Raw genomic sequence first — 56,297 nt, forward strand, 5'->3', positions numbered from 1 at the left:
GGGACCTGGCTGAGGTGTTGGTGCCCGGTGGCCGGGTCGTCGCACTCAACGGCGCCGATGCGGACGCGGTTCAATGGGCCACGCAGAACGGTCTGCGGGCCGACTTCATTGCTGGTGGAACCTGATCGGGCCGGGCGGTGGGTTCCCCTTGGGGTCTTGACGTGGGGAACGCCGTGAAGTCCATGATCGGCATGGACGCAGAGGGGCAGATGATCTTCGCCGCGCCCGGGGGCGCCGGGCGGTCGTGTTCGTGTCCCCTTGGTGTCCGCCGGTGCCGGCGGTTGGATCGATGGGGCGTCGAGGGCGGGGCGGCGCGTCGCGGCTTTCGCGGTTGAGTAGTGATTGCTCATGGTCTCTGTGTCGTCTGGAGGTGTTCTGGAAGGGACAGAAATCCCATTCCGGCTCCTCAGGCAGTGATTTCGATGAACACGACCACGATCTCGCGTCGGCAGCAGTCCCCCGAGCTGCAAGCGGCCCGCACCGGTGAGCACGTGTTCGGTCTGCTTCTGGAGCACGGGCCTCTGGCTCCCGCTTCGGCCCGTCATGAGGCCCGCCCTGTTCTGGCCGCGTGGGGACTGGACGACGACCAGATCTACGAGACGCTCCTGGTGATTTCCGAGCTCGTCACCAACGCTGTCTGCCATGCGATGCCGCCCGTCGTGCTGCACCTGCGCGTCTCTGGCAAAGGCGCGGGAGCCGTGGAAGTCCATGTCAGCGACGGCGGCCTCCAGGCCGCCCCGGACAACTGGGCAGCTGCCCGGCCCGCCGGCGAACACGGCCGTGGCGACATGATCGTCTCTGCTCTCACAAGCCAGGCCGGATCCGGACGCGATAGCGAAGGTCTCATCGACCACTGGGCGAGCTTCGACGCGGCCTGACGACACGCGCCCGCCGACGATCTCGAGGGCGTGCCCAGCGGACAGCGGTGCGTGCCACACCGATCAGAACGGAGCAGCCGACATGAGCGAAGCACAGGAGGAATCCCGCCCGGGGGACCCGGGAGCGGCTCCTGCCCGCGAGCTGCTGGAGCGCATCCGGCGGGAGCAGCGTCACACACTGAGGCTGCTCACCGTCTGCGCGGTGGGTCTGGTGCCCTGGACAGTTCTGCTGGCGCTGACCCTGCCGTACCACTACCAGGTCCACCAGTGGCGCCTGGCCTGGGTGGGGTTGGACGTCCTTCTCGTGATCGCCATGACCGCCACGGCGATCTTGGGCTGGCTGCGGAACAACGCTGTCATCGTGCCGGCCGTCGGCCTGGCCGTGCTGCTGAGCTGTGACGCCTGGTTCGATGTGTCGCTCACCTTCGGCACGTCGGGCGTGTGGCTGTCGGTGGCGCTCGCGGTGTTCGCCGAGCTGCGAGCACGGCAAAGGGCATGGCGACGAACGACACGCTCAACATCGAGTTCGCCGCCAACGCATGCGCCGGGCCCGGGTACCCCGGGTGCACCTGGGGGCGGGGTGGTGCGCGAGCACCCTGTCCGACGCGAGCCTTCTGCCACAACCCGGGGCTGGGCGACAGGAGAGACGCAATGGCCACGAACACGGTCACAGATGAACCCCCAGAAATCACCGTGCCCGGCAGGGACGCCCTGAAGACGGCCGGCCTCGGTATCGGGTCGGCGCCGCCCTCGGCGTCGCAGCCGGCGGAGTCCGGGCCGCCACCAACCGTGCCTTCAGCGCCAGTTTGGGTGATCCTTACGACCTGTGGCACGACTGGAGCTCGATGCCCGGCACCGAGCGGCTGGTCGCCGCGACCCTCCTGCTGCGCCGGACCGGCAAGCCGGGCACGGTCCGCCGTCGAGACGCAGACCGAACGGCCCTGCGGACGGCCCGATGGGCGGCACGGACCGCGACGCGGCGAAGGCCACGGCCCGACACCCGCCGAGCACATCTGCCACGTCCACTTCGTGCGGCGCCAGACCACGATCCGTCCTCGGCGCCGCACCGGGAAGGAAGGAACCCGACATGACTTCTCCACCCACCCGGACGGCCCAGCCACCCAACCCCTCCCGAACCCCGGAGTCCCTGGAAGCCCTCACCCATGCCCTGGCACTGCTCGGCATACGCGGCACCGGACTCATCATCACCGCCCTCGCCAAGGGGCCGGCCGACCTGCCCCTGATGCGTGAGCGCGTCCCCGGCCTCAGCGACGGACTCCTCACCCGACGCCTGCGGGAGATGATCGCCTTCGGCCTGGTGGAGCGGACCGCCTACCCGGGCACCGCCCGTCACACCGTCTACGCACTGGCCTCCCACGGCAAGGCCCTCTTGATTCCCCTGGTGGCCCTGACCGTGTGGGCACAGGACCATCTCCCCACGCACACCTGGGCTGCGGGTCCCCGCACATCGCCGGAATCCGGCGCACTGCATCGCACGGAGGACAGAACATGAGCGCACACGAGAACGTGGACCTGGGGCACACGGTGGCCGGCTGGACCGGCACAGCCCTCGCCCTGGCCGGTTTCTGCGTCACCGGTGTCGGAGTGATCGCTGTCTCCGCGCCGCTCATACTCTCCGGGATCGCAGTGATCGCCCTGGCCGCGGTCAGCACCTGGGTCCTCCACTTGCAGGGATGGGGAAAGCCGAGCGGCCCGCGCCCCGCCGACCAGTGGGACTGGCGGGTGAAGGACCTCCGCGCCCTGCACGCACATCCGCACTGCCTCGGGTGTCGCATGGCGGGCAGGCGGGCAGGCGTGCCGAGGCGACGGCCCCGCTACCGGAGTCGACGTAGTGGCCGCCTCGCCGCCGCCCGGCCCCGGCACAACGTCACCATCCAGGGCACGCACAATCACGGAGGATGCCCACCGCTTCGGTAGCCGGCCGCATCGCCACACAGAACAGAGAAGGAGGGGCCGGCAGTGGCCGCTGAAGACCGAGCCTGCGGCTTGGGTTCCGACGACGACGCCGTGGCGGCGGACGCAGACCGGACCGCCGCCAACGGGGCCCTGCGGGACGACCTTGCCGCGTTCCACGGCACCGACCTCGACGACCGGTCCTACGACGTGGAGGCCTTCCTCGCCGGCGGGCAGAGCCTGCGCGGTATCGAGCGAGAACTCGCCGGCGACGTGACCGGCAAGGAACTCCTGCACCTGCAATGCCACTTCGGAATGGACACCCTGAGCTGGGCCCGCCTGGGCGCCCGCGTCACCGGCGTCGATTCTTCCCCCGACGCGGTCGCACGAGCCCGGCGGCTGGCGGAACGGGCCGGTCTGGAAGCGGAGTTCGTGGAAGCGGACGCCCAGCGTCTTCCCGATGCCCTGGCCGCAAGGTTCGACCTGGTGGTCGCCACCTACGGGGTGCTGTCGTGGGTCGGCGACCTGGACGCCTGGATGAGCGGCGCCGCGTCGGCGCTGCGGCCGGGAGGCAGGCTGGTGCTCGTCGACCCTCACCCCGTCTTCCAGGCGGTGCTCACCTTCGATCCCTTCGTCGCCGACCGGCCCCACGGTGGCGGTGCGCCCCACCACGATGCGATGACGGGCGTCTACGCCCACGCCGACGTCCCCGCTGAGCCGAAGACGTCCACTCGGTACCCGTATTCGCTGGGGCAGATCGTCAGGGCGGCCACGTCGGCGGGACTGGTCGTGGAGCGCCTGGGCGAGCACACGGAGACCGAGACCGGCGGGCGCCACCTCCTGCCGCAGGGCCCGGACGGCCTGTACCGGTTCCCCTTCAGCGGCACCTATCTGCCCATCCTGTATTCGCTCAGGGCGGTCCGTCCGTCGGCTCTCGGCGGCGCATGAGAGCCGACGGTTGAGTTTCACCACGTCGCGGTAGTCCTCCGGTCGCGCGATCGCGATCACCTCTCAGGGGTGCGCTGCCGAGGTCACGACCCCGGGCCACGCAAGTGATCAACGATAGGGTCGGGCTGTTGATCATGTGGCTTTCGGGCGTGGTTGGTCGTTGCCCTGGTCGTGGGGAAACGGCAGTCGTGTCCTTGGATCGTGTCGGATGAACTGTCGTCGCTGATCGAGCCGTTGCTGCCCTGGTCGGCGCCGAAGCCGGGGGAAGGCAGACTGCAGGCGCCGGACCGGCCGGCGCTGTGCGGAATCCTGTTCGTGCTGTATACCGGCATCCGCACTGGTCGCGGGTGATCGACTTCTCCCGCGTCCGGGTGCCCGCTCCCGCTGCTGCTGGCCGGCGGAAACCGCAGCGGCGTCAAGCGGTTGCTCCCGCTGCTGGACACATTCCGGGGACAACCGGCGATGCGACCTGGCCTTGCAGGTCCGCTGGTTCTCCTACCGGGCGACGCTCACATCCTTTGCGCTGGCCGGTGGCCTGTTGCGTGACGGGGCACCGTCGTCGAGGTACCTGAGAGTGACCTCGGCTGCGGCGAGGTCCTGCACCCCGAGGCCGATGAGTTTGCAGACAGTGATCTCGGCGTTGTCCGACCGGCCGGGTGCGGTCCGTGCCAGGACCTCTCCGAGCTCTGCATGCTCCGCGGTATCCATTCCTGCTCGCGCCAGGTCCCCGTGGATGCCGGCCAGTTCACGGCTGTCGACGACGATCCGATCGGCTTTCGGCAGGCAGTCGGGAGACAGTTCGGCCTTGGAAGGATCGTCGGCACCGACTGCGGTGATGTGCATGCCTGGCGTGAGCCACGCGCTTTCGACCAGCGGTTCTGTGCTGGCGGTTGCGGTGACCAGGACGTCGGCCCCCTGACAGGCCCCTCGGGCATCGGCCGCGGCCCTCACGTGCAGTTCAGGGTGGCGGGCCATGACAGCGGCTGTCAGGCGCAGCACGTGGTCGGGGTTGCGTCCCCACACGCGTACCTCCCGCAGGGGAAGTTCATGGGCGGCCGCCAGGATTTGCAAATAGGCTTGGACACCGGTGCCCAGGACGGCGAGCACGGCAGAATCCGGTCGGGCCAGGGTACGTGCGGCAAGGGCACCCGCAGCAGCGGTACGGATGTCGGAGATGTGGTGCTCGTCCTCCAGCAGCATCCGCAGATCACCGGTCTGGGCGTCGAAGACGGCGATAATTCCGGATGCCGGCGTACCACCGCGCCGGGATCGCTCGAGGAACCATGTCGCCACCTTCACGGTGAACACGGGGCGCCCGGGCAGCCAGGCCGACTTCACGTGGACGTCGCCGTCCCGCCCGGCCGGTGCGAAGACCACCACCGGAGAGTCGCCCATGCCCCGGCTGTAGTCGGCGAGCGCCTGGGCCACCGGTTCCAGGACGTCTTCGTATCCGACTGCGGCCCGGATGGCGTCAGGGCCGACGTGGGGCAGCGCGGAGGGGCTCATGCGGGCAGCTCCCTCAGACGCCCTTCAGCAACGAACGCCACTTCGCCGCCCACCATGACGGAGCGGATGTCCTGCCCTTCGCCGTGTGCGCTGATCGTCATCTGGCTGGCGCGGCCGGTGAAGCGCCCCTGGCGCAGGGTGACGCTCTCCCCGTCGCCGATCCGGCTGTGTCGGCGCAGGTAGGCGGCGGCACAACCGGCGCCGGAACCGGTGGCCACGTCCTCGAGGACGCCGTCGTTGTTCCAGTGACGTCCTTCCAGCGTGGTGGCGTCGAGCAGGTAGGCGAACTGTGCACCATACGCAGCGAGGGGAGCTTCGAGGTCCTGGGCGATCCGGGCGCGTTCCAGCGCGTCGCCACGCACAGGAACCATGAGGTACCGAAGTCCTGTGGAGAGCACTTCCGCAGGAAGGTCCGGATCCAGGTCGTCGGCGTCCAAGGAGAACCAGGCGGCCAGCTCGGCGATGTCGGGGCGGCCGAGGAATGCGGCGGGGCCCTGGTCGAGAACGGCGCTGTAGCGGCCCGCTGCTCGGCGTCGGGTGGTGACGTCGACCGTTCGGGCCTTGAGCTTCAGGCACCAGGTCTCGGTGTCATCGCCACCGTGCAGCGCGTGCATGACACATGCTGCCCCGATGAGAGGGTGGCCGGCGAAGTCGAGTTCCCCGGCAAGGTCGAAGACGCGCGCATGCCGGCTCCGGTCACTGGCGGGGTCCCGGGCCAGGAAGACCGACTCGAAGTGGCGCATCTCCTGGGTGATGCGCACCATCTGCTTCGCGCTGAGCTGTGCGGAGTCCGGGAACACCGCCAGGCTGTTGCCGCTGTACGGCCGGCTGCTGAAGACGTCAACGTGTAGGTAGCGCATGTTTCGGACAGTACGGTCTGTCGCAGGTTCAAGGAACCGGCAACTTTCATAGGGCGGATATAACCTGTGCTTATGGGGCCGGATCTTGAGACATCGCTCCTGCGGGCCTTTGTCAGCTGCGTCCGTTCGGGGAGCATTAGCAGGGCTGCGAACGTGCTGGGGCACAGCCAGCCGGCGCTCAGCGGACAGCTGAGGAAACTCGAACGCGCCGTCGGTCAACCGCTGCTGCACCGGTCTGCCACAGGTGTGTCGCTGACCAGGGCCGGGGAGGCTCTGCTGCCGTACGCGGAACGCATCCTTACCCTGTCGGCGCAGGCTATGACGGCCACCGGGGAGACCGTGGCCGGGCACTGCGGCGTAGGTCTGATCGAGGACCTCGCCGCCGCTCCGCTCGCACAGGCCTTGGCCGACTTCGGCCGGATGCATCCGCAGGCGACGCTGGAACTGGTCAGCGCGCCCGGCCCGGCAATGAGAAGGGCCTTCACGACCAACCGCATCCACCTGGCGCTGTGTGACCCGGCGTATCTGCCCGAACCTCCGCGCTGGACCGTGCGGCTGCCCCTCGTCTGGGCCGCCGGGCCTGAGGCGGATCTCAGCCTGGACCCGCTGCCGCTCGTGCTGTTCTCCCAGCCGTGCCGCTGGCGCATGCCGGTACTCGACGCTCTGAAAGACAGCGGACGTGACTGGCGTATCGCCTTCGAGAGCACCGGCCTGGCCGGCGTGCAGAGCGCGGTTCGCGCCGGGCTGGGCGCCGCGGCCCTCCTTCCCGCCCAGGTCGAGTCCGGCATGGCGGCGCACGGTTTGCCCGAACTGCCCGACGTGGAACTCGGAATGGTCCGGCGCCCGGGTACTGAGGGCGATCTCCTTGTCGACGCGGTCGAGGAACTCCTGAAAAGCCTGATCTGACGCAACGCACGAGGGCCAGGCACGACAGGAAGCGGTGTCTGGACGGCTGCCCTCGGACGCCGTCACGACTGCGGCCTGCCTCCACCACGAGGACGAGCCGCCTCCGGGCAGGCAGACGTCGCCTTGGTCAGCGGCGACACCGTGGCCGCCGCGACGTGCCTGCAGTTCGGCGAGCGGTTGCCCGGCCGGACGGTGGGCTCCGCGCCGGCGTACGCACCGGCCTGCACAGCGGTGCTCTGCGGCGATCAGGAGCCGGCCAACCGCCGATGGGACGTCTGCGAGGCGGGTGACGCCCGCGGCACCGCCGTCTCCGCCTGCGCGCTGTGCTCTGTGTGCCCGCGGGTTTCGGCGTCCCGGATCTCGAGGACGCGCAATCCGTCGTGGTGATGCAGCGGGCGCTGGACGAGGAGACCACAGCGGGCGCTTCGCCGGGCATCCGGCCGTATGGGCTGCGCCGGGGGCTGCGCCGCCCGAGAGGGCCGCTTCGACGAGGCTGCGACCCTGCTGCTCGAACTGCGGTCGTCGCCGCGCCACCGCAAGGCGCCGCCGTCGCTGATGCGGCAGGGCGCTCCGGCACGCTGACGATCACCCCTCGTCGAAGCCGGCCGGGGGCAGGACTGCGGCGCGGGTCATGAGCGAGGTCCGTCCGCTCGCCGACGCCGTCGGGCGCGACGGGCGGGAGACGAGCACGCCGGGGCTGCCTCCGCTGCGCATCGCCCAGGTCCGGCGCGGCTACCACAACGCCGGCACGGAGGCGTCCGCCGTCCTGCTGCGTCGCGCCGTCCCTCCCGAAGAGAACGAAGAACCGGGTGCGGCCGGAGCGCCGCAGGCAGCGGGTTTCCGGTCTCCCGCGTCACGCCAACAGGTGTAGGCCAACGAGTGTTGACTTTCCGGTCAGGGGTGGGCATCCTGTCAACAAGTGGTTGCCAACACTTGTTGGCAGTCTGTTCCGCCCCCGGCCCGGAGACCGGGGTGCCCCGGCCCGGAAGGACGATCGCCATGAAGTCGCTGCTCCCCTCGGAGCCCGGTACGGCGTACGAGGCGCAGCACGCCGGCCGGGCGGAAGCCGCCATGGACGAGGCGCGCCGGACGGCAGCCGCTCCGGGCGCGCTCACCTCCTTCTCCCGGTTCGTCCTGTGCGGCGGCGGTGTCGGACTCGCTTCCGGGCCGGCCGTGGCACTGCTGGCCACGCTGATGCCCTGGGCGTCGGCGAACGCACTGGTCACCGCGGGTTCCACCATCCTGTGCACAGAACTCCACGCGCGCTTCACCTTCAAGGCCGGGCGGCGGGCCGGATGGCGCCGGCACTGGCAGTCCGCCGGGTCGGCCTTGGCCGCCTATACAGTGACGTGCGCGGCGATGTTCGTCCTGCACCTCATGCAGCCGTCGGCCGGGACGCTGAGCGAGCAGGCCGTCTATCTCAGTGCTTCAGGACTCGCCGGAATCGGGCGGTTCCTCGTTCTGCGCATGGTCGTCTTCGCCGGCAGTTCGACCACGGTGCAGGAGGGCAGCCCGGCGGGGGTCCAGGAAGCGAGCGAGGCCGCGTCCTGGTCCATCGCGACTGCGCCGTGGCCGAAGACCCCGCAGCCGGTGAGCGAGCGAGTCATCCTGGGTGGGGCGAGGGCGGCGGCAACGATGCCGACCGGAAGAACCAGCGTCAGCGGGACGGGCGTTCGTCCGGGCGAGTCGTTGTGCGAGGGGTTCACCCGAGTGTCTTGACCGCTTGCGTGATGGTGGCCGCGGCGTACCGGATCCGGCCCCGGGTCTTCGTCATTCGCGCGCGGTGTCCCCGGCGTGAGCTGCAGTCCTGGACCCGGAGGGTGCGACACGCCTTCGCGCTGAGGCCGGGGGAGTCGATGATGCAGGGGCCGGCCGGTGATACAGGCTCTGCGTGCCCTGTGTCCGGGGCGCGGAAGACGCCTCGCGCAAGGAGATGACAGAGGCCTTGGCGTGCCGAAGACCGCAAGCCCGTGCCGGCGCCGACCGCACCGGCGAGGTCGGCTGCGGCCGCACCCGGCCGACCGCCCTTCGGTACCGGTCCGCCACCCGCGGCGACAGCGAGGTCGTGCGGCACGTGAACCGGTGACAGCCGCACGCCCGAGGCCATCACGCATGTTCGGTGGACGTCTCAGGCCCTTGTCTCCTGGAAGGCCAGTACGTCGTGGCCGGTGTCCCAGAGCAGGGTCAGCAGGGCGCGCACCGATGCCTGGTCGATGTTCTCGACGATCAGCACGGTGCCGTCCTCGCCAGGCGTGGACACGTGGTCGAACCTGGTTCGGATCACGTCCAGCAGGGTGCGGGCGATCGGTGCGCGCAGGATCAGCTCGTAGCGGGTGGGGGCCATGCCGTACAGGAAACCCCTCGCTCGTGGGCGCGCGCACCACCCGCGAGGCAAAGACACCCGGGGTGGGATCAGATCAGGCCGAGTTCGCGTGCCGCTTTGACGGCGTCCTGCCGGGAGGCCACGCCGAGTTTGCGGTAGAGGCTCTTGTTGTATGCCTTGACCGTGTTGATCGACAGGAACAGCGCTGCGCCGATCTCCCGCTGGGTCGCAGATCCTTGCAGGGCCCGCAGGATCGACAGCTCACGGTCGGTCAGTTCCTCCGCCAGGGCGCCGGAGCGCACGGCGGTGCGGGTGCCGGCCTGGCCCAGCCGTGTTTCGGCCTGCTCGAGGCGCCGAGCCGCGAAGGCACTCACCGGCTCCTCCTCCACGACCTCGCGGGCCCGCGCCAGCGCGGTGCGGGCGGCGGAGCGGTTGCCGCAGGCGAGTTCGGCGTCGGCGAGGTACAACAGGCCGAGGAACAGCGTCGTCGGCCGCGGGTGGAGTTCGGCGAGGGCGACGGCGCGGCGCAGCAGGACCGCGGCCCCCTCCGTGTCGGCGCGCAGGTAGCCGCGCCGGCCGGCGGCGATACGCAGGGCGGCGAGCCCGGGCGTGCTGGCCTCCCGCCCGTCGCGCTCGACGGCGTCGGCTGTCGGACCGGCCTCGCGCAGCACCCGGTCGCACTCTTCGCCGCGGCCGGCCTCGACAAGGCTGACCGTCAGCATGCCCGCTACGGCCATCACGGTCCACAGGGGCCACGAGTCGCGGTGGCGCTGCTGCCACACGTCGAGCAGCAGGGCCGCGGCCTCGTCGAAACGGCCGTCGCGGGCCAGCACTCCACCGAGTGTCGCGGGTACGTGCGGGTGCGCGGTGACATCGCCGGCGGTTTCGAGTTCGAGAGCCTGCAGGGCCAGGGCGACGGATCGCGCGGCCTCGGCGTCCGACATGCCGAAGCCCGCACGCACGGTGAGCACGGCACTGCGGAAGCTGTGCCAACCGGTCATGACGGTCTCTGCGGTGCCCCGGACTTCACAGGCGTCCAGCCAGTGGTTCACCCGGGCCTGATCGCCGCAGAGCGCCGCCGCGAAGGCCAGCGAGTAAGCCAGCAGCGGGCCGACCGCCCGGCCGGGCAGCCGCTCGCCGAACCGCAGGTAGCTCGCGGCGTCCCCGTGTGCGAAGAACCAGGTCTCCGCGTTGCGCAGCATCAGCTCCGCGGCGTCGTCGTCGCGGCCGGCGCGCAGCAGGTGGTGTACCGCGTCGTCGAGCTGCCCCTCTTCGGTGAACCAGGCCGCGGCGTGGCCGAGGACCTCCCGCGGGTCTGTGGTGGCCTCGTGGGCCAGGACGTCCCGGAGCAGGTGATGGCACCGGTACCACTGCTGTTCGTCGTCCAGGGCGGCCACGAACAGGTCTGCCCTGACGAGATCGGACAGTACCTGGGCCGATCCGGTCACCTGCAGTGCGGCGTCGCACAGCGGGCCGGAGAGCCGTTCGAGCGGCGCGGCCCGCAGGAGGAGGTCGCGCTGCCTGGGGTCCAGGCCGGGCAGTACCTCGGCGGCGAAGTAGTCCAGCAGGTGCCGGTTGTCGGCGTGGGCCTTCGCCGGGTCCGCGCGCAGTGCGAGGGCGGCCAGCTGCAGGCCCGCCGCCCACCCTTCGGTCCGTTCCCATACGGCGGTGGCCGCCCTGTGGTCGAGGTCGTGCCCCGACACCGCCGACACCAGGGCCGTCGCCTCGTCGGGCGAGAACCGCAGCTGTGCCGCGCGCAGTTCGGTCAGGTCGCCGCGGGCCCGGAGCCGCGCGAGCGGCAGCGGCGGGTCCGTGCGCGCGGCGATCACGATCCGTAGTGAGGCGGGCAGGTAGGCGACCAGGTATTCGACCGCCTCGTGGATCCGCGGGTCGGTGAGCAGGTGGTAGTCGTCGAGGACCAGCACGTGCGGTGTCTCGGATGCGGCGAGCTCGTTCAGCAGCATCGGCAGCGCGAGGTCGACGGGAGCGGCGGCGGCCGCGTCCAACGCCTGCAGCGGGCCCGCGCTGATCGCGTCGCCGGCGTTGTGCAGCGCGGTGAGCACGTAGCTCCAGAACCGGACGGGTTCGTCGTCGCTCTCGTCGAGCGAGACCCACGCGATGCGGCGTTTCTCGTCGGGGCCCGACGCCCAGCCGCTGAGCAGGCTCGTCTTGCCCCAGCCGGCGGGCGCCACCACCACGGTCAGCCGGGTCTCGGCGAGGCGCAGCTGCTGCTGCAGGCGTTCGCGGGGGATCGCGTCGGCCCGGGCCGGCGGGACGACCTGTTTCACGGTGAGCAGTGGCCGTGTAGGCCTGTCCGATGTCACGACACTCCCGACCTGCGGTCCGGCACCGCAACCCGGCGCCGATTCTGCCAGTTGGGGCACCCCGGGTACATCTTGGGGCGGGGTGGTGCGCGAGCACCCCGTGTGATGCGAGTCTCCTGCCCCCACCCGGGGCCGGGCGGCAGGAGAGACGCAAGGGCTGTGAACACCGTCCCGGACGCCCCCTCCAGAGACAGTCGTGACCTGCGGGGACGCGGCCTGATGCCGGCCGCCTGGGCAGCGGCTCGACAGCCGCCCTCATGGCCGCCGTGAGCGTGAAACAGACGGTCGGTGAAGGTCCGGAAATCCCGCACTGCAGCGCCACGCGTTCTACAGCAAAGAGGGCAGAGCAATGCCGTGGAGTGAGATGGAGTGGTTGCGCGCCGCCGCCTGCGGGGGCGAGGGCCCCGAGCTGTTCTTCCCCGTGAGCACGGCCGGGCCGGCGCTGCGGGAGGCCGCCGCTGCCAAACGCGTCTGCGCCCGCTGCCCGGTGAGCTCCGAGTGCCTGTCCTACGCCCTCGGCACCGCACAGACGTCGGGTGTGTGGGGCGGAACCGGCGAGGAGGAACGCACGGAGCTGCTCCGAACCGCCGGGTATGAGGCGACGAGGAGGAGTCCCGGCCGAACCGGACCGGTACGCACCGGGTCCCTCCCGCCCTCCGGGGTGGGCTGGGCAGCAGACGATGAAGCCCCCTGGCGGATCGAGTGCTGTCGGGGTCCTGCGGCGGGATGAGGCGGCCACCGGACTCGGCCTCGGTGTGCTCTGCCGGCCGTTGCGCGAGCGGTCCGCCCGCGGCCCGGGCACTCGGCGCCACTCACCAGCTATCCCTCGATCCCGTGCCGCTGCGCACCGGGGCCCCGGCCCTTCGCGCCAACGACCGTGGGCCAACGCGTGTTGACTTCCGCTGGGAATTCGAGCATCCTGTCAACGAGCGTAGGCCAACACCTGTTGACCTGCTTCCCGGATCAGAAACGGAAGGCTCCGCCATGAACGCCCCCGCACTTCCCGCTCGCACCGAAGTCGCCGTTGTCGGTGCCGGACCGGCCGGTCTCGCACTCGCCGTCACGCTCGCTTCCGCAGGCATCGACTTCGTTGTCCTGGACAAGCTGGCGGCGGGCGCCAACACGTCGCGCGCCGCCGTGGTGCATGCCCGCACGCTGGAGGTTCTGGACGAGCTGGGAGCCTCCGAGGAGCTGATCGCGCGAGGCGTCAAGGTCACCCGGTTCGCCGTCCGCGACGGCGCGCGCCGGTTGCTGACGGTGCCGTTCGACAAGCTGCCCACGCCCCATCCGTACACGCTGATGGTTCCGCAGTACGAGACGGAGAGCGTGCTGCTGGACCGGCTGCGGGCGCTCGGCGGCGACGTGCACCGCCCCTACGAGGTCGCCTCCGTCGTTCAGGACGAGGAGGGCGTGACGCTCACCATGACCACCGGCGAGACGCTGCGCGCCGCCCATGCCGTCGGCGCCGACGGCATGCACAGCACCGTGCGTGAGGCGGCGGGCATCGGTTTCACCGGCAACGCCTACGCCGAGTCCTTCGTGCTCGCCGACGTGGTGATGGACTGGGTCCCGGGGCCGGAAGAGGTCTCGCTGACCTTCGGCACCTTGGGGCTCGCCGTCGTCGCCCCGCTTCCCGGCGGCCACTACCGGGTCGTCGCCACCGTGGACGACACGCCCGCCGCACCGGGCCTCGACTTCGTCCAGGAGCTGCTCGACGAGCGCGCCCCCGGCCAGGCCCAGGTCACCGCTCTGGCATGGTCGTCACGGTTTAGGGTGCACCACCGGGTAGCCGACCACTACCGCGCCGGCCGTCTGCTGCTGGCCGGCGACGCCGCCCATGTGCACAGCCCCGCAGGCGGTCAGGGGATGAACACCGGCATCCAGGACGGCTACACCCTGGGCCGGGCGTTCGCCACCGGCCGGCTCGACGGCTACGAGGCGCAACGCCGCCCCGTGGCCCAGCGCGTGGTCGCCTTCACCCACCGCATGACCCGTATGGCCACCACGCGCAGCTCCGCGGCCCGCGCCGTCCGCAACCTCGCACTGCCTCTGCTGGGGCACACCCCGATGCCCAGGAAGCTCGCCAGCGAGCTTGCCGAGCTCAACTACCGCTAGACAGCGCCCTTCTCGCCGCCGTGTGAATGGGCCTGCCCGGCACGCCGGCACAGGAAGAAGGAACGGGCGCCGCACCGAGCGGCCGTCGCGCGTGCCCGCAAGCCCGTGGCGGCATCGGCGGACACCGGGAAGCGAGTGGTGCCCCACTGCCGTTCGGGGCGGCGAAGTCCTTCTCACCCGGATGCCGCCGGCCGGTATGCCGGGACGCTTGCCGCTGCAGGTTCGCCGCGGGACGTCTCAGACCGGCACCGCCTCAAAAGCCAGCACCTCGTGGCCGGCATCCCAGAGCAGGTTCAGCAGAGCGCGGACCGATGCCTGATCCATGGCTTCGGCGACCAGCACGGTGCCGTCCGTGCCGGGCGTGGACACGTGGTCGAACCGCGTCAGGATCACGTCCAGCAGGGAGCGGGCGATCGGTCCGCGCAGCGTCAGCTCGAAACGGGTATGGGTCATGCCGTCCACAAAACCTGCAGTCCGGGTGCCTGCGCACCACCCGCTCGGGAAGAGCACCCCGGGTGGCCTCAGATCAGACCAAGATCGCGCGCAGCTGCGACGGCGTCGTGCCGGGAAGCGACGCCGAGTTTGCGGTAGAGGCTCTTGTTGGTCGCCGACCCCTGCAGGGCCCGCAGGATCGACAGCTCCCTGTCGGTGAGCTTCTCCACAAGAGCACCCGAGCGTACGGCGGTGCGGGCGCCGACCCGGCCCAGCCGCGCTTCGCTCTCCTCCAGCCGCCGCCTCGCGTAGGCGCTCACCGGCTCCTCCTCCACCACCTCACGGGCCCGCGACAGCGCCGCACGGGCCGCCGACCGCTCACCGCAGGCGAGTTCGGCGTCGGCCAGGTACAGCAGGCCGAGGAAGCGCACCGTTGGCCGCGGGTGCAGTTCTGCGAGGGGGACGACCCGCCGCAGCAGGACGGCGGCCGCCTCCATGCGGGCGTTCTGGTAGCTGCGCCTGGCCTGGGCGATGCGCAACGAGGCCACCCCTGGCATGCTCGCCTCCCGTCCCATGCGCTCGACGGCGTCGGCGAGCGGGCCGGCCTCGCCCATGACCCGATCGCACTCCTCGCCGCGGCCGGCTTCGACGAGACTGATCATCAGAGTGCCGGCGGCCTGGAGAACGAGCGTCGGCGGCCACGCCTTGCGGTCGCGCGGCGACGACCACAGGTCGAGCAGCAGGGTTGCCGCCTCGTCGAAGCGGCCGTCACGGCCCAGCATGGCCCCGAGCGCCGCCCGCACTGTCGGATCCCCAGCGCCGCCCCCCTCGGTTTCCTCGTGCAGCGCCTGCTGCACCATGACGACGGATCGCGCGGCCTCGGAATCTGGCATGCCGTAGCCCGCACGCACGCAGCGCACGGCACTGCGGAAGTTGTGCCAACCGGGGACCACGGCAGAGCTACCACTCGCCTCACAGACGTCCAGCCAGCGGTTCACGCCCGCCTGATCGCCACAGAGCGCTGCCGAGTAGGCCAGCGAGAACGCCAGGGCCGGGCCCACCACCCGGCCGGACAACTCCTCCCCGAACTCCAGGAACGTCGCCGCCTCCCCGCGGGGAAAGAACCACGTCTCCGCGTTGCGCAGCATCAGCTCGGCGGCATCATCATCGCGGCCGGCCCGCAGCAGGTGGCGTACTGCGTCGTCGATCCGGTCCTGTGTCGCGAACCAGTCCGCGGCATGGCCGAGAACCTCCTGCGGGTCCGTCGTCGTCTCGCCTGCCAGAACATCCCGCAGCAGACGATGGCACCGGTACCACCGCTGTTCGTCGTCCAGCGCGGCCACGAAAAGGTCCGCCCTGACCAGATCGGACAGTACCTGGGCCGATCCGGTCACCTGCAGTGCGGCGTCGCACAGCGGGCCGGAGAGCCGTTCGAGTGGCGCAGCCCGCACGAGCAGGTCACGCTGCCTGGGCTCCAGACCGGGCAGTACCTCGGCGGCGAAGTAGTCCAGCAGATGCCGGTCGTCGGCGGGCGCCTTCGCCGGGTCCGCGCGCAGCGCGAGAGCAGCCAACTGCGGCCCCGCAGCCCACCCTTCCGTCCGCTCCCATACGCCTGCCGCCGCCGCGCCGTCGAGGTCGTGCCCCGACACCGCCGACAACAAGGCAGCCGCCTCGCCGGGCGAGAACCGCAGCTGCGCCGCCCGCAGCTCCGTCAGGTCGCCACGGGCCCGAAGCTGCGCGAGCGGCAGCGGCGGATCCGTACGTGCGGCGATCACCACCCGCAGTGAGGCGGGCAGGTATGTCATGAGGTACTCGAGCGCCTCGTGGATCCGCGGGTCGGTGAGCAGGTGGTAGTCGTCGAGCACCAGTACATGTGCCACCTCGGATGCGGCGAGCTCGTTCAGCAGCATCGGCAGTGCAAGGTCGATCGGGGGGACGCCTGCCGCGTCCAACGCCTGCAGCGGGCCTGTGCTGATCGCGTCGCCGGCGTTGTGCAGCGCGGTGAGGACATAGCTCCAGAACCGGACGGGTTCGTCGTCGCTCTCGTCGAGCGAGACCCACGCGATGCGGCGCTTCTCCTCGGGATCCGCCGCCCAGCCGCTGAGCAGGCTCGTCTTGCCCCAGTCTGCGGGCGCCACCACCACGGTCAGCCGGGTCCCGGCCAGAGGCAGCTGCCGCTGCAGGCGTTCGCGCGGGACCGCGCCGGCCCGGGCCGGCGGAATCACCTGTTTCACCGTGAGCAGTGGCCGCATAGGTTTCTTCGACGTCACGACGCTCCCGACCTGCGGCGCCCAGCACCGCAACCCGACGCCGACTCTGCCAGCTGCACCACCCCGGGTACATCTCGCGGCGGGGTGGTGCGCGAGCACCCTGTCCCACGCGAATCTCCTGCCACGACCGAGGCCGCGCGACAGGAGAGACGCAATGGCCACGAACACTGCCACACAGGATTACCCGGAAATAGCCCTGACCCGCAGGGACGGGCTGAAGCTGGCCGCCCTCGGCATCGGCTCGGTAACAACCCTGGGCGTCGGCTTCGGCGGAGTCCGGGCCGTCACCAACGGCGCCTTCAGCGCCGGATCCGGCGATCCCTACGACCTCTGGCACGACTGGACCTCGATGACCGGCATCGAGCGGGTGGTCGCCGCCGGCGTGCTGGCGTGCAACCCGCACAACACGCAGCCCTGGCGAATGAGTGTCGACGGCGACACCATCGACGTCCACTCCGACCCCAGCAGGCGGATGCCGCTCAACGACGCCAGCGGCCGCGAGCACTTCGCCGGCCTCGGCTGCGCCGTCGAGAACATGGTGATCGCCGCCGGATCGGCCGGCTCGGCGTCGCAGGTCACCCTCTTCCCGCACGGCCCGGCCTCGGACCATGTCGCGCGCATCGCACTCAGGAAGGACCGCACCGGACAGGACGGTGACCTGGCCGCCGCGATCCCGCACCGGCACACCAACCGCGGTCCCTACACGTCGGAGCCCGTCGATCTGGACGGTTTCACCGAGCAGAGTTCCCGCATCCATGGGGCGAGCGTGCTCTGGATCACCGACGAGCAGACACGGGCACAGCTGGGACGGCTCTACGTCGAGGCCACCGAGGCGATCACCGCGGACACCGCCCAGTCCTCCGAGGCCTTCACCTGGTTCCGCAGCTCGCGTGCCGGCATCGACAAGCACCGCGACGGGCTCACCCTCGACACTCAGGGCCTTGACGGGCTGACGCTGTTCGCCGCGAAGCTCCTGCCGGCGCAGTCCCGCAAGGACGGCGACGCCTACTGGGTCAAGGCCACCCGCGAGGTGCACACCGCGACCGCCGCCGCCTACGGCGTCATCGTCGTCGGCGACGTCACCGACCGGAGCGCCCAGGTCAACGGGGGACGGCTGCTGGCTCGGATGCACCTCACCGCGACCACGCTCGGCCTGGGCCTGCATCACATGAACCAGATCACCGAACGCATCGACCGCGACCACGCGAGCGGCGGCCCCGACGTCTTCTCCGCACGTTGGGCCGCCCTGCTCGGCCGTCCCGCCTCGGGCGGCCTGCTGTCCTTCCGCATCGGTCACCCCGAGCGCACCCCGGGCCTGAGCCCGCGCCGTCGCCTCGACGACGTCGTGACCAGCTGACCCCTTGCCGCGCGGCGAGTCCCACATGCGCCGCCCGTCCATCCGTTTCGTTCAAAGGAGGTTCCCCATGTCCGACTCCAACATCACGGAGCAGGCCGGCGGACCGGTCCGCGCCCTGCGCCCCGGTGCCGTTCTCGCCGTGACCTGTCTTGCCCTGGCGACCGTCGTATCGGCGATGGCTTCGCTGAATGTGGCGTTGCCCGACGTCGCCCGCGAGACGCACGCCAACCAGACCCAGCTGTCGTGGATCATCGATTCCTACAGCCTGATCTTCGCTTCGTTCCTGCTGTTCGCCGCGACCCTCGGCGACCGCTTCGGCCGCCGCAGGGCACTGCTCGGCGGCGTCGCCGTGTTCGGCGGAGTATCGCTCGCCGCGACCTTCACGACCGAGCCGGGCGTTCTGATCGCCCTTCGTACGGTGCTGGGCGTGGCAGCCGCGTTCGTCATGCCCGCCACGCTGTCCACGATCACCAGCACGTTCCCCCGAGCCCAGCAGGCGCGTGCCATCAGCATCTGGGCGGGGGTCGCGGGCGCCAGCGCCGCGCTGGGACTGCTCGCCTCCGGAATACTGCTCGAGGCGTGGTCATGGCGATCGGTGTTCTGGCTGAACGCGGTGATGGCCGCGGTGGCGTTCATCGGCACCTACCTCTTCGTGCCGGAGTCCGCGCAGCCGGGCAGGCAGCGCATCGATGTGACCGGAGCAGCTCTCACGGTGGCCGGGCTGGGAGTGCTGGTCTACTCGGTCATCGAGGCGCCCGAGCACGGCTGGGGCAGCACCCGCACCCTGGCGGGCATCGGTGTCGGGCTCGCCGTGATGGTCGTCTTCGTCGCCTGGGAGCTGCGGCACCCGCACCCCCTGCTCGATCCACGGCTGTTCCGCAACAAGCTGTTCGCGGCCGGCTCGATCTCGACCACCCTGCAGTTCTTCGCGTTCTTCGGGTTCATCTTCGTCACCATGCAGTACCTCCAGCTGGTGCGCGGTGACAGCGCCCTGATGGCCGCGGTGAGCGTGCTGCCGATGTCCGCGGCGATGATCCCCAGTGCCCGCCTCAGCCCGCTCCTGGTCGCCCGGCGGGGCATCCGAGCCCCCTGGACCGTCGGCCTCGTCCTGGTCACCACCGGGCTGGTCGTGCTGGCCCAGCTCGACGCCGGCAGCTCCTACTGGCTGGTCGTCGGCGGGCTCCTGCCGCTCGGCGCGGGCATGGGCCTGGCCACCACGCCGGCCACCGCCGCCATCACCGACGCCCTGCCGCCCCACCTGCAGAACGTGGGATCCGCCGTGAACGACCTCTCACGCGAACTCGGCGGCGCCCTGGGCATCGCCGTCCTCGGCAGCCTCATGAGTGCCCAGTACCGTGACTCCCTCGACACCGGCGGCCTCCCCGCCCCGGTCGCGGAAGCAGCCCGCTCCTCCCTCGCCGCCGCCGACCACATCGGCCACGCCACAGGCAACCCGGCACTGATCGACGAGGCCCGGGACGCCTTCGCCTCCGGTATGCAGCTCTCTCTCATCGGCGGCGCCGCAACCACCCTCCTGGCCGCCGCCGTCGTCACCCTCCTGCTGCGCCGTCCCGGCAAGCCCGGCACGGACCAGGCAGAGACGCCGAACAGCGGCACCCACCGCGACACGGCGAAGTCGACTGCGTAGCCACAGCCACCTGCCCGACAGCCACCACGACGTACGGCGCGAGGGCCGCACCCCGCTGCCCTCGCGCCGTACCAGGAAGGAACCGGCCATGACACTGCCGCACTCTCAGCCGCCGCACCAGCCCCACCCCGTGCAACTGCCCGAACCCCTGGTGGCCCTCACCCGGGCCTCCTCCCTGCTCGGCAGACGCGGTACCGGGCTGATCATCACCGCCCTCGCCAGAGGGCCGGCCGATGTCACCCAGGTGTGCGAGCGCCTCCCCGGCCTCAGCGAAGGCGTGCTCACCCGGCGCCTGCGGGAACTGACCACCCTCGGCCTCGTGACCCGAACCGCCGCGCCGGACACGTCATCTCGTTGCCGCTACGCGCTCTCCGCCCACGGCAAGGCCCTCCTCATCCCGCTGGCCGCCCTGACCGTCTGGGCGGAGGACCACCTCTCCGCCGGCGTCCCTGAGGCCAAGGCCGGTCGCAGAAGGCCGCTGAGGCGTCCGGCTCAGGTTCCCGGCCTCGGCCGGCGCCATACCAACGCCGCTGATCGAGGGCACGTCCGTGAAGGACAGGAAGGCGAGCAGGCGGCGAGGCCGGCGCCGCGAGGGCTTCGCGACAGCAGGCGCGCCCGAGCCTCGCTGCGAGCGTCACGCCTGGGGAACCGGTAGAGCGCCTCGACGAACTTCGCCCCTCACTCCCGATCCCGCCTCACTCGAAGGAGCCAGATGCCCACGCTCGATCGTCACGACGACGTTTTCGTTCTCGACCTCGGAGACGGCGAGAACCGCTTCCACCCCGACTGGCTCGCCTCCGTCGCCACCGCACTGGACGAGGTCGAGAAAGAGACAGGCCCGCGCGCTCTGGTGACCACCGCGACGGGAAAGTTCTACTCCAACGGCCTGGACCTGGACTGGCTGCTGGCCCACCTGGACGAGCACCCCGGCTATGTCGTGTGCGTCCAGGAGCTCTTCGCGCGCATGCTGTCCCTGCCGGTGATCACCGTTGCCGCTCTGCAGGGACATGCCTTCGCGGCCGGAGCGATGTTCTCCCTCGCGCACGACTTCCGCATCATGCGCGCAGACCGCGGGTACTGGTGCATGCCCGAGGCGGACATCGACATCCCCTTCAGCCCTGGCATGTCCGCACTCATCCAGGCACGGCTGGGCCCGCACACCGCGCACCGGGCCATGCTCACCGCGCACCGCTACGGTGGAGCCGACGCGGTGGCCGCCGGCATCGTCGACCAGGCGGTCGCCGAGAACGACGTGCGTACGGCAGCCGTCGCACTGGCCCGGTCACAGGCGGGCAGGGCGGGGGGCACCCTCGGCACCATCAAGGCCCGCATGTACGCCCCGGCCCTGACGGCGTTGCGCGACACCACCCTTGCCCTCAACTGAAGCGCAGTACACGCCGTGGCGGCGGCCGGTGCGGGCCGTTCGGTGAAGGAACGCGGGTGGGGCACACCGGCAGCGCGTCCCCCGGCTGCCGCAGTGCGGTCAGCCGCGACGGGACCGCGACGTGCAGAAGCCGCAATGCGCCGTCCCGCCCTCACGGCCTTGGCCGAGCACGACGCTGCCTGTGCCGGCACGAGGCGGGGCACAGGCAGCGCGGGGGAGGAGAGCGAAAGCCGGTCATCCCTCCGTGGCGGTGCCGTCGGAACCGTCGGCGCTGTCACGGGTGTCGGGGGAGCGCGGCAGGAGGAAAGCGACCGATGCCGCACCCAGGAGGGCTGCTCCTGCTCCGGTGACGAGAGCGAGGTGCAGACCGGAGGCGAAGGCGTCGCGGGCCTGGTTGACCAGGGCGGTGTCGCCTGTCCTGGCGCCGACGATGTTGGCTGCGGCGAGGGATGAGCGGGCTGCCTCGGCCACGTGGGCCGGGAGCCCCTCGGTGTCGAGGGTATTGCGGTAGCCGGCGTTCAGCGCACTGCCGAGGACGGCGATTCCCAGGGCGCCGCCCAGTTCACGGGACAGGTCGTTCACCGCCGAGCCCACGTTCTGCAGGCGGGAGGGCAACGCGTCGGTGATGGCCGCGGTGGCGGGTGTCATGGCCAGGCCCATGCCGGCGCCCAGAGGGATGAGCCCCGTCACGACGAGCCAGTAGGAGCTCGTCCTGTCGAGCTCGGCGAGCACGCTCAGACCGACGGCGACGGCGATCAGCCCTGCGATCCAGGGACGGCGGGCGCCGACACGTGCTGCCAGTTTCGGGGACAGCCGGGCGCTCGGGATCATGGCGGCGGGCATGGGCAGCACACTCAGGGCGGCGATCAGCGCACTGTCACCTCGCACGAGCTGCAGGTACTGCATGACGACGAAGATGAACCCGAAGAACGCGAAGAACTGCAAGGTGATCGACAAGGTCCCGGCGGCGAACGCCTTGTTGTGGAAGAGCCGGGGATCCAGCAGAGGGTGGGGGTGGCGCAGCTCCCAGACGACGAAACCGGCGAGCACGATGAGCCCTACGGTGATGCCGGTCAGGGTGCGGGTGCTTCCCCAGCCGTGCTCGGGCGCCTGGATGACCGAGTAGACCAGGATTCCCAGGCCGACGACGGTAAGCGTGGCGCCGACGGTGTCGACGCGCTGCTTCTTCGCCTCGGCCGACTCCGGCACGAAGACGTAAGTGCCGATGAACGCCGCGACCGCCAGAACGACGTTCACCCAGAAGACAGATCGCCAGGACCATGCTTCGAGCACGGCACCGGAAGCCACCAGGCCGAGGATGGCGCTCGCTCCCGCGACGGCCGCCCAGATGCTGACAGCACGCGTCCTTTGTTCGCGGGGAAAGGTGCTGGTGATGGTCGAGAGCGTGGCGGGCATGACAAAGGCGGCCGCCACCCCCAGCAGAGCTCGCAGGGCTATGAGAACCCCGGGTTCCGAGGAGAACGCAGCCGCGACCGATCCGGCCCCGAACAGAGCGAGGCCGCCCAGCAGGGCCCGGCGCCGGCCGAACCGGTCGCCCAGAGTCGCCGCCAGCAGCAGAAGGGCGGCAAAGACCAGGCTGTAGGCGTCGATGATCCACGACAGCTGCGTCTGACTTGCGTGGGTCTCACGGGCAATGTCTGGCAGGGCCACATTCAGCGATGCCATGGCCGAGACGACGGTTGCCAGAGCCAGGCATGCGACGGCCAGTACTGCGCCGTGACGCACCACTTTGTGACCTTGTTCTGTGAGGCCTCGGTTCATGAGAGGCGTCCTTTCCCGCTGGACAGGTGCGCTGGTGCGATGGACGGAGCCACGGCGGATGCAGCCGCCATGAAGGCACGGCGTAGCAGCAGCGCAGAGTTCATGACGCGCGAGCGCGCAGTGAGGGGGCGGTGTCGACCGCTGCCGCCCGGCAATGCAACGGGCTGCACTACGGAAGACACTGAATGCCAACGGTTGTTGGCCAACCCTCGTTGACATTAACGCATCCGGGGAGATGGAAAGTCAACGAGCGATGGCCTACATTTGTTGGCATGACATCAGACGACACGGAAGCTCCCCCCGGCCCCCGGCGCTCCGACCGCACCCGGACAGCGATCCTCGACGCCGCCCGCCAGCGCTTTGCCGCTCAGGGCTTCGAACGCACGACAATCCGGGCCGTCGCGGCCGACGCGGGCATCGACCCCTCCATGGTCATGCGCTACTACGGCAGCAAAGCCCAGCTCTTCGACGCCGCCCTCGACATCGACCTGTGCCTTCCCGACCTGTCCGCCACCCCGGCAGAGGAACGGGCCGAAGCCCTCGTGCGGCACTTCCTGCACCGCTGGGAGCACGAGGGCGCCGACGACGCGCTCCTGCTGCTTCTGCGCTCCGCCGTCACCAACGACCAAGCGGCACGCCGCATGCGGGAGATCTTCGCAGCCCAGGTCTCCCCGGCCCTCGGCCCCGCCACCAAAGACAACGTCGGACTGGTCTCCGCCCAGCTGCTCGGCCTCGCACTCACCCGCTATCTGCTGCGCATTCCAGCCGTAGTACGCATGACGCCTGAAGAGATCGTCGCCGCCTACACGCCCGCCATCCGGAGCGTTCTCGAACCGCAGGCGTCCGTCCCCAGTGCGTGACCGGCCGCCCGCTCGTTGCTGACACGCTTGCCCGTCTCCCGTACTTCGGCGGTGATCTGGGCGCCATCGGGTGCCGTCCGCGGCCTGTTGCACCTTGCGTATCCGGGTGGCGGGTCCGGCATCGGCTGCACGATGGGGCCGCATTTTCTGTGCAGACAGCTCGAAAATCGAGCAGGGGCAGCGAGGATGGTGCACGGCCGCTTCACGCCGGAGCGGTGCGACCGCGAACAGGACGCGTTCCTCCTGCAGCCTCGCGGATCCTTCCTGCGTGCCTAGCCCCGTGATGCGTCTACAAAGCGCGGGGCTGCTCGGCGGCCCGCTCCGGCTCCGGAGCGTCTTCGAGACGGTCCCAGATCAGGGGCGAACTCCCTGATGCGTCGCTGACGGACGCGATCGGCACAGCGTGGCCGCGGCCACGTCGGACCCGGTGCAACCACGCTGCAGGACCACGCGATTTCCGTTTCAGATCGGCCCCGCGCCTCGTACGTCCCAGATCAGGGCCAGCGCCTCCTGCCGGACGTATGGCCTGCCCCTGGCCGCCCGGATGGGCAGGGATTACTCATCTCCGCTTCCCCGGCTCACGGTTGACTGACCCTGCTTGCCCGAGCAACCGCAGCGGTGCCAAGGCGGCCAGTTCGCGGTGGGGGAGGGCGGCCGACCTGGAACGCCCCCCGGGGCCCGGACTCCGGCCGCTCCCGGTGATGCCGACGGGTCGCTGAGACGGCAGGGCGGCCGGTTCCCGTTGCACGGGGCCAGCCGCAGGCCGGCCCGCCAGGCAGTCAGCCGTCGCACGAGATGCCATGACCAGGGAGGCGGCCTGTGGTCCTATTCCCGCGCAAGCCGGAACTCGGCCATGAGCAGGCCGGGCGCCCGCTCAACGGTGCCGACACGGGTGAAGCCGAGACGCTCATAGAGAGCGATGGCCGGACGATTGTCCGCGCCCGTACTGACCAGCGCCTGCCCGGTGGGGGCCAGCTCGGTCAGCAGGTGATCGAGCAGCCTCAGTGCCAGACCGCGGCGAAACCATTCCGGATCGACGCATACCCGATCGATGTCGATGCCGTCTTCCCCCGCCAGGCGACGCCAGGCAACGAAGGCGGCAAGGTGACCGTCATGCGTCGTCATCCCGAGCCAACGCAACGGCTGGGCCTGCATCTCCTCCAGGCTCTCCAGGAGAGCGGGTATTGCGTCGAAACCGATCAGCGCGGACTCGACCGCATACGACCGGTGGCCGGTCAGGTGCACCGCCGTCGCCGTCGCCACATCCGTCATGTCCAGCTCGCTGACGAACACAGCCGGACCGCATTCACTGCCCCCGCGCCGCTCGAGATGAGACGCAACTCTGCTGTATGAACGCATGACATGCCTTGCCGTAGAGATCTGAAGGTCAGCGACAAGCGTGCGTCGCGGCCGGCATGCAGCACCTGAGCAAAAGGCACTCATGGGCCCACGACTCGCCCTGCGCAGCCGGGCCGTAGCCCATCACCCCGGGTCGGTGACGAGACGTAGCAACGCCGCCGAAATGCGGGACGGCTGTCGGCTTTTGCTGACAGGCCCCTGAACGTCAGAGGGACGACGCGATCAACTGCCGCTCGCCGGCGTGCGTGGCGCGACAGCCCGCAGCGAGTACATGATCGGCAGGTAGGTGTCGCTGAAGGGGAACCGGTAGAGACCGTCGGCGCCGCGAGGCAGGATGTGGCGGCCGTCGGATTCCGTCTCCGTATGCTCTGCCAGCCGTTCCACAACCAGGCCCGCCGAAGCGGCGGCAGTCACGATCTCACCGATCGAGTAGGGGAACTGCACCGTCTGCCGCGGAGCCGTCACGACGCTCGGATCTGCATAAGTGCCGGTCAGCGCATCGTGCTGAGCCTCGCCGCCGCCGTAGGGCCAGTCGGCTACGAAGGGTTCGAAGCTGAGGACGGTCTGGAAGGCCGGATGAATGTCCACCAGGACCAGCCGGCCTCCCGGCCTGAGCGCCCGCGCGGCCCCCCGCATCCACGCGTTGACATCCGAGATCCAGGACAACACGCCGTACGTGGCGACGACGACGTCGAACCCGGCTGTAAGGCTGTCGGGCAGGCGCTGGGTGTCTGCCACGACGAAGTCCGCGACCAGTCCCGCCTTTTCGGCGAGGGCCTGGGCGCGGGCGATCGCTACAGGGGAGAAGTCGACTCCGGTGACCCTCGCGCCCAGGCGGGCCCAGTTCAAGGTGTCCATGCCGAAGTGGCAGTGCAGGTGGAGCAGATCCGTGTCCGCTACGTCACCGGCCAGTTCACGCTCGATGCTGCGCAGCGTCTGCTGACCGCCGAGAAACGCCTCCACGTCGTAGGACAGATCGGTGGCTGTCGTGCCATGGGTTTCGGCCAGGGAATCCCACAGCGCCCGGTTGGCGGCAAGCGCGGCAGCGTGCTCGTCCCTGTGCACACCGGCTTCCGTAACGCCGAAGTCGTCCTCTGTAGCCATCGCGAACCTCCTGTTCCTGGCCGCACTCGCGTGCGGCACCACTCGTCGGGATTTTCCGGGACGCAGGTGCACCCCTACATGAGTAGGAGGTACTCGGTTGGAGCCCAGAAGCAGCTCGCCCAGACGTGCCAAGCCCTCGGGTACGACAGCCGGCCCCGACACGTGCGTCGCCCCCGAAGACCGTCCTTGTGACCGGCCGTGTTCCGGGTTTGAGTACTGCTTACTCAGTCGCCCCAGGACTGCGCGACGTCTCCTGGAAGAGTCACCCAGCAGCTCTCCGAGGCCGTGATCACCATGACTTGCACCGCACTTCCCACTGCCGCCAGGACGACAGAAGACGCCGTCGCCGCGACCGGAGATTCCACGCCGGCTCGGACCGCCGGCGCGTGGAGGCTGCCGCTGCAGTGCGGTCCCGCCGGTGAGCGGGCTCTCGTACCGCTCGAACAGGGACGGGCCCGGCCAGCGCGGTCCTCCGAGCAGACGCGCGACGCCTCCGCCATGCATCTCGCCCTGGTGAGCGCAGCCGGCTCCGCACTTCTGGCGGACGTTGTCGCCACGTCTTTGCTCCGCCGTGCGGCCGCGGCCCGCACGGACGCGAGCGGCCACATCGCAACCGGCGGGAACCGTGTCGCGATCAGCAGGCCGACGCGGTAGCCGGCCACCCCGGTCATCGTCCGGCCGCCCGTCCATCCGGAAGGTCACACCACCCCGGATATCCGCGCACCGAGCCAGGAGGACAGCGATGCACGAACCCCTCAAAGCAATAGCCCTCACCGCAGCCGTAGCCGGCGTGCTGCTCGCCGCTCCCATCGTCTCGATCGTCGCGGCGAGGGCGGCAGTCCCGGTCCACATGGACGACGGTGCCGCACTGCCCGATGCAGAGCACGACATCGTTGATCGGCACGACGGCACCAGCTGCCGCTATGACAACGCGGACGAATTCCCTCCCCGCGCGGCCGGCCACCCGGACGGCACCACGCAAACGGTCACTTGGGCAACGGCCGGGGGAGACACGGTCGTCATCCGCCCGGGCAACGCGACCGCTCTGCCCGACGGCTGCTGGTGGAGTCCGGACGAGGCCGCTCTGCATACGGACGGCGATCGCCCCCTGATGTCCGTCGAGGTCACCCGGACCGAGTGATCCCCCCGGCGCATGACGGCCGCGCAGAAACTCCGACCGGAGCTGAGTGCCGAGGGTTTGCGTCCACCCCCTGCGAGCGGCTCGCCAGATGACCGTCAATACCCGACAAGGATGACCGACCCATGACTCTCGTCACGCTCAACGACCTGCACACCGCCCGTCAACGCCTGGAGCCAGTGCTCTCACGTACCTCGCTGCTCAGGGCTCCATGGGCCTCCTGCGGGCATCGGTCTCTCTTTCTGAAACCAGAAAACCTGCAGATCACCGGCTCGTTCAAAATACGTGGCGCATACAATCGACTGTCGCGGATGTCCGAGGCGCAAAAGGCCCGCGGCGTCATTGCACGATCGAGCGGGAACCACGGCAAAGCACTTGCCTACGCGGCCCGGCAGGACGGCGTGAAAGCAACGATCGTCATGCCCTCCACGGCCGCCAAGGTGAAAATCGACGGGGTCCTGGAGTACGGGGCCGATGTGCGCTTCGCTCCCCCCGAGGAGTGCCCGGCCCTCACTGAGCAGTTGGCCGCGGAACACGGCTATGTGATCGTGCCGCCCTTCGACGACCTGGACATCATCGCGGGCCAGGGAACGGTCGGCCTCGACATATCCGATGAAGCAGTTCCTGCGGGACTCGACATCGGCACGGTGCTGGTTCCTGTCAGCGGAGGCGGACTGATCTCAGGTGTCGCCGCTGCACTGAAGCTCACACGTCCCGGAATCCGGGTGGTGGGCGTCGAGCCGGAGCTGGCGGCGGACGCCGGAGAAAGCCTGCGCGCCGGACAGCGCGTGACCTGGCCGACCGAGCGTGTCAGCCGGACCATGGCCGATGGATTGCGCATGACGACCGTGGGGGAGCACACTTTCGAACACATGCGCGTTTTCGTCGACGACATCATCACCGTCACCGAAGAGGAGATCTCCTCGAGCGTGGCCCTTCTGGCACGGCGCGCGGGCATGATCGTCGAGCCGTCCGGGGCAGTCACCACGGCGGCGTACCTATACCACGAGCGCGACCTCCCCGCTGCCGGGGGGCACGCGGCGGTGATCAGCGGAGGGAACGTCGATCCCGACCTGTTCGAACTGCTACGCAAAGAAGCCCCGTTGCCCTTCCAGACCTGCCGCGGGTGAAGCAAGGACGAAGCAGAGCACATGTTCCACGCGATGAGGCGGACGGGCCGTTAGAACTGCGCCCCTCCCACGCGCGTGGGAAAAATAAGAAGGGCCGCCATCGTAGCGACGGCAGCCATCGCCGCCGTGGCTGTGCCCTCGCTGGCACATGCCGCCCCCGGGGACGGCCCGTCGGATGGACACCGGATGTCCACCGCGGCGAGCCGGAACATGGACCCGGGAGGCGGCGGAGGGTGACTGAGCGCTGACGAGGGGCAGGAGTTGGGAAGCGCCGGGGCGAGCGCGGCGCGGTCGAGGACATGACCGGCCGACGTCGTTCATCGTCCGTGAGGTTGGTTAGGCGCAGAATGACGCCGACCGGGTCAAGCGGGTAGTACACCTGCTCGCCGCGGACACCGACTTCCGGTCCGACAACTACCTGGTGTGCACCCGGTCGGCATGCCGATCCTGTGGTCTCTTGCCGAACCCCCAACCCGACGAGCGCGAGTTCTGTGCTGCTGCCGCAGAAGATCCCTCGGCAGCGGCACACCAGGCAAAACTCCGCTGCCGGTGGAAAAGCGATGTCGAGGCCTACGACGGCGAATCCCCTGCCTCTCGATCACCATGCCGCTCATGCAGTCCGGTAACATTGTCCGACCGGTCGCCCCTTGTGAGGGAGCACTTGAATGCAGGGCTGGGCAGACAGATGGCCGCTCATCGGGCGGCAGTCATTCATGGATTCCTTCGCCCGGGACCTGTCCGACGGACACACCCGCGGCTGGATGATCTGCGGGCCGGCGGGAGTGGGGAAGACCCGCCTGGCTGACGAGTTCCTGGAAATGGCAACCGCCCAGAGCGGACACCGCACAGCCCGGGCCGTAGCCGGCAAGGCTGCCGCGCAGGTACCCCTCAGCGCGATCGCCCACCTGCTGCCCCCCGATGCCGATCTCACAGACCCGGTCAGCGGCTTCAGAGCCGTCGCCCGGACCATGGCCGCAGAGCCGGGCAAGCCCACCGTGGTCTTCGTCGACGACATGCACCACCTGGACAGCTCATCAGCCGTCCTGCTCAACCAGCTCCTGGACTCCCAGGCCATCGTCCTGGTCGGCACCGCCCGCACCGGTGAACCAGTCAATGACGCTGTCGAGACCCTGCTTCGACGCGGGGACCGCGTCCGCCGCATCGACTTGTCCCACATGGACCGCACCCAGGTCGAGACACTCGTCCAGCGCGTCCTCGGCGGCCTCGTCAGTCGCCGCACCCTGCACGCGCTGTACACCGCAAGCGGTGGAAACGTCCTTTTCCTGAAGGAACTCGTCCTGGGAGCCGTCGAAGCAGGCACCCTCAGCCTCAACGGCGAAGTCTGGGAGACCCCCGATCACTGGCTCGCCGTCACCCCTCACCTCAACGACCTGATCACCGCCAAGATTGCGGCGGCACCGCCCGCGGCGCTCCCGCTCCTGCAAGCCCTTGCCCTCTGCGGCTCCCTGTCCGTGACCGACGCCGCATCTCTCATCGACCGCGCTCACCTGGCCGAAGTCGAGAGCTCAGGCATCATCCGGGTCACCGCAAACGGACGAAGAATCACCGTCGCGCTGTCCCACCCCCTGTACAGCGAGGTGATAGCCGCTGGTATCTCACCCCTTCAGCGCTACGACCTCGGTCTGTGTCTGGCCGAGCGTCTCGAGACCCACGGACTCAGACGCCGCGACGACGCCCTGCAGGTGGCCTCCTGGCGACTGGCGGCCATCGGCACCGCCGACCCCGCCCTCCTGGCCCAGGCCGCCACCATCGCGATGAACGCCAACGACAGCGAACAGGTCATCCAGCTGCTCACCGCGATCAAACCGGACCAGCACACCCTGGAGACCCGGATCCTGCTGGGCAGAGTGCTGACGTACACCGGTCGCCTGGAACGCGCCGAAGCGATCCTCGCCGACGCAGACGCCCACGCCCGCGACGATCAGGAGAAAATCACCGCAGTAACCGCCCGGAGCATGAACCTGTTCTGGTCGAGCCCGCGACTCGACCAAGCACTCTCCGTGTGCGCCGAGGCCCGCACAGTGCTACGAAGCCGAATGGCGAAGCAACAACTGCATTTCATGGAAGGAGCCATGCAGGCTGTCTCCGGGCTGCCCGAGGCTGGGCTCCAACTGCTCGACAGCCTCCCCGGAGCCCCGCATCAGGAGAGCCCCGACATCTGGCTGCTGGCGGCGACCAGTAAATCCCTGGGCCTGGCCGCAGTCGGCCGCGTGGCACAGGCCAGGGCACTGGCCGAGCACGCGCACACCATGCACCAGGCAATCGGCGGAGGAACCCTTCTACCCCATCCCGCGATCCAACTGGCGCCGCTCGCACTGGCGCTCTCGGAGGCCGGTCTGATCAGTGAGGCCCGCGAGACCTGCCTGAGCGCTTTCGACACGCTTCATGATTCGCCCTCCCCCCTCGGCCGCCAGTGGCTCGCCTACTTCATCGCGCGAACGGAGTGGCTGGCCGGGCGCCCCTCCAGTGCCCGCCGCTGGTATGCGGAAGCCGCCGCCATCGCGCGTACGCACCAGCACACCAGGACCACCAGGCTCTACGTATCGGGATTGATCGCCTGCGCGGCACTGGCCGGCGACATCGACACGGCCGAGTCCCTGCTCCCGCAACTCGAACAACACGCACCGAGCGGGTTCATGGCCGGCGAGGAGACTCTCGGCACTGCCTGGCTGCACGCCGCCCAGGGCAAGCTCAGCCGCGCCCGCGACGTCCTGAGCACCGCGGCCGACGACGCTCGTCGCACCGGCCACCTCCTGTCCGAGGTCCTTCTGCTCACCGATATCGCACGCCTCGGTGACGCCCCGAGCGTCCAGCACCGCCTCACCGAACTCGCGACCCAGTGCGACGGAGCCCTCACCCACACCCGCGCACGGTTTGCCACCGCCCTCGCCGACAACGACCCAGGCCGCCTCATGGAGTGCTCACACGCTTTCCAGCAGATGGGCTCGCCCATCCTCGCCGCTGAAGCATCAGCCGCATCAGCCGGCGCTTGGACCCACCAGGGTGACCCCCGCAAAGCCACCGCCGGCGCCACTCGGGCCGCAGCCCTCGCGGCCCAGTGCGAAGACGCCCGGACCCCGCTCCTGTCCACGCTCGGCGCCCCCTCCGTCCGCCTGACCAAACGCGAACAAGAGATCGCCCTGATGGCCGCCGCCGGGAATTCCAGCAAAACGATTTCCGAACACCTCACACTTTCCGTCCGAACTATCGACAACCACCTCCAGCACATTTATCTCAAACTCGGCGTACGCACCCGGGCCGACCTCGCCAAAGCCCTTGAATACGAAGCGGACCGCCAGTAGAACTCGCCTGGAGTTGACCCGACTATTCCGCCCGGAACGACGGCCTCATGGCCGGACCCGCGACTGCTTTGGAACTGAGACTGCCGAGAATCTGCACCGCAAGTCCGTCCAGCAGTGGGGCGACACCTGATGTCGCGACCGGCACCCAGCAGCTCCCCGATCAGCGATGAGTCAACACTTGGCGCCGTGTTCATGCATGCCGTTCATGCGCACCTTCTGTACGGGACAAAGGCGAGACCTCTCCGGGCGGCTGACAGAGCGGCTTGGCCGAGTCCGCCGCGTCGGCAGTGGGCGATGGCGAGATTGACCAATGTGGCGGCCGGGTCGGCGCAGGAGGCGTGCTTCGAGGGTGAGGGCTCGGGTGTAGCCGTCAATGGCGGCGGTGTGATTGCCTCGCGGGTGCTCGAAGGGCGGCGAGGTTGTGGTAAACCCTCACCGAATGCGGTCACACCCCGAGCGGGGGAGACCCCGAACTCAAATCTTCCATAGTTTCGAAAGCAAGGAAGCACCCCAAAGGACGTTGTCTTGATCGCCTAGCTGACAAGGCACTGTGAGTTCGGTCACGTCCGTGGGAGTGGTGTATTGACGGCCACTCGGTGATCTCGTTTTGAGGCTATGCGGTGAGTTCGGTGGGCAGGCAGGGCGGTCTCGTTGTTTTCTGACTCGATCGGGTGGAGGCGGGCTTTGGCGAGGAGTTCGATGCCCATGTAGCGGCGGGCTTCGGTCCATTCGTCGTTCTGTTCGGCCAGGACCGCGCCGACCAGGCGGATGAGTGCGGTGCGGTCGGGGAAGATGCCGACCACGTCGGTGCGGCGGCGGATCTCCTTGTTCAGGCGTTCTTGCGGGTTGTTGGACCAGATCTGCCGCCAGATCTCGCGCGGGAACGCGGTGAACGCCAGCAGTTCGTGCTGGGCGTTGTCCAAGTGGGCTGCGGCCTTGGGGAACTTGGCTTCCAGTGCGTCCAGGACGTGCCGCATCTGGGCCTGGACAGCGTTGCTGTCGGGCTGTTCGAAGACGGTCCGCAGCAGCGTGGCCACCCACGGTTGGGCTGATTTCGGAACCTGGCTCAGCAGATTTCGGGCGTAGTGAGTTCGACAGCGTTGCCACGATGAACCGGGCAGGACCGCACCGATCGCGTTCACCAGGCCGGTGTGCGCGTCGGAGACGACCAGCTGAACCCCGGACAGGCCGCGGGCGGTCAGCGAGCGCAGGAAGGCTAGCCAGCCGGCGCCGTCCTCGCAGGTGGCGACGTCGATACCGAGGATCTCGCGGTGCCCGTCGGCGTTCACGCCGACCGCGACCAGCGCGTGGACGTTGATGATCCGGCCGCCCTCGCGGACCTTCTGGGTCAGTGCGTCGACCCAGACGAACGCGTAAGGCCCTTGGTCCAGGGGTCGGTTGCGAAACGCGGTGACCTGCTCGTCCAGGTGTTTCGCCATCGCGCTGACCTGGGACTTCGACAGATGGGTGACATCGAGGGACTCGGCGAGTTTCTCGACCCGGCGGGTGGAGACGCCCAGCAGATAGGCGGTGGCGACCACCGAGATCAGGGCCTGCTCGGCCCGGCGGCGGCGTTCGAGGAGCCAGTGCGGGAAGTAACTGTCCTGGCGCAGCTTGGGGATGGCCAGTTCGACGGTGCCCGCGCGGGTGTCCCACTCTCGTGGGCGGTAGCCGTTGCGGTGGTTGACGCGTTCGTCGCTGACCTGGCCGTATTCGGCGTTGCAGAGGGCGTCGGCTTCGGCGGACATGAGTGCGTCGGCGAACGTCTTGACCATCGCGTGCAACAGGTCGGGACTCGCCGCGGCGAGGTTGTCCTCGGCGAGGGCGTGCAGGGGCAGACTGTCTGGTGCGGTCATCGTGCTGATCTCCTTCGAGGCTTCGACACTTCGAAGATCAGCCGGTGGCCGTTCAACTATGCGGGCACCATCCCGATGCCGGAGCAAACCCCCGGATCAGGTCGAACCCGTACACCATCTCCATGGACGCAACCGTGAGTTCCCGGCTTCTGCGCGAAGTTCGAAGGTTTGTGACCAGGAGACTCGGCGTTAGAGCTGGACGCTCTCGCAAGTCAGCAATGTGCTGTCTGAGCAGCAGTAACTACGCACCGAATGCTTCTGGCCCGAGGTGTGGAGTGTCATGACCTGCGATTTCGGGACAGAGCTGGAATGTCGTGGGTACCTCGGGAATCCCCATGGTCCTCTTGCCATTTGTGCAGGTCGAAGCGTTGCGTGGCGTTGAAGATCAGGTGGGTGGGGCCCTACCGGAAGCTCCTGCGGATCGTGGTGATGGTCTTGCCTGTTTTCCAGGGGTCGCCGGGGACAGGATTGCGGTCTGGCTGAACTCGCGACAGATGTACGGGTGTTCGCTGCGCACGGTTTGGCGTTCGCCCAGGCTTCCCTGCAGTAGGTGGTGTTGTAGATCGCGTAGAACTGCTCAATCCATTCTTGGGAGACGAGAAGGGTGTCGGCGGTGCAGGTCGGGCGGGTGTAGGACAGGTACTGCACTTGGAGTTGCCCGGCGGCGTCGTACCTGCATGGGGTGTCGGGGTCTCGTCGCAGATCGCTGTTTCTGAGGAGGAGGTCGCCGGGCAGGCACACGGAGACGGCAGCGTCCAGGGAGCAGTCGGCGCCGCTGGCGTGCCCGAGGGCGGCGGCCGACTGGATTGGGTCGATCTCCTCGTGGTCGCTGCCTTCAGCGTGCTCATCGTCCTGTTCGGGCTCAGCGTCGTCGCTGGAGGATTGAGCCTGGGGGTGCCGAGCGTTGACGTGCGCAGGTGTCGGAGCCCGAGTCGGTCCAAGGCCCGGGAGCGGTAGGGAAGTCGGCGAGCTGCAGGCTGTGGCGTTGGGGGCCGTCGGGCATCCAACGGGTCAGCAACTCGGCGACGGCCTTGAGCCCGCCGGGCCATCCGGCGAGCCCTGTGGCGAACGCCTTCGTGGGGCTGACGGGTTGGGGCGCATCCGGCAGGGCGAGGGGGCCTGGAATGTGTTCACGGTGTACGGCGAGCAGCGCGGCCCACGATCTAATGCGATCCGGGGCGCCCGCAGCCGGTGGATCGGGAAGCCGGCCGCCGTCAGGAGGTGGAGGATCGCGGTGATGGGGGAGCAGGCTTCAAGCGGATGCCAGCGGAATCCAACTCCCTTTCGAGAGCCAGCTCGTGTCGGTACGTTCCGTGGTGCCGTGTTGGGTGTTTGGACCCTGGGAGATGGCCGACGCCCGTGCAACAGGGCGCAGCGACGAAGCCGTGCTGCGGGAGGCCGGTGCGGAGATCGTGCTGTCGGACCTAAGCTTGTTCTTTAACTACCGTCGGTAGCTGCTTCGACTAGCTTCACGAGGGGCGCCAGGATCTGTGGCAGTTCGTTCTCGGAGGTGAGCACCGGTTGGTCCTGCCAGGTGTGCTCGGTTCCGGAGTCGATGAAGAGCAGTGAAGTGGCACCCGATTCCCAGAGGAACACCATCCCTGTGCGCTCGTCTGATTCCAATGTGAGGCTCACTGCCGTGGCCTTCGGCCGCCCTCGGGATGGGGTTCTTGGGACGGGCCGCTTCACCGCAGAGCTGATCCCACGAGAGCGAAGCTCGTGTTCATGTGCGGCATGCCAGTCCTTGAGCCACTGAGCGATCTCTGACATTGCGCCCCCATGTGGGCCTCGAACGGCCGTCGAACTTGATCGTAAGCCCGACAATCACCGGACGCAGGAACGGCCTTCGTCTGATCATGTGCTCCGACCAAGGTGCACGTGACCAAGACGAAGGCCGTGAGGGTGAGTCTGCTGCCTGGCGCTGTCCGGAGGGAAGCGTTCGCGCAAGCGTCAGCCTTCCGAGGTGAGTTCTATGAGTGTCTGACCGCACGGCGCGACGAGTTGTTCGAGCTGGTGGACGCGGTGCTGTGTGCGGACGGTGCGGTGAAGTCCCCGGTCGACCTGACGCTGCTGCCCGAACATCGACGTGGGCACGGAGCGATGTACGGCGGCCTGAACCACGGCCGGATCGATGTTGGTCGGTTGCGGACGGTGCTGGCCGGACTGTCGCTGCCTCGGTTCGACGGCGGGCGACTGGTCCTCGCGGTAGATGTGTCGCCGTGGCTTCGCTCGGACGCGCCGTGCTCAGCGGACCGGCTGTTCTGCCACGTCTACGGCCGGGCGAAGACGGCATCGCAGTTCATCCCGGGCTGGCCGTACTCCTTTGTCGCCGTGCTGGAGCCGGGTGCCACCTCCTGGACCGCGATCCTGGACGCGGTCCGGCTGGGACCTGCAGACGACGCGACCGCAGTCACCGCCGCCCAGCTCCGAGGAGTCGTTGAACGGCTCGTCGCGGCCGGCCAGTGGCAGAGCGGGGACCCGCATATCGTGATCGTCAGCGACGCCGGCTATGACGTCACCCGCCTGGCCTGGGTCCTGCGCGACCTGCCCGTCGAGCTGGTTGGCCGCGTCCGCTCCGACCGGGTCATGCGCCTGCCCAAGCCGCCTCGCGTCCACGACTCGAAGGGCGGACGGCCGCCCAAGCACGGCCCGGAATTCCGCTTCGCCAAGCCGGAGACCTGGCCCGAGCCCGCGATCACCACGGCCACCGCAACCACCAACTACGGCAAGGCCGAGACTCAGGCATGGGACCGGGTCCACCCAAGGCTACCCACCGCTCCTCATGGCTCGACCGCGACGGTGAACTTCCCCTGGTCGAGGGCATGTTGATCCGGTTGAAGGTCGAGCATCTGTCGAAGGACCGTGATGCCCCGCCGGTGTGGTTGTGGTCCTCCAAGACCGGCGCCACTCCGGACGACGTGGACCGATTCTGGCAGGCATTTCTCCGCCGCTTCGACCTGGAGCACACCTTCCGCTTCGCGAAGCAGACCCTGGGCTGGACCACTCCGAAGCTCCGTACTCCCCAGGCGGCGGACCGCTGGACCTGGATCCTGATCGTCGCTCACACCCAGCTCCGGCTCGCCCGGCCTCTCGCGGAGGACCTCCGCCGACCCTGGGAGAAACCCACCACCTCCGACCGGCTCACCCCGGCCCGGGTTCGCCGGGGGTTCAGGAACATCCGCGCTCACCTCGCCTGCCCGACCCGTGTTCCCAAACCCAGAGGCACCGGCCCTGGACGGCCCCCCGGCGCCAAGAACAAACACCGGGCACCCCGCTACGACGTCGGCAAAACCGTCAAACGCCCCGAGACTCTCAAGGCCATCGGCAAGCCTGGCAGGTCCTGGTAGATAAAGAACAAGCTAAGTAGGTGTTTTTGATCCGTCGGCTGGTCATCCCGTGAGCGCGGCGAAGTCACCCACGGGATGTGTTCACCTGGTGAACCGGGAGGCTGGATGCCGTTGCGTGGTCATGGTGCCGGGGTCAGACGCCAGAGGGACGTGGTCTCGGCCCTTCGCGCTGTGTGGAGTGGGTCGGCAGCGTCCTTGGAGCGTGGGTGACGGGGCTTGGTATCGACCTTGTCCGCAACGCGAAGTTGTGCTGCCTGGATAGCGTCGAGCAGCTGCTGACGTGTCCGGAGGCCCAGGTGCTCTGCCAGGTCGGACAAGATGAGCCAGCCCTCCCCGCCTGGTCGGAGGTTGGCGGGCAGTCCGGCGAGGAAGCTGTGGAGCATGGTGCTGTCCGGGTCGTAGACGCCTTGTTCGATGGGGCCGGTCGGACGGGCGGGGAGCCAGGGCGGGTTGCAGACGATGAGGTCGGCGCGGCCTTCGGGGAACAGGCCGGGGCCCGACACCTGGATACGGTCGGTCAACGTTAGCCGGTGGACGTTCTCCTTGGCGCAGGCCAGGGCACGTGGGCTGATGTCGGTGGCCACGACGTGCTTGATTCCGCGGTGGGCCAGGACCGCAGCGAGGACGCCCGTTCCCGTGCCGAGGTCGAATGCCGTACTGCTGGCGGGACTGTGCCGGGTCGCCGGCGGCAGTGGCGTGTGGGCGACCAGGTCAACGTACTCACCTCTGACGGGTGCGAACACGCCGTAGTGGGGGTGGATGCGAGTCCCGAGCGCTGGCACGTCGATCCCTTTCAGGCGCCACTGGTGAGCGCCGATCACTCCCAACAGTTCCCGCAGAGAGACCGCCATGGGCCCCTTTGAGGGGCCATAAGCTTCCAGACACGCCTGGCGGACGTCGGGCGCCCGGCGCAACGTCAAGGTGTAGTCGTCGTCCAACAGCACCAGGAGCTTTCCGAGGACACGGGCGCGGTGACTGCTACTGCGTCGGTGCAGGTGGAAGTTCTCGCTCGGGGACGTGCTGGACCTGGGCGGCTTGCGGTCGATGCGGCGGCCCATCGCCTGCAGGAGTTGCCGGGCGTTGTGGAAGTCGCCTCGCCAGAGCAGGGCCGTTCCTTCGCACGCCTGTCGGTAGGCGTCGTTGGCCTTCAGCCGGTCGTCGGCGACGACGGTTCGCTGGGGAAGAGTGGCGGCGTTCTCGGAATGCCAGCGGGCGGACTGGTTTGTGTGGTTTTCGGTCCAGTGGATGGTGGACACCACGTACTCCTCGTGGTCGAACGTGCAGGGGCACGAAGAGCACTTCGACGAGGAGCGGGCTGAACACACGCCTGTTTATGGGACAGGCGTGTGCGTTGAGGCAGGTGGCCGTTACCGCTCTCGCATCGAAGCGCGAGAGCGGACGTCCCAGACAACCATGCCGAGCATCAGGGTCAGCCCTTTCGGAGGAGTGGCAGAAGGCTCGCACAGGTGCTGTTCGGCTGCCAAAAGCACCAGGCAGGCCAGGTCAACGGTCTGGCTTCTTCGTCCACTTGCTGGTTCGCGGGTTCTTGCGGGTGAGGCGCCAGGTCATCGTGGTGATGAGTGCCCAGTTCAGGTGGGCTTCGGAGTGCTGCGGGAGACGTTCGTAGTTGCGGGCGTTGCGGCGGGCGTTCATGCACCAGCCGATCGTGCGCTCGACTTTCCAGCGGCGGGGCAGGACGACGAAGCCCTTGGTGCCCTTGGGCCGGGAGACGATGCGCAGGGTGAGTCAGAGGCGTTCGCGGGCCCAGTCCACGAGTTCGTCGGCGTAGCCGCGGTCGGCCCAGACCTGGGTGATCTGTGGCTGGGTGAGGTGCAGGCGCCAGAAGACGTCGCGGGCGGCGTCGCGGTCCTGGATGTCGGCGGGCGTCACCGTGATCATCACGGGCAGGCCGAGCGTGTCGACGGTGATATGTCGCTTGCGGCCGTTGATTTTCTTGGCGGCGTCGTAGCCGCGGCTGTCCTTGCCGACGGTGGAGGCGCCCTTGACCGACTGGGAGTCGACGATCAGTGTCACCGGGTGGGGGCAGCGGCCCTTGCCGGTACGGATCCTCCGGCGGAGCTGGTCACGGATGTAGGTGACGACTCCGGCCCGGTTCCACCTCCAGGAAAACCCGTAAACCGTCTCCCACGGGGGGGAAAAATCCGCAGGCAGAGCCCGCCACTTCGGGCCGTTGTCGACGATGTAGCGGATGCCGTCGACGATCTCCCGCCGGGGCCACTTTTCCGGGTGTCCGCCGGTCTTGGTCTGGCAGGCCGGGACAGGCAGCAGGGGTTCCAGCAGAGCCCATTCGGCGACGGAGGTGTCAGAGGGGTAGCGGCGGCGACGGGAGGCAGCGGGCATGGCGGGCTCGGCAGAGGTGATCGGCGGCGAGGGCTATTTGGAGAGTTGGGCGAGGGTGGCGCGGACACCGGTGAGCTGGGCGGTGGCGAACTGGGCCCATTCGTCGTCGGGTTAGCGGGCCAGGTGCGGATCGAGCGTGCCCGTGATCACCCGGGTGAGTCGGCCGAGGATCTGGCGGAACTGGCGCTTGTCGTACTCGATCCAGTCGGCAGGGTCGTCGGAGAACATGTAGCCGTCCGGGCGGGTCCAGGTGATCGGGGTCAGGTTCTCCGCGGCGACGACGTCGCGGACGTGCCGGATGCCGCGGCCGACCTGCGAGCGGGTCAGGCGAGTGGCGGCCATGAGCTGGTAGGTGTGCAGGCCGGCGGGGCGTGCTTCCATCAGGGCGACGCGGACCAGGTCGCCGTAGTGCTCGGCCAGCTGCCGGGCCTCCCGGCGCCGGGACACGGCTACTCCTCGCCTTTGAGGAGCTGCACGAGCTGCTCGTCCAGGGTGAACTCGCCGTTGTCGAGGGCTCCTTCGAGCCAGTCCGCCGCCGCACGAACCCGGCCGATCTGCCGCCGGACGGTCTCGCGCTCGTCCTCGGTGAACTCTTGTCCACGCAGCTGCGGGACCAGCCTGCCCAGCGTGGCAACGAAGCCGTGACAGGAGCCGACCAGGTCGAGGTATTCGATGGTGTGCTCGATCGCGCGGACGGCCGGGGTGCGCTCCCGGATCCGCTCGCGCGTTTCGTTGGAGTTGTCGAACTGCGCGCGCGGTTGACGAGCATCCGGGTGGTGTCGTCGCGCATCGCCGTCCGGGCGACAGCCGGACGGCGCAACAGGCTGGTGGTGACCTCCTTTGAGACCGTGTCGTCCCTGGACAGTTCCGTGAAAACCCGCACCCGCTCGGCCGGGGTGACGTGCTCGGTCACCGCCGGCCGCTTCAGCAGGTCGGTGGCGACCTGGGCGGCGACCTCGTCATCCCGGGTCAGGTCGGCCACGGCCTGGACCTTCTTATCCACCGTCACCGGGCGGTCGACCCGCTGGCCGACGACCCGCTTCGCGCCATCAGGCGTCCACTGCCGAGCTCCCGTACGCGGGTTGAACGGCGCGTCCTCGATCGCCGCCCATCGCTCGTCCTCGTCGACCACCGAGGCCAGGATGCGGTGGACTGTGAACGACACCCCCTCCTTGCGACGTTCCTGCGGCCACCGGTTGGCGGTGTAACGCCAGTCCTCCACAGTGCGCCGCTCGACACCGATGTCGTCCGCGAACATCTGCAACGACTCCGTCACCGTGAACAAGTCATCCGTGCCGTTCGGCATCGACCCGCCCACCGACCTCATCGGCTCGATCTCCAGCGCCATGTCGCCCAGGGCGAACTGCGCGCGGGTGACCTGCGCGATCAGGTCCTTCGCCTGGGTGACGAGCTGTTCGTAACGCTGCCGGGTGACGTTCCCGATCCGGTCGGTCACGTCGGTCATGACGACCACCGCCCTCACCCGGGCCCGGCTCGGCCACCGCAACGTGACCGGTCAATGGGGCGCCGGCCCCGGTCACCGTCCACCGTGACGCGGGCGCGACACACCGGGACAGAGCGTGAACCGGGGGCGCTCGAAGCGCTCGGTGGTCCGCGTCAACTACCCTGACAAACAAGGGGTGTTCGAGGTGCCCGCGAGGCGTTCGGCTATGGCGTTTCCGTAACGCCGTTCCGTGACGCCCGCCGCTGACGACAAGCCCGTACCCGGCAACGGTCCGAGCAATACACCGCCGCCCTCGACCGCTCCACCCCCACCGTCCAGGACCGGCCGCACACCGGGCACTCAGCCTGCTCACTCCGCTGCATCGCTATAACCCGTTCACGGGTCTGCTGTCGTCTCCGCCACCGCCGTGACCTGTACCGACCCGAACAGAACACCGCCTCTGCCGCCATCGTCTGCGACAGCGGATCACCACACTCCCGGCAGTACCGCCGAGCCGTCCCGCCAGCCCCCACACGCCAGATCATCCAGCCGAACACACCTCACGGCCACGGATCAAAAACACCTACTGAAGCCCCATCAACCCGGATGCACCGCCGGAACGACGCCGCCCTGCCCGCGTACCCCGTCATCGTGGCGCCGACGGGGTACGCCCGTCACCCGCGAGCGGAGTGCGACTTCAGCGGATGCGGTGCTTCCGCCAGAAGGGGCCGAGGTCCCTGTGCGTCATCGACTGTGCGGCCTTCTTGAAGTCGACGGTGGTGGAGACGCCGTACCAGTGGTCGTGGGCGTACTTCTTGATGAGGCGCGCCATGGTGCCGGCCCCGAGGACATGCTCCAGGTCGGCCAGGACGCAGGGGCCGATCCCGTACACGACCTGGAAGTACTCGCCACGGTGTGTAGACCAGTAGGCCATCGAGTTGGTGAGCGCGGCGGTGGCGCTCGGCCAGGAGTCGTCCGGCGAGCACTCGAACCCGTCCCAGCGGTAGTAGCGCGCGTTGGCGTACTGAGCGAAACTCTCGTCCAGCCAGGGTGAGTTGTACTCGTCGTTGCCCACGACGCCGTACCACCACTGGTGGGCGATCTCATGGACGGTGGCGCCGCCCTCCTCCTCGGTGCCGAGGATGACCAGGCCGGGGTACTCCATGCCACCGGCGAACCCGGGGGTCATCACGAGGTCTATCTCGCCGTACGGATAGCGGCCGAACTCCCTGCCGAACCGGTCGATGGCGGCGACGCCGTCCTTGCGGTTCAGGCGGACACCGGCGGCGGGCGTGTTCGGCGACCAGTACGACTTCACGCGCACGCCGTCGGGCGAGGTCTGGGTCGCGGTGCGGAACGGGCCCGCCGCCCATGCGAAGTCCCGCACCCGCTTGGCGAGGCTGTGGGTGACCGTACGCCCGGTACCGCCGGAGCGGGTCCATGTGCTGCCGGTCACCGGGACCTTGAGGGCGGACGGGTGGTCGAGGCGCACCCGGAAGTCGCTCGCCAGCGTGTAGAAGCTCTCGCCGTACGACACATACGGATCGAGGTGCCACCCCCTCGCGTCGTGCACGGCGAGGACCGGCAGCGCGTTGCCCAGGAAGCGGAACGCGCCTTCGCGGCCGAAGCGGTTGTTGCGTGCGGGCACGGTGAGGGCCACGTCGAAGGAGACGGCCGTCCGCTCACCGCGTGCGAGCGGCCTCGGCAGAGTGATGCGCAGCGCCGTGCACTTCACGCCGGGGCGGCCCGGAGTGCCGCCGCGCACGTGGGAGACGCGGACGGGGGACGGTCTTCCGGATGTCCCGCAGCCGTCCTCGCCATTGCCCCACAGGCGTATGTACACCTCACGCAGGGGCCGGCTGGAGGCGTTGCGGAAGGACACCGTCTGCCGGCCCGCCCAGTGGGAGCCGTCGGCGTCGGCGCGCAGCTTCACGTCGTAGCTGGGGCGGTCGGGCGTCGCGGGTTCGGCCGCTCTCACCGCGGCGCCGGGCGCCGGGCCGGACGGCGTGCCGGCCTCGGCCACGGTGGAGCCTGCAGTCGCGAGCAGCGCGAGCAGGGCGACCAGCAGACGGCGACCGGCTCTTGAGGGGCCCGTGGGCGACGAAGGCATGGCAGACGACATGACAGATGACATGCCAGCGGATCTTGTCACAGGGTTCCCCACGGCCGACACAGGCCCGCGCGAAGAGGGGAGGTCGGCTCCGCTTGGGCGGCGAAAATGCCAGGCTACGCAGGGGATGTTCGCTGTACGTTGGCGCACAGTAAGTAGCTGTTGTCGTTCCGATCTTGAGCGGTGTCCGTCGAACGGGAGTCTCGATCGGGTGGTCGTGGGGTGTTCGGCGCATACGAGTAGGGCCCCCTGAACAGCTCGTTGGTGTCGAATCACCGAGCAACATCAGGAGGCCCTGGTGCCGCAGTCTTCCGTGCCGGTGTCCGGGCAGTCCACCTTGGTCACCCGGGAGTGTGACTGTCTGGCTCACCGGTTCGGAAACGCCGCCGACAACGGGATGCGGCAGTCGCGTTATCCGACGGACATGACGGACGCGGAGTGGGCGGCGGTCCGTCCGCTGCTGCCGGTGCCGGGCTGGTTGCGCGGCCGGGGCGGGCAGCCTGAGGCGTACTGCCACCGGGCGATACTCGATGCGATCGGCTACCTCGTCGACAATGGCATCAAGTGGCGGGCGATGCCCGCCGACTTCCCTCCGTGGGACCGGCTCTACGCGTTCTTCCGCCGCTGGCGCGACCACCTGCTGGTCAAGGAGTTCCACGACCGGCTGCGCGCCAAGGTCCGCGAGAGGCTGGGGCGGGATGCGGAGCCGTCGGCCGGGGTGATCGACTCGCAGTCCGTCAAGGCGGACGCCGTCGTCGGATCGGACAGCCGCGGCTTCGACGGCGGCAAGCTGGTCAACGGGCGCAAGCGGCACGTCGTGGTCGACACCCTCGGCCTGCTGCTGGGCGTGATGGTCACCGCCGCGGACACCGGCGACCGCACCGCCGCCCAGGTCCTGCTGCGGCAAGTCACCGACACACACCACCAGTTGGAGCTGGTCTGGGCCGACGCAGGCTACACCGGCCCCCTCGTCGCCCACTGCCTCACCGGCTCGCGCTGGTCCTGGCGATCGTCAAACGCAGTGACGACATGCGCGGCTTCGTGGTGCTGCCCAAGCGGTGGATCGTCGAGCGGTTCTTCGCCCACCTGATGCCCACCCGCCGCCTGGCACGCGACTTCGAACGCCGCACCACCAGCGCCGAAGCGATGATCTACTGGTCGATGACCCTGCTCATGACGCGCCGCCTCGCCCGGCCACACCCGCAGCCGGCGTGAACCGGCCCGGCGCAGGCTCGGCCAGCCAGCCCCGCGCGACCAGACGCTTCGCCTTCGACCGCAGCGCCTCCACCCGTGCCGGCACCACGTCCAGGCCGAACGCCGCGGCCATCTCCTGGCAGGTCAGCGGCCCTTGACGGAGCCGGACCCGGTCCGCGAGCACGTCCAGGATGCGCTGGTAATCCACCGACAGCACCGACCAGGCCAGCCCCTCAAGCCACATCGGGACCTGTGACTTCGTCTTCGCTGCCTCCGGCAGCTGCGGCGTCTTTCCGGACTGCTCCTCGGCGGCCGGCGCGGTCCCCTCGGCCCGGGCGGGGTCCTGCCCGCTCTCGTCCACGGGGGCCAGCACCTCGCCGACCCGCGAGCAGGCGATGGCCCACTCTTTCCATTCCCGCTCGGCCACGGCCAACTCAGCCTGGACGCGGTCGGCTTCCTCCCGCAGCTCGACGACACGACGGCGAGCACCCAGCTCACGCTGTTCCAACAGCCCAACCACCGACGGCATCCACGACCTCCCGGGCAACGACAGCACGACAGGCCACAACTCCCACGGGATCGCGGGCCCTATGCCCGACCAGCGGAAACGCAGTCCTCACGTCCGGAACGACAACAGCTACTGACCCGGGTACTCCTGCGTCTATGTAGGAGAGCTCCGAATAGGGCGCACGGGCTTCGGCTCGCTCGACCATCCACTGCTCGACCATGGAGGGAACTCGGCCGACGAGAGGCACGCCCTCCGCGAAGACTTGAGGTCCGCGCAGCGCGTCGACCACGACCCCAGCCAGTTGTTCGTCCCGGTAGTAGAGCTTCAGGCCAAACACCTGGTAATCGGCTTCCACAACCGTCGAGGCGGCCCCGTCCGCAGGACGCCGCAGTGTGTACCGCTGGGATTCTGCCGTGACACCACTCAGTGCGTCCGACACCTGACCAGGGCCCATGCTGAAACGCAGTGGTCCCACGCTCACGAACGGATCCAGCGTCCACCGTTGCCGCTCAGGCGGTGTTCGCGTCCGCGAGTTGGTCGGCGACGCTGCGGGGCTCGCGGCCGAGCAGCTCGGCGAGCAACGGGTCGACTCCCGCGAAGCGGCCTTGTCGGGCGGCCTGGAAGGTGGTGAGCGTCATCCGCGCCATTGCCTCCGGAGTGCCGGCGGCGACCTTCTCCGCGATCCATGCTTCGTCGTCCAGCGTGACGCGCGCGACCTCACGGCCACTGGCCTTCGATGCCATGGCGGCGACGTCGTCGAACGTCACGGCCTGGCGGGCGGTGAGCGTGACCGGGCCGTCGAAGCTTCGCTCACGTGCCAGGATGACCGCTGCCGCTTCGGCGGCATCCGCGCGGTCGGTCCAGGAGACCGGCCCGTCAGCCGGGGCGACGATGGTGCCGCTCTGCTGCCAAGGGCCCAGCAGCCAGGCGAGGCTGTGGGCGTAGAAGCCGTTGCGCAGTGCGGTCCAGGCCACGCCCGAGTCAGCCAGCAGCTGCTCGGTGGCGGCGTGGTCGCGCGCCGGGTGGAAGGAGCTGTCGGCGCCGGCGCCCTGGTGGCTGGTGTAGAGAATGCGCCTGGCCCCGGCGGCGACGGCGGCCTCGATACCGGCGCGGTGCCGGGCGACGGCATCGGCGTGCGGATCGTTGGAGGAGACGAGCAGGACCTGCTCGGCGCCTTCGAGGGAGTGCTGCAGCGCGGCCGGGTTCTCGTAGGAGCCCAGGCGTACCCGCATGCCGCGGTCGGCGAAGTGCTGCGCCTTGGCGACATCGCGGACGCTGACGCCGATCTGCTCGGCGGGCATGCGCTTGAGTAGGTGCTCGACGGTGGCGCCGTTCAGGGCGCCGGTCGCTCCGGTGACGACGATCATGAGTGTCTTCCCTTCATTTCCCCGCTGCGCTGAAGACAGGCGGGGCGATGTCAGTGGCCGCGTAGGAGCGGCAGGAGGATGTCGTCGACGAGATGCTCGATGAAGGGTTCGTCACACGACTCGCCCGCGATCACGATGCGGTGGACGATCACAGCCGGCGCGACCTCGGCGAACAGTTCGGCAGCCCGGGGCGTCAGCCGTTCTCCGTGCCCGACGGCCTTGCGTAGCGGCGCGTCGGTCATCGCCGCCTCGTCCCGACGCAGAATGCGGCGCATCTCCTCCGCGAGGCGCGCGTCGCTGCGCATCCCGGCGAATAGCGCCCCCAGCAGGCCGATCTCCTGCTCGGCGATCTGCCGGCCCAGCCAAGTGACCAGCCCGAGGAGGTCCCCTCGCAGGTCCCCCTCGACAGGCTCGGGAGGCGTGGCGTGGGAGCGGTGCTCGACCGCGGCCGCGACCAGCGCGGCCTTGTCGCGGTAGCGCCGGTAGATCGTCGTCTTCGCCGCCCCGGAACGGCTCGCGATCGCCTCCATGGACAGCTGCTCGTAGCCCACCTCGGTCAGTAGTGCCAGCGTCGCATCAAGAATGGCCAGGTCACGGCTGGTGTCACGCGGCCGCCCCATGGCGGGCGTCCCTGCCGAGCCGTCACTTCCTGAGCCACTCGATGGCTTTGCCACACCTATTCTCACTTTCGATACGCTACGGTTGCGTATCGAAAGTAACCCAGAAAGGCAGCCCGCGGCAACACAAGCTCGCTTGATCGAGGAGACAGCCCCTAGGAGCAATGCCGTTGCGTTAGCTGCGGGCGTACGCTGCTGTGCAGTCCTCCCGGGGGTGGTTCGGGTGCCTGTGAGTGTGTCTGAGTTATCGGGGTTAGGGTTGCTGACCTGTCCACCCGGCCTGGTGGATCGGGTGGTGGCTGCGTGCGGTCGTGCGGAGCAACGCAAGCGCCTGTTGCCGGCCCGGCTGGTGGTGTATTTCGTGCTGGGGCTGGCCCTGTTCTCGCGGGCTCGGTATCTGGACGTGATGCGGCATCTGGTCGAGGGGCTGCGGGGCCTGGGGCTGCTTGGGGCCTGGCATGTCCCGGCGAAGTCGTCGCTGTTCAGGGCCCGGCAGCGGCTGGGATCGGAGCCACTGCGGGTGCTGTTCACCACGACCGCGAAACCGATGGGCACCGAAGCCACCCCGGGCTCCTTCTGGCGTGGACTGCGGCTGCTGGCGGTGGGCGGGACCTGCTGGGACGTCGCCGACAGCCCGGCCAATGAGGCTGCCTTTGCCCGCCCCGGAAACAGCCGCGGCAGCGACAAGACATCGTTTCCCCAGGTGCGGATGGCCTGTCTGGTGGAGGTCGGCACGCACCTCGTCCTGGACGCCGAACTCGCCGGCTGCCGCACCGGGGAAGTGACCTTGGTGGGCCGTCTGCCCTGTTCATGCGGCCCCGGCCAACTGGTCCTGGCAGACCGCGAGTTGCTCGACGACTTCGCCATGCGCCAGATGACCGCCGCCCAGGCCGACGACCTCTACGAGCTGGTCAGCGAGCGGCAGGGACGGTCCCTGATCGTCACCAGCAACCGGGCGCCCAGCGACTGGTATCCCCTGTTCCCCAACCCCGTCGTCGCCGAATCGCTCCTGGACCGGCTGATCAACACCAGCCACCAGGTCATCATGAACGGCCCCAGCTACCGACCGAACAAGCGGCCCAGGAACCCCACCGAGAAGAACGGAACGGCGACCGCGAAGGCCAGCTGACCTCAGGATTCCTCCGCTCGGCGCTTGGGCACTGAGGCCCAGGCGCCGGGCTGCGGCCCAGCTCGTTGGCGCTAGCCGACGCTGATGTTGAAGTCGGAGACACTGCCGTCCGCGGCGGTCAGGGTGACTGGACCGAATGTGATGATGACGGCGGAGTTGCCTCCCGGGCCCCGGTAATAGCCGGTCGCCTCGGTGATCCGAACTGCCAAGGCCACGAGCGTTGCAGCGGCCGTCTCATCGGCCTCGATCTTCGGCTGGGCGAGAGCGGGATGCCCGTTGGCTTCTGCCCAGTCCCGGAAGGTGCGCGCGTCTCGGCTCATGGCGGGGAGGATGCTCTGGTTGGCCCAGGCCCACAGCCAGGAGCCCGAGTCCGGGCTGAAGCTGCCGAGAATCTGTGCAGGTGCCGTGGCTGTCTTGTCGGGGAAGGTCCAGGTGATCATGCCCGTCGTCTGGTCGAGATCCCAGCGGTCCGCCGCCCCCAGACCCCAGGACATGTGCGCACGACCCAGCTGTTCGATCATGTCTTCGCCCTGCAGGAGAAGCACGCTCAGGTCAGCCCGCTCCGCGGCCTGACCAGCACTCTCCGTCTCTTTGGCCCGCTTGAACAGTCCCATGCCGCGGAGTCTGCCAGAGACCACTGGCCAGTCAGCGACGCCCCCTCAGAACGGCTACCTGGCCATCGACAAGGTGGGGAATTACGTGACCAACCGGGCGGGGAAATACGTGATCGTCCACAGACGGCATCGGCGTCCCAGACCGCCCGGCACAGCAGATGCTGCATGCCATGAGGATTCGCGTCCCCGGCGCACTCCGCGATCGTCCAGCAGTTCTTGCGCGGCAGGTCCGCCAGCAGTCTCAGCACCAATCGCCCGGCCCGCGCCGCCGGGGTTCGACCCGGGCGAACCGGCCCGCGATACGCCCCGTGGCCACCTCGAATGCCGCCCGCCAAAGGGCGGGATCTATGCTGTGACCTGCGGCCACCGTCTGATCTTCTGTCCTCACACACCGATGATCACCGGTGGCCGCACCTGCTCCCGCACCAGCCCGGACCTGTGTAACCGGCTGACGGACGGCGAACTGCCGGAAATCCGGGCGACGGCCACCGCCCCGGCTGACACGCTGGCGCACATGACCACGCCACTGACCGCGAGACAACGACTCGCCGCGCTCCACAACTATGCGGCCGTGAACGGTGAGGACTTCACCGGCCAGAACCTGGCTTCCGCTCGCACGTCGCGGCTGCGGTTCACCCGCTGCTCGTTCATCGGGGCCGATCTACGCCACGCCGCCCTGGACGGGTGTTGGTTCAAGTTCTGTGACTTCAGCGACGCAGACCTGCGCGGGGCTTCACTGCGCGAGGTCAGCCTGGCCGGATGCGATCTGCGGGGTGCTGACCTGCGCGACACCGATCTAACCGACGCCAGGTTCGGAAGCGTGAACACTGGCGTGCCCCCGCTCGGGCTTACCTACGTCACCGGTGCCCGGTTCGAAGGAGCGTCCTTGCGCAACGTTCAAGCGGAAGGCGTCATCGGGTGGCCACCCGGGCACGGCGCGAACGAGTAGGGCCTACCTGGCGGCGAGATCACGATCTACAGCTGGAGTACTAGCCATGCCCCGAACGATTTGGTCAGGTGCGATCAGTTTCGGTCTCGTGACTTCTCTGAACTACGCGGGGACGAAACCGATGCGCTTTGCTCGGGACGCTCGACGCGGGGAACTGGCCGGAACCGCGTAGATGCGGCGGTGGGGCCCCGACTCCTCCGATCGAGCCGGTGCTTGCCGAAGCGCGGCTGCTGCTGCCCCCGATGAGGCACTGCCGCAGGACTGGGTTGCGGAGGACCTTGGTTGTCATGGGTGGGGACGAGGTGTGCTGTCCACAACCGTGCAGGAATCCCGGCACAAGCTGGCCCACGACCATCCGGGACGGGGACATCGCTCGCCTGTCCCCGCTCAAGCACCGCAACCTCAACGTCCTGGGCCGTTACAGTTTCGCCGCCTCCACCCCGGCTGGCGGCGCCCTACGCCCGCTTCGCGACCCGGACACGGTGGGACGAGGTCGACGAGGGGTAGCGGGAGCGGACTCTGGCCAGATACGTGCGCTGGCGAGGCCGTACCCCTCCGGTGTGTAGACGCGCTTGAAGCGTTTTACGCCTGACGATGCTTTCGCCGCTTGACCTTGACGCAACGGCAGGGTTTTTACTGGCGGCATGCGGATCGGAGAGATCGCCGCGCTCGTGGGGCTCACCACCCGGGCGGTCCGGCACTACCACCATGTCGGGCTGCTTCCGGAACCGGAGCGGCGCCCCAACGGCTACCGGGCCTACAGCGTCCGCGACGCCGTCCTGCTCGCCCGGGTGCGCCGTCTCACCGAACTCGGCCTCAGCCTCGATGAAGTGCGCGACGCCCTCGCCGACGATGCCGGGCGCGAACTGACCCAGATATTGGAAGAACTCGACGCCGACCTGGCCCGCCAGGAAACCGACATCAGGGAGCGCCGTTGCCGGCTCGGCGCCCTGCTCGCCGAGCCGCCCGGCGCGACCGGGCCCGTCTAACCCGCCCTCGCCGCACTGCTGGCACAGGCCCCGCGAACAGACTCGCCGAGCGCGGCCGAGGACCGCGAGTACCTCAGACTGCTGGATGCCACCAGCACCGGTAACCAAGAGATGCTCGGGCTGCTCGGGACGCTGGTCGCCGATCCCGCGGTTGTCGAACTGTATGAGCGCCTCGACGCTCTCGCCGAAGCCCCCACCGACGATCCGCGGATCGCACCCCTGGCAGCTGACCTGATGGCAGCCGTCCCCGCGGAGCTGTTCGCCGCAATCCCCGAGGACGGGGTGGTCGTGACCGGGTTCAAGGAGGCGCTGCTCGCCGAGTACACCCCCGCGCAGGCGGAAGTCGTGGGCCGGCTCATGGAGGCTCTGGTGGAAAGTGGCCGGGGGTGAGCGGCCGGTCAAGGGGCGTACGGTCGGCGCGGATCGCGGTAGCCGCCGTACTGCCGGGGGAACTGGCCCTGGCGGCCTGCCTGGTGGCCGGGGTCCGGTCTCCCGGGTGGGCGCTGGCGGGCGCCGAGGCGCTGGTGCTCGCAGTGCTGCTGCTGGAAGCCTGGGTGCTGCGCTCTCTGTACGTCGCCGCGCGCGCCCGCGGCGCGGACCGCCGGGCAGCGCGGCGAGCTGCCGTACGGGAGGCGGTGCCGGTGACGGTCCGCCGCCTGGTCCTCCACGAACTGCGCGCCCTCGCCTCCCTGGGGCGGTGGGTCCGGCGCGGCACGCACGGCGTGCGCCCCGGGGACCTCGCTGCCGCGTACACCGGGCCCCGGACCGCGGTGATGTACGGGCTGCTCTTCGTGGTGGTCATCGAGACAGTGGGCCTGTCCTTCCTCATTCCTTGGCCGGCGGTCCACCGGGTGATCCTGGTACTCGACCTGTACGGCGTCGTCCTCGTACTGGCATTGCACGCCGCCTGCGTCACCCGGCCGCACGTCGTGCGCCCCGACGGTTCTCTGCGGATCCGCTACGGAGCCCTGTTCGACCTCGCCGTACCGCCGGACGCGGTCGCTTCGGTCCGGGTCGACCGGCGCTATCCCGAGGGCGGTCTGATCACCCTCTCCGAGGACGGGGTCCTCGACCTGATCGTGGGCGGCCAGACCTCGGTGACCTTGAAGCTGAACCGGCCGCTCCCCTTCACCCGCCCGCTCGGCGCGACGGAAGAGGCCCACACCATCCGCTTCCATGCCGACGACCCGCGCGCACTGGTCTGCGCACTTCGGCAGGCCGCCTGAGCACAGATCGGTTCCGACCCCACGGGCGGAGCGGTAGACAACTCGCCTTCTCTGGACTTAAGCGCGGCATTGCTGTGCAGCATCACGAGGTGTCGCGACCACCTGTGGCTCCCAGCTGCGCATGGTACCCAGGGCGAAAATCCTGTGGCCCCGTAAGGCGTAGCTGGCAGACTGTCGAAGTGGACGATCAAGAATCTGATCTCGACACCGGAGTTGCTCAGGATGCTGTCACCGCCGAGCGATCGATGATGGCTGACACGACGCGCGCAGCTCGCCGGATGTCGTTCAACGCTGATGCGCTGACCTATAAACGAGGCAGACCACGGTACCCGGACGCGGTCTTCGACCTGTTGGCAGAGCGCTGCGGGCTGCGGCCCGGTGTGCGGGTGCTTGAGATCGGTGCCGGTACGGGCCTGGCTACCGAGCCGCTGCTGGCTGCCGGCGCGCACGTGGTCGCGGTCGAGCCCGGCGAAAGCCTGGCCGCGATCCTCGTCGCCGATCACGCGTGTGACCGGCTGGAGGTCCTCGTCAGTGACTTCGAGGCTGTAGACCTGCCAGGCGGGTTCGACCTCGCGGCGGCGGCGACAGCGCTGCATTGGCTCGACCCGGCCACGTCGACCGCGAAGATCGCCCGGTTGGTGCGTCCGGGAGGCTGGCTGGCGGCGTGGTGGAACGACTTCGGCGACGTCAAGCGGCCGACGCTCTTCCGCGACCGGCTCGACGAGGTCTACCACGACCTGCTGCCTGCCGAGACCGGCTACCGGAACAGCCGCTCGCACGTCCTCGACACCGACCGGTGGCGCAGCCAGGTGACCACGGGCGGCTACTTCGACAACGTCTCCGTCGAGATCGTCGAATGGGAGCAGATCCTGACCGCGCAGACCGCACGGGATCAGTGGTCTACGTTCCCGAACATCGCGGAACTCTCCGCGCCCGACCGCGAAGAGTTCCTCACTCGCCTCGGTTCGCTCGTCGACGAGCTCGGCGGCCAGGTCGCAGACCCGCGCCTGACGGTCACCTACACCGCTCAACGCGTCCAAAGCTCGCCGTGACCCCCATCCGCAGCGGTCCAGCAGAACACCATGACGAACGCGAAGACATGTGGGCCACGGCGACACGAGTCACAGCGACAATTTCAGCCGTCGCCAGCAGATGAGGGCACAGCCGAGGGTGACGAAGGCATGGTGGATGTCGTCGCGGATCTCCCAGCGGATCGGCAAGCGGCGAAACCAGTGCAGCAGCGCGATCGTGCCCTCTACGACCCAGCGGTAGACGCCCAGGCCGGAGCCGTGTTCGATGCCGCGCCGGGCGATATGCGGGGTGATCTCAAACCCGCGCACCCGGTCGCGGTAAAGGTCGTGATCGTAGCCGCGGTCGGCATACAGATGCCTGGGCCGCCGTAGCGGTTGGCCGGGCTTGCCGCGGATCGGCGGCACGGCCTCGATCAGCGGAATCAGTTGAGTCACGTCGTTACGGTTGCCGCCGGTGGTGATCGTGGCCAGACGACGGAGAGCTGAAGTTCCTGCCCGTGGTCTCCGAGCGGGCCCGCGCCAAGCTGAACCAGATGGCCGCCCGCAAGACTCGCCCGCCGAAGCAGTCGGCCCGGCCGCTCGCGCAGCTGCGCGCGTGGTGGAAGGCGAGCGCGATCCTCACCTCCGGGGTGGCCGTCGACGTCATCAACTCCCTCCTCGAGTACGCCCGTGCCGCGGCTGCGGCGATCCGGGCCTGGGTCGCCGCCGTGGTCGACGTCGCCCTGGCGGCCGTCGACGTCACCGCGACGGTGTTCGTGATGAACGACGGCGGCTGCTTCCACCGCCGGCACCTGCCCGCCGAAGCCCGACGCCACCTCGCCCTCGTCCTGCGCGGCCGCCGCCGCGACCCCGGCCTGGACGACCAGATCGTGGCCGCTGCCATCTCCACGCACTGCCTGGACATCAGCGAGCCGAAGACCACGATCGGCCTGCTGTCGGAGTACCGCCTCTACACCGCCCGGTGGGACCTGTCCGACCTCCCCGACCGGCTCCGCCCACCCACTCCCGCGTCCGGCCCGGACCGGCAACCCCCGGCCGATCCCGGCGAGCCGGCTGCGTCCCGGCCTCCGGGCCAGGACACGGGGGAGTGGGAGATACCCCGCATCCCGTTTCAGTACGAGCGTGCCGTCCTCGCCGGTGCGGTGGTGCGGGAGAAGCTGCGCACCATCACTACCGCCGCCGTGCGGGGCCGGGCGTACGACGTCGTCGCCCACCAGCAGGCGGCGTGCCCGAGCAGCTGCTCACGCCTCCGGCCGCCGACCCGGAGCACGACGACCAGGAGCCGGAGGCCGGACGCCAGGAGGCGATCGACCTGACGGCGCTGCGGGCCCTACGGGAGTCCCGCACCGACGTGGAAGCCCTCGATCTCACCGCCGAGCGGCTGCGCCACCTCGGGGACGCCTTCACTGCGGCGGCCGACCGGGCCCGCGCCACGATGGACCGCTACGCGCACCGCGACGATGCCGACGACGCGCATCCGGTGCGCGCGGAGGACCAGCGGGCGCACCGCCCGCAGGAGCCCGGACCGCACCGCGGCCGGGAGGCCGGCCACTGAGTGGCCCCGATGCCGCGCACCCGATGCCGTGGTGCGCACCGACGATGCCCGGCGGCCGCACCGGTGCGCACCGCCCACCGAGTGGATGCGCACCGGACGGACGGTGGTGCGCATCGTGGTGCGCAGGGATGAAGTCGGTGCGCACCGGGTGGATGTGCACCACCGCACCGTGCTGTCCGGCCCGTCGCCGGGGCCCGTGAGGCGGTCGGTCTGCTGCGGCTGCACGGCATCAGCACCGGGTTCGTCACCGAACAGCCCGGTGTGGCACGCGGAGTGCTCACCGACGCCGAGGTCCGCCGTGTCGATCAGCGGGTCGACGACCTGCTCGGCCCGTTCGACGTGTGGGGGGTGTGCCCGCACGCCCCCGACGACGGCTGCCACTGCCGGCGAGCCGAACCGGGACTGATCCTGTGGGCGGTGGGACGGGTGTGCACGTCCCCGTCGGACTGCGTCGTCGTCAGTGACCTCGGCCCCCTCGCTCCGACCGGACCCGGTCGGAGGAGACGGCACGGGCGGACCATGTGGCCCCGGACGTCCTGACCGCCGTACGCGCGGTACTGAACGGCCCTCCCCGGGGCCGCGTCCTGGCCGACGAGCGCCCCATGGAGGACGCTTTCGACCCCGGTCCGCGGCCCCGGTGAGAGCCTCCCGGCCTGGCTACTGGGCGTAGAACGTGGCGTCCGCATTGTCGGTGGCCGTGCTCGGTGTCTGCACGTACAGGACGTGGCTGACATGGCGGGCGTAGCGGCCGGGGGGAGCCGTACGACTGGTAGGAGACGCCGGCCGAGTCGGACGACCCCCCGCTTGCAGAACGGATGAAGCGGTCCGCAAAGATCACGGGGTGCGCAGGGAGGTCAGGTCGTGGGGACGAGGCGCCACTGCTGGCAGTCGTTGTTCAGCCAGGTCCACAGCCGTACGTCGGTCCCGTCGGCGGTGCCGCAGTTGGCCACGTCGGCGACCTTGCCGCTGTTCTCGTTCACGATCCGCACGTAGTCACCGGTGGCCGTGTAGACCAGACGCCACTTCTGGCAGTTGTTGTTCAGCCAGGACCACTGCGCGATGTCCGTGCCGTCTGTCGTGGTGCAGTTCGCGGTGTCCGCGACCTTGCCGGTCGCGACGTTGACCAGCCGGCTGGTGTCGTCGCCGAGGTCCTCGACGCGCCACTTCTGGTTGGCGCCGCCGTGGCAGCTCCACTGGAAGATGTTGGCGCCGTCCAAGGTGCTGCCGCCCTCGACGTCCAGGCACTTGCCGCTGTTGCGGTTCACCAGGGTGTACGCGGTCGGGGTCGTCGCCGTCTCGCCCGAGGGGCCGGGCAGCGTGGTGCCGAGCGCGACCGGGGTGCCGAAGTTCGGCGTGCCGTCCGCGTTCCAGGTGAACTTCTGCGCCCGCGTCGTACGTTCGTTGCCGCAGCCGCTGCTCGCGGAGTTGTTGGCGTGGTAGACGATCCAGTTCTCGGTGCCGTCCGGCGAGGAGAAGAAGCCGTTGTGGCCGGGGCCGTAGACACCCGCCGCGTCGTTGCGCTGGAAGACCGGCGTGGACTTCTTCGTCCAGGAAGCGGGGTTCAGCGGGTCGGTGCCGGTCAGTTCCAGCTGGCCCAGCTTGTAGTCCGGGGTCATGCAGTAGCTGGCGGAGAAGGTGAGGAAGGTGCGGCCGTCGTGGTACAGCGGCTCGGGTCCCTCGTTGACCGCGGCCCCCGAGGTCTCCCAGCTCGCGGTGGGGCTGGAGATGATGGTGAAGGTGCTGCTGGCCAGCGTGTACGGGTTGCTCATCGGGGCGATGACCAGGCTCTGCGGACTGCCGTTGATGTAGCCGCTGCCGACCAGGTACAGCTTGTTGTTGTTCTGCAGGACGGTGGCGTCGATGAGCCAGCCGCCGGAGCTGAGGTTGGAGCCGCTGAGCTGGTTCTTGTAGGTGTACGGGCCCATGGGGTCGGTGCCCGCGCTCTCCAGGACGTGGGTGCGCTGGGAGTCGCAGCAGGCGACACCGCTCTGCGCCGCGGAGTAGTACAGGTACCAGTGGCCGTCGAAGAAGTGGATCTCGGGTGCCCAGATGTTGGTGTTACGGGTGGAGGTGGTGTCACTCCAGATCTGGACGCTGGCGGCGGTGGACAGTCCGGCCAGGGTCGGTGACTTCCGCATGGTCAGCACACCGGTGAAGGACGTGGTGACCAGGTAGTAGTTGCCGTTGTAGTACTCGAGCCAGGGGTCGGCGCCCTTCTGCGACTTGATCGGGTTGGTGTACGGGCGGCCCTCGGCGGCGGTGGCCGGGGTCGTCGCCGACACCATGGCGATCAGTACGGCGAGCACGCACAGGATCAGGGATCTGTGGCGTCTGGCGGGGGGCTGCTCTGACATCTTCGGCATGCGGGACCATCCCTGTTCGTAATTACGAACGTAGTTCGTGAATTCGATCAGAAGATAAGCGGGGGCCATGGTTCCG

48 protein-coding genes and 8 pseudogenes (1 of these 56 cut by a window edge) are annotated in these 56,297 nt (G+C 69.2%); 32 read left to right on the plus strand and 24 right to left on the minus strand.

Annotation, left to right across the window (positions count from 1 at the left end):
- The 7 genes from ACZ48Z_RS28750 to ACZ48Z_RS28780 form a co-directional block, all read left to right on the plus strand.
- Positions 1–125, plus strand: the 3' end of a protein-coding gene (locus ACZ48Z_RS28750; RefSeq protein WP_468738836.1) for a zinc-binding dehydrogenase. 139 nt of this gene lie to the left of the window's left edge; only the last 125 of its 264 coding nucleotides appear in the window; the start codon falls outside the window, past its left edge; it ends in the stop codon at positions 123–125.
- Positions 126–422: 297 nt separating this feature from the next.
- Positions 423–878, plus strand: a complete 456-nt coding sequence (locus ACZ48Z_RS28755) for an ATP-binding protein (RefSeq protein WP_468738776.1) — start codon at positions 423–425, stop codon at positions 876–878.
- Positions 879–960: 82 nt separating this feature from the next.
- Positions 961–1,593, plus strand: a complete 633-nt coding sequence (locus ACZ48Z_RS28760) for a hypothetical protein (RefSeq protein ID WP_468738777.1) — start codon at positions 961–963, stop codon at positions 1,591–1,593.
- A 372-nt stretch (positions 1,594–1,965) separates the two neighbouring features.
- The gene (locus tag ACZ48Z_RS28765; RefSeq protein WP_468738778.1) at positions 1,966–2,391 is read left to right on the plus strand and encodes a winged helix-turn-helix transcriptional regulator; all 426 of its coding nucleotides are present in this window, start codon (positions 1,966–1,968) and stop codon (positions 2,389–2,391) included.
- Positions 2,388–2,816 (plus strand): HGxxPAAW family protein, encoded by a 429-nt coding sequence (locus tag ACZ48Z_RS28770; RefSeq protein ID WP_468738779.1) that lies wholly within the window; start codon positions 2,388–2,390, stop codon positions 2,814–2,816. The genes ACZ48Z_RS28765 and ACZ48Z_RS28770 overlap by 4 nt, the downstream gene beginning before the upstream one ends.
- Before the next feature lie 42 nt (positions 2,817–2,858).
- Positions 2,859–3,740 (plus strand): class I SAM-dependent methyltransferase, encoded by an 882-nt coding sequence (locus ACZ48Z_RS28775; RefSeq protein ID WP_468738780.1) that lies wholly within the window; start codon positions 2,859–2,861, stop codon positions 3,738–3,740.
- Positions 3,741–3,941: 201 nt separating this feature from the next.
- Positions 3,942–4,091 (plus strand): hypothetical protein, encoded by a 150-nt coding sequence (locus ACZ48Z_RS28780; RefSeq protein ID WP_468738781.1) that lies wholly within the window; start codon positions 3,942–3,944, stop codon positions 4,089–4,091.
- Positions 4,092–4,235: 144 nt separating this feature from the next.
- On the opposite strand, the gene ACZ48Z_RS28785 is transcribed toward ACZ48Z_RS28780, so the two are convergent.
- Positions 4,236–5,246: an ornithine cyclodeaminase family protein gene (locus tag ACZ48Z_RS28785; protein WP_468738782.1), complete on the minus strand. Its 1,011-nt coding sequence runs from the start codon at positions 5,244–5,246 to the stop codon at positions 4,236–4,238.
- The gene (locus ACZ48Z_RS28790) at positions 5,243–6,106 is read right to left on the minus strand and encodes a PhzF family phenazine biosynthesis protein (RefSeq protein ID WP_468738783.1); all 864 of its coding nucleotides are present in this window, start codon (positions 6,104–6,106) and stop codon (positions 5,243–5,245) included. The genes ACZ48Z_RS28785 and ACZ48Z_RS28790 overlap by 4 nt, the downstream gene beginning before the upstream one ends.
- A 72-nt stretch (positions 6,107–6,178) precedes the next feature.
- Between ACZ48Z_RS28790 and ACZ48Z_RS28795 the strand changes: the two genes are divergently transcribed.
- From ACZ48Z_RS28795 to ACZ48Z_RS28805, 3 genes are all read left to right on the plus strand, one after another.
- Positions 6,179–7,012 carry a LysR family transcriptional regulator gene (locus ACZ48Z_RS28795; protein ID WP_468738784.1) on the plus strand — a complete coding sequence of 278 codons (834 nt, stop codon included), beginning with the start codon at positions 6,179–6,181 and terminating at the stop codon, positions 7,010–7,012.
- A gap of 631 nt (positions 7,013–7,643) precedes the next feature.
- Entirely contained in the window at positions 7,644–7,883 is a 240-nt protein-coding gene (locus ACZ48Z_RS28800) for a hypothetical protein (RefSeq protein ID WP_468738785.1), read from the plus strand.
- Between the two features lie 200 nt (positions 7,884–8,083).
- Positions 8,084–8,731, plus strand: coding sequence for a GtrA domain-containing protein (locus ACZ48Z_RS28805; RefSeq protein ID WP_468738837.1), 648 nt, complete (start codon positions 8,084–8,086; stop codon positions 8,729–8,731).
- A 409-nt stretch (positions 8,732–9,140) separates the two neighbouring features.
- On the opposite strand, the gene ACZ48Z_RS28810 is transcribed toward ACZ48Z_RS28805, so the two are convergent.
- Positions 9,141–9,356, minus strand: coding sequence for a hypothetical protein (locus tag ACZ48Z_RS28810; protein ID WP_468738786.1), 216 nt, complete (start codon positions 9,354–9,356; stop codon positions 9,141–9,143).
- Positions 9,357–9,424: 68 nt separating this feature from the next.
- Positions 9,425–11,623 carry a helix-turn-helix transcriptional regulator gene (locus tag ACZ48Z_RS28815; RefSeq protein WP_468738787.1) on the minus strand — a complete coding sequence of 733 codons (2,199 nt, stop codon included), beginning with the start codon at positions 11,621–11,623 and terminating at the stop codon, positions 9,425–9,427.
- Between the two features lie 400 nt (positions 11,624–12,023).
- Here ACZ48Z_RS28815 and ACZ48Z_RS28820 point away from each other — a divergent pair.
- Positions 12,024–12,272: pseudogene (locus ACZ48Z_RS28820) on the plus strand (WhiB family transcriptional regulator); the annotation flags it as partial.
- 371 nt (positions 12,273–12,643) lie between these two features.
- On the plus strand, positions 12,644–13,774 hold the full coding sequence (locus tag ACZ48Z_RS28825; RefSeq protein WP_468738788.1) for an FAD-dependent oxidoreductase: 1,131 nt from the start codon (positions 12,644–12,646) through the stop codon (positions 13,772–13,774).
- Positions 13,775–14,011: 237 nt separating this feature from the next.
- Here ACZ48Z_RS28825 and ACZ48Z_RS28830 read toward each other — a convergent pair whose 3' ends face one another.
- Positions 14,012–14,227 carry a hypothetical protein gene (locus ACZ48Z_RS28830; protein ID WP_468738789.1) on the minus strand — a complete coding sequence of 72 codons (216 nt, stop codon included), beginning with the start codon at positions 14,225–14,227 and terminating at the stop codon, positions 14,012–14,014.
- 68 nt (positions 14,228–14,295) lie between these two features.
- Complete coding sequence (locus tag ACZ48Z_RS28835; RefSeq protein ID WP_468738790.1) at positions 14,296–16,476, minus strand: winged helix-turn-helix domain-containing protein; 2,181 nt, start codon at positions 16,474–16,476, stop codon at positions 14,296–14,298.
- A gap of 154 nt (positions 16,477–16,630) precedes the next feature.
- Between ACZ48Z_RS28835 and ACZ48Z_RS28840 the strand changes: the two genes are divergently transcribed.
- The 4 genes from ACZ48Z_RS28840 (at position 16,631) to ACZ48Z_RS28855 (ending at position 20,865) form a co-directional block, all read left to right on the plus strand.
- The gene (locus tag ACZ48Z_RS28840; RefSeq protein ID WP_468738791.1) at positions 16,631–17,833 is read left to right on the plus strand and encodes an Acg family FMN-binding oxidoreductase; all 1,203 of its coding nucleotides are present in this window, start codon (positions 16,631–16,633) and stop codon (positions 17,831–17,833) included.
- A gap of 67 nt (positions 17,834–17,900) precedes the next feature.
- Positions 17,901–19,481, plus strand: a complete 1,581-nt coding sequence (locus ACZ48Z_RS28845) for an MFS transporter (protein WP_468738792.1) — start codon at positions 17,901–17,903, stop codon at positions 19,479–19,481.
- Between the two features lie 88 nt (positions 19,482–19,569).
- Entirely contained in the window at positions 19,570–20,136 is a 567-nt protein-coding gene (locus tag ACZ48Z_RS28850; protein ID WP_468738793.1) for a winged helix-turn-helix transcriptional regulator, read from the plus strand.
- A 57-nt stretch (positions 20,137–20,193) separates the two neighbouring features.
- Positions 20,194–20,865 (plus strand): enoyl-CoA hydratase-related protein, encoded by a 672-nt coding sequence (locus ACZ48Z_RS28855; protein WP_468738794.1) that lies wholly within the window; start codon positions 20,194–20,196, stop codon positions 20,863–20,865.
- 234 nt (positions 20,866–21,099) lie between these two features.
- On the opposite strand, the gene ACZ48Z_RS28860 is transcribed toward ACZ48Z_RS28855, so the two are convergent.
- Complete coding sequence (locus ACZ48Z_RS28860) at positions 21,100–22,551, minus strand: MFS transporter (protein ID WP_468738795.1); 1,452 nt, start codon at positions 22,549–22,551, stop codon at positions 21,100–21,102.
- Between the two features lie 368 nt (positions 22,552–22,919).
- Between ACZ48Z_RS28860 and ACZ48Z_RS28865 the strand changes: the two genes are divergently transcribed.
- On the plus strand, positions 22,920–23,507 hold the full coding sequence (locus ACZ48Z_RS28865) for a TetR/AcrR family transcriptional regulator (protein ID WP_468738796.1): 588 nt from the start codon (positions 22,920–22,922) through the stop codon (positions 23,505–23,507).
- Between the two features lie 825 nt (positions 23,508–24,332).
- Here the strand turns inward: ACZ48Z_RS28865 and ACZ48Z_RS28870 are convergent.
- Both ACZ48Z_RS28870 and ACZ48Z_RS28875 read right to left on the minus strand, forming a co-directional pair.
- Positions 24,333–24,800, minus strand: coding sequence for a GNAT family N-acetyltransferase (locus tag ACZ48Z_RS28870; RefSeq protein ID WP_468738797.1), 468 nt, complete (start codon positions 24,798–24,800; stop codon positions 24,333–24,335).
- Positions 24,801–25,088: 288 nt separating this feature from the next.
- Positions 25,089–25,970, minus strand: a complete 882-nt coding sequence (locus ACZ48Z_RS28875; RefSeq protein WP_468738798.1) for a class I SAM-dependent methyltransferase — start codon at positions 25,968–25,970, stop codon at positions 25,089–25,091.
- A gap of 742 nt (positions 25,971–26,712) precedes the next feature.
- Here ACZ48Z_RS28875 and ACZ48Z_RS28880 point away from each other — a divergent pair.
- The 3 genes from ACZ48Z_RS28880 (at position 26,713) to ACZ48Z_RS28890 (ending at position 31,561) form a co-directional block, all read left to right on the plus strand.
- Complete coding sequence (locus ACZ48Z_RS28880) at positions 26,713–27,111, plus strand: hypothetical protein (RefSeq protein WP_468738799.1); 399 nt, start codon at positions 26,713–26,715, stop codon at positions 27,109–27,111.
- A 122-nt stretch (positions 27,112–27,233) separates the two neighbouring features.
- Entirely contained in the window at positions 27,234–28,238 is a 1,005-nt protein-coding gene (locus tag ACZ48Z_RS28885; protein ID WP_468738800.1) for a threonine ammonia-lyase, read from the plus strand.
- A gap of 713 nt (positions 28,239–28,951) precedes the next feature.
- A complete protein-coding gene (locus tag ACZ48Z_RS28890; RefSeq protein ID WP_468738801.1) occupies positions 28,952–31,561 on the plus strand; it encodes a LuxR C-terminal-related transcriptional regulator in 2,610 nt (869 codons plus the stop codon).
- A gap of 560 nt (positions 31,562–32,121) precedes the next feature.
- On the opposite strand, the gene ACZ48Z_RS28895 is transcribed toward ACZ48Z_RS28890, so the two are convergent.
- Positions 32,122–33,417, minus strand: a complete 1,296-nt coding sequence (locus ACZ48Z_RS28895; RefSeq protein ID WP_468738802.1) for an IS256 family transposase — start codon at positions 33,415–33,417, stop codon at positions 32,122–32,124.
- Between the two features lie 1,902 nt (positions 33,418–35,319).
- Between ACZ48Z_RS28895 and ACZ48Z_RS28900 the strand changes: the two are divergent.
- Positions 35,320–36,764: pseudogene (locus ACZ48Z_RS28900) on the plus strand (NF041680 family putative transposase).
- A gap of 119 nt (positions 36,765–36,883) precedes the next feature.
- Here the strand turns inward: ACZ48Z_RS28900 and ACZ48Z_RS28905 are convergent.
- The 5 genes and pseudogenes from ACZ48Z_RS28905 to ACZ48Z_RS28925 all read right to left on the minus strand — a co-directional run.
- On the minus strand, positions 36,884–38,020 hold the full coding sequence (locus tag ACZ48Z_RS28905; RefSeq protein WP_468738803.1) for a methyltransferase: 1,137 nt from the start codon (positions 38,018–38,020) through the stop codon (positions 36,884–36,886).
- A gap of 247 nt (positions 38,021–38,267) precedes the next feature.
- Positions 38,268–39,125: pseudogene (locus ACZ48Z_RS28910) on the minus strand (IS5 family transposase).
- Between the two features lie 111 nt (positions 39,126–39,236).
- Positions 39,237–39,572, minus strand: coding sequence for a hypothetical protein (locus ACZ48Z_RS28915; RefSeq protein ID WP_468738841.1), 336 nt, complete (start codon positions 39,570–39,572; stop codon positions 39,237–39,239).
- Positions 39,573–39,574: 2 nt separating this feature from the next.
- Complete coding sequence (locus ACZ48Z_RS28920; protein WP_468738838.1) at positions 39,575–39,841, minus strand: DUF6192 family protein; 267 nt, start codon at positions 39,839–39,841, stop codon at positions 39,575–39,577.
- A gap of 68 nt (positions 39,842–39,909) precedes the next feature.
- Positions 39,910–40,452 (minus strand): annotated as a pseudogene (locus ACZ48Z_RS28925) (DUF6192 family protein); the annotation flags it as partial.
- On the opposite strand from ACZ48Z_RS28925, the gene ACZ48Z_RS28930 reads away from it, so the two are divergent.
- Positions 40,367–40,546: a hypothetical protein gene (locus tag ACZ48Z_RS28930; protein WP_468738842.1), complete on the plus strand. Its 180-nt coding sequence runs from the start codon at positions 40,367–40,369 to the stop codon at positions 40,544–40,546. The pseudogene ACZ48Z_RS28925 and the gene ACZ48Z_RS28930 overlap by 86 nt on opposite strands.
- 720 nt (positions 40,547–41,266) lie before the next feature.
- On the opposite strand, the gene ACZ48Z_RS28935 is transcribed toward ACZ48Z_RS28930, so the two are convergent.
- Entirely contained in the window at positions 41,267–42,679 is a 1,413-nt protein-coding gene (locus ACZ48Z_RS28935) for a M1 family metallopeptidase (RefSeq protein WP_468738804.1), read from the minus strand.
- Positions 42,680–42,977: 298 nt separating this feature from the next.
- On the opposite strand from ACZ48Z_RS28935, the gene ACZ48Z_RS28940 reads away from it, so the two are divergent.
- Both ACZ48Z_RS28940 and ACZ48Z_RS28945 read left to right on the plus strand, forming a co-directional pair.
- Positions 42,978–43,769 (plus strand): IS5 family transposase, encoded by a 792-nt coding sequence (locus tag ACZ48Z_RS28940; protein ID WP_468738805.1) that lies wholly within the window; start codon positions 42,978–42,980, stop codon positions 43,767–43,769.
- A complete protein-coding gene (locus tag ACZ48Z_RS28945) occupies positions 43,709–43,894 on the plus strand; it encodes a hypothetical protein (protein ID WP_468738806.1) in 186 nt (61 codons plus the stop codon). The genes ACZ48Z_RS28940 and ACZ48Z_RS28945 overlap by 61 nt, the downstream gene beginning before the upstream one ends.
- Here ACZ48Z_RS28945 and ACZ48Z_RS28950 read toward each other — a convergent pair.
- The 4 genes from ACZ48Z_RS28950 to ACZ48Z_RS28965 form a co-directional block, all read right to left on the minus strand.
- Positions 43,851–44,402 carry a hypothetical protein gene (locus ACZ48Z_RS28950; protein ID WP_468738807.1) on the minus strand — a complete coding sequence of 184 codons (552 nt, stop codon included), beginning with the start codon at positions 44,400–44,402 and terminating at the stop codon, positions 43,851–43,853. The two genes, ACZ48Z_RS28945 and ACZ48Z_RS28950, sit on opposite strands and share 44 nt — an antisense overlap.
- Positions 44,368–44,820: a hypothetical protein gene (locus ACZ48Z_RS28955; RefSeq protein ID WP_468738808.1), complete on the minus strand. Its 453-nt coding sequence runs from the start codon at positions 44,818–44,820 to the stop codon at positions 44,368–44,370. Before ACZ48Z_RS28955 ends, ACZ48Z_RS28950 begins: the two co-directional genes overlap by 35 nt.
- 70 nt (positions 44,821–44,890) lie before the next feature.
- Positions 44,891–45,748, minus strand: a complete 858-nt coding sequence (locus ACZ48Z_RS28960) for an NmrA family NAD(P)-binding protein (protein WP_468738809.1) — start codon at positions 45,746–45,748, stop codon at positions 44,891–44,893.
- Positions 45,749–45,798: 50 nt separating this feature from the next.
- On the minus strand, positions 45,799–46,368 hold the full coding sequence (locus tag ACZ48Z_RS28965; RefSeq protein ID WP_468738810.1) for a TetR/AcrR family transcriptional regulator: 570 nt from the start codon (positions 46,366–46,368) through the stop codon (positions 45,799–45,801).
- Between ACZ48Z_RS28965 and ACZ48Z_RS28970 the strand changes: the two genes are divergently transcribed.
- Positions 46,367–47,494 (plus strand): transposase domain-containing protein, encoded by a 1,128-nt coding sequence (locus ACZ48Z_RS28970; protein ID WP_468738811.1) that lies wholly within the window; start codon positions 46,367–46,369, stop codon positions 47,492–47,494. The two genes, ACZ48Z_RS28965 and ACZ48Z_RS28970, sit on opposite strands and share 2 nt — an antisense overlap.
- 71 nt (positions 47,495–47,565) lie before the next feature.
- Here ACZ48Z_RS28970 and ACZ48Z_RS28975 read toward each other — a convergent pair whose 3' ends face one another.
- Both ACZ48Z_RS28975 and ACZ48Z_RS28980 read right to left on the minus strand, forming a co-directional pair.
- Positions 47,566–48,108 (minus strand): DUF6882 domain-containing protein, encoded by a 543-nt coding sequence (locus tag ACZ48Z_RS28975; RefSeq protein ID WP_468738812.1) that lies wholly within the window; start codon positions 48,106–48,108, stop codon positions 47,566–47,568.
- A 122-nt stretch (positions 48,109–48,230) separates the two neighbouring features.
- A pseudogene (locus ACZ48Z_RS28980) lies at positions 48,231–48,475 on the minus strand (IS701 family transposase); the annotation flags it as partial.
- Between the two features lie 27 nt (positions 48,476–48,502).
- On the opposite strand from ACZ48Z_RS28980, the gene ACZ48Z_RS28985 reads away from it, so the two are divergent.
- The 5 genes and pseudogenes from ACZ48Z_RS28985 (at position 48,503) to ACZ48Z_RS29005 (ending at position 52,324) form a co-directional block, all read left to right on the plus strand.
- Positions 48,503–49,057 (plus strand): pentapeptide repeat-containing protein, encoded by a 555-nt coding sequence (locus ACZ48Z_RS28985; protein ID WP_468738813.1) that lies wholly within the window; start codon positions 48,503–48,505, stop codon positions 49,055–49,057.
- Between the two features lie 353 nt (positions 49,058–49,410).
- Positions 49,411–49,623 (plus strand): annotated as a pseudogene (locus ACZ48Z_RS28990) (hypothetical protein); the annotation flags it as partial.
- Between the two features lie 78 nt (positions 49,624–49,701).
- A pseudogene (locus ACZ48Z_RS28995) lies at positions 49,702–50,436 on the plus strand (MerR family transcriptional regulator).
- The gene (locus ACZ48Z_RS29000) at positions 50,433–51,272 is read left to right on the plus strand and encodes a hypothetical protein (RefSeq protein WP_468738814.1); all 840 of its coding nucleotides are present in this window, start codon (positions 50,433–50,435) and stop codon (positions 51,270–51,272) included. The pseudogene ACZ48Z_RS28995 and the gene ACZ48Z_RS29000 overlap by 4 nt, the downstream one beginning before the upstream one ends.
- A gap of 179 nt (positions 51,273–51,451) precedes the next feature.
- Positions 51,452–52,324 carry a class I SAM-dependent methyltransferase gene (locus ACZ48Z_RS29005; protein ID WP_468738815.1) on the plus strand — a complete coding sequence of 291 codons (873 nt, stop codon included), beginning with the start codon at positions 51,452–51,454 and terminating at the stop codon, positions 52,322–52,324.
- A gap of 69 nt (positions 52,325–52,393) precedes the next feature.
- Here ACZ48Z_RS29005 and ACZ48Z_RS29010 read toward each other — a convergent pair.
- Positions 52,394–52,774: pseudogene (locus tag ACZ48Z_RS29010) on the minus strand (transposase); the annotation flags it as partial.
- Between the two features lie 26 nt (positions 52,775–52,800).
- Between ACZ48Z_RS29010 and ACZ48Z_RS29015 the strand changes: the two are divergent.
- Together ACZ48Z_RS29015 and ACZ48Z_RS29020 are read left to right on the plus strand one after the other, a co-directional pair.
- Positions 52,801–53,619, plus strand: coding sequence for a hypothetical protein (locus ACZ48Z_RS29015; protein WP_468738816.1), 819 nt, complete (start codon positions 52,801–52,803; stop codon positions 53,617–53,619).
- Positions 53,529–53,858, plus strand: coding sequence for a hypothetical protein (locus ACZ48Z_RS29020; RefSeq protein WP_468738817.1), 330 nt, complete (start codon positions 53,529–53,531; stop codon positions 53,856–53,858). Before ACZ48Z_RS29015 ends, ACZ48Z_RS29020 begins: the two co-directional genes overlap by 91 nt.
- 854 nt (positions 53,859–54,712) lie before the next feature.
- On the opposite strand, the gene ACZ48Z_RS29025 is transcribed toward ACZ48Z_RS29020, so the two are convergent.
- Entirely contained in the window at positions 54,713–56,143 is a 1,431-nt protein-coding gene (locus ACZ48Z_RS29025) for a family 43 glycosylhydrolase (RefSeq protein WP_468738839.1), read from the minus strand.
- Positions 56,144–56,297: the final 154 nt, after the last annotated feature.

Source organism: Streptomyces sp. NPDC031225 (assembly GCF_055570355.1).

What these genes read in the sequence shown, in the direction of transcription:
- ACZ48Z_RS28760 (WP_468738777.1), top strand. Translation starts at nt 961, where the DNA reads ATGAGCGAAGCACAGGAGGAATCCCGCCCGGGGGACCCGGGAGCGGCT.
- ACZ48Z_RS29025 (WP_468738839.1), bottom strand. Translation starts at nt 56,143, where the DNA reads ATGGTGTCGGCGACGACCCCGGCCACCGCCGCCGAGGGCCGCCCGTAC.
- ACZ48Z_RS28795 (WP_468738784.1), top strand. Translation starts at nt 6,179, where the DNA reads ATGGGGCCGGATCTTGAGACATCGCTCCTGCGGGCCTTTGTCAGCTGC.
- ACZ48Z_RS28880 (WP_468738799.1), top strand. Translation starts at nt 26,713, where the DNA reads ATGCACGAACCCCTCAAAGCAATAGCCCTCACCGCAGCCGTAGCCGGC.
- ACZ48Z_RS28805 (WP_468738837.1), top strand. Translation starts at nt 8,084, where the DNA reads ATGGACGAGGCGCGCCGGACGGCAGCCGCTCCGGGCGCGCTCACCTCC.
- ACZ48Z_RS28840 (WP_468738791.1), top strand. Translation starts at nt 16,631, where the DNA reads ATGGCCACGAACACTGCCACACAGGATTACCCGGAAATAGCCCTGACC.
- ACZ48Z_RS28865 (WP_468738796.1), top strand. Translation starts at nt 22,920, where the DNA reads ATGACATCAGACGACACGGAAGCTCCCCCCGGCCCCCGGCGCTCCGAC.
- ACZ48Z_RS28765 (WP_468738778.1), top strand. Translation starts at nt 1,966, where the DNA reads ATGACTTCTCCACCCACCCGGACGGCCCAGCCACCCAACCCCTCCCGA.
- ACZ48Z_RS28790 (WP_468738783.1), bottom strand. Translation starts at nt 6,106, where the DNA reads ATGCGCTACCTACACGTTGACGTCTTCAGCAGCCGGCCGTACAGCGGC.
- ACZ48Z_RS28970 (WP_468738811.1), top strand. Translation starts at nt 46,367, where the DNA reads ATGGCGGGCGTCCCTGCCGAGCCGTCACTTCCTGAGCCACTCGATGGC.
- ACZ48Z_RS28985 (WP_468738813.1), top strand. Translation starts at nt 48,503, where the DNA reads ATGATCACCGGTGGCCGCACCTGCTCCCGCACCAGCCCGGACCTGTGT.
- ACZ48Z_RS28825 (WP_468738788.1), top strand. Translation starts at nt 12,644, where the DNA reads ATGAACGCCCCCGCACTTCCCGCTCGCACCGAAGTCGCCGTTGTCGGT.
- ACZ48Z_RS28895 (WP_468738802.1), bottom strand. Translation starts at nt 33,417, where the DNA reads ATGACCGCACCAGACAGTCTGCCCCTGCACGCCCTCGCCGAGGACAAC.
- ACZ48Z_RS28885 (WP_468738800.1), top strand. Translation starts at nt 27,234, where the DNA reads ATGACTCTCGTCACGCTCAACGACCTGCACACCGCCCGTCAACGCCTG.
- ACZ48Z_RS28890 (WP_468738801.1), top strand. Translation starts at nt 28,952, where the DNA reads ATGGATTCCTTCGCCCGGGACCTGTCCGACGGACACACCCGCGGCTGG.
- ACZ48Z_RS28975 (WP_468738812.1), bottom strand. Translation starts at nt 48,108, where the DNA reads ATGGGACTGTTCAAGCGGGCCAAAGAGACGGAGAGTGCTGGTCAGGCC.
- ACZ48Z_RS28785 (WP_468738782.1), bottom strand. Translation starts at nt 5,246, where the DNA reads ATGAGCCCCTCCGCGCTGCCCCACGTCGGCCCTGACGCCATCCGGGCC.
- ACZ48Z_RS28800 (WP_468738785.1), top strand. Translation starts at nt 7,644, where the DNA reads ATGAGCGAGGTCCGTCCGCTCGCCGACGCCGTCGGGCGCGACGGGCGG.
- ACZ48Z_RS28950 (WP_468738807.1), bottom strand. Translation starts at nt 44,402, where the DNA reads ATGCCGTCGGTGGTTGGGCTGTTGGAACAGCGTGAGCTGGGTGCTCGC.
- ACZ48Z_RS28830 (WP_468738789.1), bottom strand. Translation starts at nt 14,227, where the DNA reads ATGACCCATACCCGTTTCGAGCTGACGCTGCGCGGACCGATCGCCCGC.
- ACZ48Z_RS28855 (WP_468738794.1), top strand. Translation starts at nt 20,194, where the DNA reads ATGCCCACGCTCGATCGTCACGACGACGTTTTCGTTCTCGACCTCGGA.
- ACZ48Z_RS28965 (WP_468738810.1), bottom strand. Translation starts at nt 46,368, where the DNA reads ATGGGGCGGCCGCGTGACACCAGCCGTGACCTGGCCATTCTTGATGCG.
- ACZ48Z_RS28960 (WP_468738809.1), bottom strand. Translation starts at nt 45,748, where the DNA reads ATGATCGTCGTCACCGGAGCGACCGGCGCCCTGAACGGCGCCACCGTC.
- ACZ48Z_RS28850 (WP_468738793.1), top strand. Translation starts at nt 19,570, where the DNA reads ATGACACTGCCGCACTCTCAGCCGCCGCACCAGCCCCACCCCGTGCAA.
- ACZ48Z_RS28875 (WP_468738798.1), bottom strand. Translation starts at nt 25,970, where the DNA reads ATGGCTACAGAGGACGACTTCGGCGTTACGGAAGCCGGTGTGCACAGG.
- ACZ48Z_RS28860 (WP_468738795.1), bottom strand. Translation starts at nt 22,551, where the DNA reads ATGGCATCGCTGAATGTGGCCCTGCCAGACATTGCCCGTGAGACCCAC.
- ACZ48Z_RS28930 (WP_468738842.1), top strand. Translation starts at nt 40,367, where the DNA reads ATGTCGTCCGCGAACATCTGCAACGACTCCGTCACCGTGAACAAGTCA.
- ACZ48Z_RS28935 (WP_468738804.1), bottom strand. Translation starts at nt 42,679, where the DNA reads ATGCCTTCGTCGCCCACGGGCCCCTCAAGAGCCGGTCGCCGTCTGCTG.
- ACZ48Z_RS28770 (WP_468738779.1), top strand. Translation starts at nt 2,388, where the DNA reads ATGAGCGCACACGAGAACGTGGACCTGGGGCACACGGTGGCCGGCTGG.
- ACZ48Z_RS28945 (WP_468738806.1), top strand. Translation starts at nt 43,709, where the DNA reads ATGCGCGGCTTCGTGGTGCTGCCCAAGCGGTGGATCGTCGAGCGGTTC.
- ACZ48Z_RS28810 (WP_468738786.1), bottom strand. Translation starts at nt 9,356, where the DNA reads ATGGCCCCCACCCGCTACGAGCTGATCCTGCGCGCACCGATCGCCCGC.
- ACZ48Z_RS28755 (WP_468738776.1), top strand. Translation starts at nt 423, where the DNA reads ATGAACACGACCACGATCTCGCGTCGGCAGCAGTCCCCCGAGCTGCAA.
- ACZ48Z_RS28845 (WP_468738792.1), top strand. Translation starts at nt 17,901, where the DNA reads ATGTCCGACTCCAACATCACGGAGCAGGCCGGCGGACCGGTCCGCGCC.